We start from the raw sequence: 56,950 nt of genomic DNA on the forward strand, positions 1-56,950 counted from the left end.
GACTGATCACCGGTCACTGCATACTTACAAATTAGGCGGCCTAGCGCAGGGGTCCCACCTCTTCCCATCCCGAACAGAGAAGTTAAGCCCTGCAGCGCCGATGGTACTGGGGTTACTCCCGGGAGAGTAGGTCGCCGCCACATTATTCAAAGCCTTCAGATCATACCTGAAGGCTTTTTTGTTTTTGGGTTGTTTACCAATGCATCATCTAACTTTTTGAAGTAATAAATAAAAAAGGAGAACCTTTTTTTAGTCCAATGCTAATTCCTATAAAGGAGCAAAACATGGCTCGTACTAGATCAATTTTATCTTCTGGTTAGGGTTTCTAACCGATAATAAATCTGATTTTTATCATATTCCTTACCATCATAGGTCAGGCCTAAACTGACTTTCTTGGGATAGTTTTGAATCATACAATTTTGTCATGGATCTCAAATCGCCCCACGCACTACGATACGAACTACCAGAGGATGTCCTGAGGGAGTTTTATTCAAAGGAATTGACAGAATCGTTCAATCCTTCCTTACCTACACCCTCCTATTTTCATGATGAGGAAAATCCTTCCTTATTTACCATAGATTTGTATAAAACCCTTGATTGGCTACATCAACATGATTATCCAAAGCCACTGGAAAAAGAAGTGTGTGGTGTACCCGTCCTTTTATATGTTCCAGATTTTTCTGCCAGGCACCTGTTGTTTCACTACGATGGCACTCCCAACTCAGCTGATTTAATACGGAGATTTATTCTTCTTTTTGGGGATTTGATAAAGAGAAGTAAGGCGACCATCATTTCACCCTGCTTTATACCTAAATCCAAGATCCGTGAGGAACAGGAAATCATTCAATTGGTCTCCAATTCCACGCAAGAAACTAGCTTTATTAAGTTTAATTTTACCCGGATAGGTGACTTTTGGTCGTATGCCGTCAAGCATGATTGTACGCTCTTGGTGACCACTAAAAATTACCAAGCAGACCTAGCCAAGGTACTTTTTCATTTCTACAAAGGAAAAATTTGGAGTGAGAAGCTTTCTTTTTATCTCTCGGTGTAAGTCATAGATATTCCTGATTTTCATCATGTTTTTCGGAAGAGTGCAGCCGTAATTTTAAAAAAATATTTGGGAATGAGAGCAAATTTACCTGTCAAAGCACAAGAGAAATGTTACCATTGCGGTGAGGATTGTACCACTGATTCCTTGGTTTTTGACGAGAAATTTTTTTGTTGCCAAGGTTGTAAACTGGTCTATGAGGTACTTTCTCAAAATGATCTTTGCAATTATTATGCAATCGAATCAGCTCCCGGGAAATCCCAAAAACAGGCCTCTGGCCTGAAAAACCGCTTTGACTATCTGGATGATGTCGATGTAGCGAATAAACTCCTCGATTTCAAAAATGAAACTGAGAGCCACGTTACTTTTTATATTCCCTTAATTCACTGTGCCTCGTGTATTTGGCTTTTGGAGAATCTTTTCCAAATCAATTCTTCCATCAATGGCAGTCGTGTGGATTTTGTTAAAAAGAAAGTTCAGATCAAGTTTTTAAATAAGAAGATCTCCTTGAAGGAGGTAGTAAAGCTACTTTCTACTTTAGGCTATGAGCCCAAGATTAACCTCGCTGATCTGGATAAAAAGGATGGGCATTCCATCGATCGGAAAACCCTTACCAAACTTGGCGTAGCGGGTTTTTGCTTTGGCAACATGATGCTGTTCAGCATGCCGGAGTATTTCTCAGAAGCTAAGCTGCTGGGGGAGGGATTCAAGGGACTCTTTGATTACCTCAATGTGGTGCTTTCTCTTCCCATCGTGTTTTATGCGGCAAGCGATTACTACGTTTCAGCTTGGAATTCTATCCGCCAAAAGAAAATCAACATGGATGTGCCCATTGTCTTGGGTATCATCGCTTTTTTCCTTTACTCACTTTGGGAAATTTTCATGCAAGGAAATGCCGGTTACATGGACAGCCTGGGAGGTCTCTTGTTTTTCTTGCTTTTGGGAAAAGTCTACCAGCAAAAGACTTTTGCCACTCTTGAATTTGATCGGGATTACAAAGCCTATTTCCCGATAGCCGTTACCAAGTTGGTCAAAGAACGAGAGGAGGTAATTCCACTAATCAAATTGCAAGTTGGTGATGTGATTCTGGTGAGAGATGAAGAGTTGATTCCTGCTGATTCTCTTCTTCTCTCCGAAAGGGCACATATCGATTACAGTTTTGTAACCGGTGAAGAATTGCCTGTGCCCAAGCAAAAAGGGGAATTGATCTATGCTGGGGGGCGGCAAAAAGGCGATCCTATTTTGCTTACTGTTCAGAAGTCGCCTTCGCAAGGCTACCTGACTGACCTTTGGAACAATGATTCTTTTGAAAAGGAAAACAAGCGCTTGCTTGAGCCCTTGGCAAACCGAATCAGTGGGGTATTTACCTGGACCGTTCTGACTATTGCGGTAGCTGCCTTCGCCTATTGGATAGGAAAAGATGTGCCTTTGGCAGTAAAAGCCTTCACTACTGTTTTGATCGTGGCCTGTCCATGCGCGCTGTCCATGTCCACTCCATTCACCTTGGGCAATACCTTACGGATTTTTGGAAAAGGAAAGTTTTATCTGAAAAACGCTGCGGTGGTGGAGCGTCTCGCTTTGATCGATACCGTGGTTTTTGACAAAACTGGTACTTTGACTGATCCGGGAAAAGCCAAAATTGACTATTTCGGAGAAGATCTTTCCTCCGAAAGCAGACAGATCCTCAAAGCACTGGTAGAGCGATCTACTCATCCCTTGAGCAATAGAATCAACCTCTGGTTGGAGAATACTACTTCGATTACCTTGGAGAACCCAACTGAAATCAAAGGAAAAGGCTTGGTAGGAACCTACAAAGGTCAGGAATTCAAATTGGGTTCAGCAGACTTTGTGCAAGTGAATAATAGGGTGGATGTGCCTACGGGTAACTTGGTCTATTTCGCTGTTGAAGGTGTCGTACTTGGGTATTTTCATATTCAATCCACTTTGAGAGAAGGGGCTGCTGCTATCGTCAGCCAACTCGGTCAAAACTTGGATTTGCATGTACTTTCCGGTGACCACGGTCATGAAGAGGAATCTTTGTCCAAGGCCTTGAAAGGTGAAGTTTCCTATCATTTCAATCAGAGTCCGGTAGACAAATTGAACTATCTCAAGTCTTTGAATCAGCAGGGTAAAAATTCGCTCATGATCGGAGACGGGCTCAATGATGCGGGAGCTTTGCAAGAAAGTCAGGTAGGCGTAGCGATCACCGATCGGGTAAGTCATTTTTCTCCTGCGAGTGATGCCATTTTGGATGCGGATTCATTTGCCAAAATCCCAGCCTTTTTAGCTTTTGCAAGAGACAGCCGCAAGATCATCAAAGCCAGTTTCGGGCTGAGCTTCCTCTACAATATTGTGGGTCTTTCATTGGCTGTTCAAGGGCTTTTGAGTCCTGTCCTTTGCGCGATTCTGATGCCTGTGAGCAGTATTTCAGTGGTAATCTTTACCACATTAGTTACCAATTTTATGGGTGTCCGGAAGGGGCTCATTCACTTAAACAAAGCCTAATATGGAAGTCATCTTTGTCTTGATTGCTGTCAGTTTGGTTTTGGCCGTCACGTTCTTGGTCTTGTTTTTCAGGGCAATGAAGGATGGTCAGTTCGACGATAGCTACACCCCCTCGGTCCGCATTTTATTCGAAAACCAGCCTAAAAAAATAATTAAAGATCAACCTAAAAAATCCAAGTCCTATGAATGATGTTACTTTGGAAAGGTTCCATTACGACAATAAGATTGTCAAATATTTTGGAGCCGCTACAATTATCTGGGGCCTTGTCGGAATGTTGGTAGGTTTAATCGCCGCCATCCAACTATTCTGGCCTGAGGCAAACATGGGTAATCCCTATACCACTTTTGGTAGGATCCGCCCATTGCATACCAACGCGGTCATTTTTGCCTTCGTGGGTAATGCTATTTTCGCTGGGGTTTATTACTCTATGCCCCGATTGCTCAAAACTCCGATGTGGAATACGGCACTGAGCTGGTTCCATTTTTGGGGATGGCAATTGATTATCCTCTCGGCAGCCTTGACGTTGCCTCTAGGCATTACTACTTCCAAGGAATATGCGGAATTGGAGTGGCCTATAGACATTGCCATTGCATTGGTCTGGGTGGCTTTTGGAGCCAATATGATCGGTACTTTGATCAAGCGTCGAGAGCGACACATGTATGTGGCGATTTGGTTTTACCTCGGATCTTTTGTAACGGTAGCTATTTTGCACATATTCAACTCATTAGAGCTGCCTGTTTCATTCTTTAAGAGTTACTCTGCCTATGCAGGGGTGCAGGATGCCTTGGTACAGTGGTGGTATGGACACAATGCAGTAGCATTCTTCCTTACGACACCCTTCTTGGGCTTGATGTATTATTTTCTCCCCAAAGCTGCCAATCGTCCGGTTTATTCTTACAAGCTGTCGATTGTACACTTCTGGTCCTTGATTTTTATCTACATGTGGGCTGGTCCTCACCACTTGCTTTATACAGCTCTTCCTGAGTGGGCACAGGTATTGGGTACTATTTTCTCCGTGATGCTGATTGCTCCGTCTTGGGGAGGTATGGTCAATGGTCTTTTGACTCTGAGAGGGGCTTGGGATAAGGTCCGTCAGGAACCCGTATTGAAATTCATGGTAGTTGCTGTGACCGCTTATGGTATGGCGACTTTCGAAGGACCAATGCTTTCCCTGAAAAACGTCAATGCGATTGCACACTATACTGACTGGATCGTAGGACACGTGCACATTGGTGGTTTGGGATGGAACGGCTTCTTGACTTTCGGTATGCTATACTGGATGTGGCCTAGACTATTCAAAACCAGCATTTACTCCACCAAATTAGCCAATACACACTTCTGGCTAGGAACTTTGGGTATCATCTTCTATGCCCTTCCGCTTTATGTATCTGGTTTGACTCAGTTTCTGATGCTGAAAGAGTTCAACGAAGCAGGTCGATTGGCCTATCCTAACTTCCTGGAGACTGTCATTCAGATTGTTCCTATGTACATGTTGAGAGCAGTAGGTGGCCTGCTTTATTTGACTGGTACCATCATCATGATGTACAATATGTGGATGACAGCTAAGCAGGGTAGCTTCCAAGCAACGGAAGAAGATCAAGCACCGGCATTGGCTAAATCGTATAATCCCTCTGGCGAATTCTGGCATAGAGCATGGGAAAGAAAACCTGTCTTCTTTACCATCTTGGCAACCATAGCAGTGGCAATCGGTGGTGTGGTTGAAATCATCCCAACCATATTAGTGAAGTCCAATGTGCCGACGATCAGTTCTGTCAAGCCATACACTCCCCTTGAACTGGAAGGTAGAGATCTCTACATTGCCAATGGCTGTGTGGGCTGTCACTCTCAGATGATCCGACCTTTCCGATCTGAAACGGAGCGCTATGGAGAATACTCCAAAGCTGGCGAGTTTGTCTATGATCGACCATTCCTTTGGGGTTCTAAGCGTACCGGTCCGGATTTGCATAGGATCGGAGGTAAATATCCTGATAGCTGGCATTATCACCATATGGTGGATCCTACCTCTATGTCTCCTGGTTCTTTGATGCCTTCTTATCCTTGGATGGCAACAAATGAATTGGATATTTCAGACTTGCCTGCAAAAATCAGAACGCTTCAGAAATTGGGAGTTCCCTATCCAGAGGGATTTGATGCCCAGGCAACTGCTGACTATGACTCCCAGGCAGCTAAAGTCGTAGCAAACCTGAAAGATGCTGGTGTGGAAGTAGCTCCAAATACCGAGATCGTAGCCTTGATTGCTTACTTGCAACGATTAGGAACCGATATCAAGCAGACTTCAGCTTCAACCAAATAAATTATAGAGATCATGTATAAAGAAATTCTTCGTTCGATCGAAAACATTGAAATCTATCCGATTATCTCTCTGCTGATTTTCGTGACCTTCTTTGTAGGAATGTTTATTTGGGTAGTTCGCGTACCAAAAAGCTACGTGGATCATATGGAATCTCTTCCAATGGATGAAAATGAATCAACCTCCCAACAGCTATGAAATCGAGTATGGGAATTAATCGAGGTATAGAGTTTCGATTAGTTCCCATGCAAGATTCCATGTGGCCGTAAAGAAAAATAATAAGCACATGAAAAAGTTATTTTCAATACTCACACTTATGGGCGGATTGGCCATTCCGGCTTTAGCCCAAACCGAAGAATCCAATTGGTACACAACCTTAAGTAGCATGGATTCCAGTCAATTGACTTTGCTAATCATCCTTGGGGTTGTGTTAGTAGTCATTGTTCTCTTATTAATCCTGATGGTTTACCTGATGTCCTTCATGGCTGCGGTATTCAAAAAGGAAAATCCGGCTTTGGCCAACGAACCTTCTTGGTGGGATAGCTTTAAAGAGCGATTTGTGACAGGCAAGTTGGATGCTGTAGGAGGAAAAGAAGAAAAAGCTAAAATGATGTCTGATCACTCCTATGATGGGATTACCGAGTTGGACAATTTCATGCCGCCTTGGTTGCAGTGGGTGTTTATTGGCACCATAGGTTTTGCGGTAATTTACTTCGTTGACTATACAGTTCTCGGTACCGGCCTAACAGGTGAAGAAGAGTATCAGGAAGAATTGAGACTCGAGGCGATTGCAGCAGAGGCCAGGAAAGCCAATATGCTGGCTGGAATCGATGAAACCACGGTTGTATTTGATGAGTCGGCCCCATCGTTATCCGCTGGTAAATCCATCTTCGAATCCAACTGTGCAGCTTGCCATGCAGCGGATGGTGGAGGAGGGGTGGGCCCTAACCTGGCTGATGAATACTGGATTCATGGAGGTTCTATACAGGATGTTTTTAAAATTGTCAAATACGGGGTTGTAGAAAAGGGAATGATTCCATGGCAGGATCAGTTGAGTCCTGAGCAGATTCAGCAAGTATCTTCTTTTATTCTTTCTCTAAAAGGAACAACTCCAGCTGCTCCCAAAGCACCTCAAGGTGAACTATTTTCTGCTTCTCCTGCTCCTGCTGAGGCCGCTCCGGTAACAGACAGCACAGCAGTGGTTGCGACGATCGAGTAATTTTAAAAAGCCGGGGGTTCATCTCCCGGCTTTTAACCCCAGCCTCCCCATGGCAAAGAAAAATATCAACCCCAATCTTAATCCTGAGTCTTTCCGGGATGCTTTGGCCTCTGTCCGTAAGGATGGAAAACGAAATTGGGTCTATCCCAAAAAGGTCAAAGGTTTTTTTTATAAATACCGCACTTACCTTTCTTGGTTACTGCTGGCAATTCTTTTTTTAGGGCCATTTATCAAAGTTGATGGCAGGCCTTACATGCTCTTAAATATTTTCGAACGGAAGTTTATCATTTTCGGAGCTGCCTTTTGGCCCCAGGATACCCACCTGTTGATTTTCCTCTTGCTCATTTTCTTTGTCTTCATAATCCTCTTCACTGTGGTTTTTGGGAGGGTTTGGTGTGGTTGGGCTTGTCCACAAACGCTCTTTATGGAAATGGTATTTCGTAAAATCGAATACCTGATCGAGGGTGATGCGAATCAGCAGCGAACACTCAACGAAGGCCCTTGGACAGGTGAGAAAATCTGGAAAAAAGGGCTTAAAATTTCTGTTTTTGGATTGATCTCTCTGTTGATAGGCCACCTTGTGATGGCGTATTTGATTGGGATCGACCAAGTGATTCAAATCGTTACCCAGCCACCTACAGCCCATTTGGCCGGATTTATTGGTCTATTGGTGTTTTCGGGCATTTTCATGTTTGTGTTCTCGTGGTTTAGAGAGCAGGCTTGTATTGTGGTTTGTCCTTATGGTCGACTTCAAGGTGTATTGCTCGATGACAACAGTATCAATGTGATGTATAACTATGTAAGAGGAGAACCGAGAAGTCCTATCCGCAAGCAAGCTGCTGAAATTGCTCCCAAAGGAGATTGTATAGATTGTGGACTTTGTGTACAGGTTTGTCCTACCGGAATAGATATCCGAAATGGAACCCAAATGGAGTGTGTCAACTGTACCGCCTGCATCGACGCCTGTGATGAAGTGATGATCAAGGTTGACCGTCCTGTAGGCTTGATCCGCTATGCTTCCGAAAACAGCATCAAGCAAGGCTTTCAGAAGTTGTTCACCGGAAGAGTAAAGGGCTACACCTTTCTATTGATGCTTCTGGTAGCGGCATTTATCAGTCTGATTGCCACTCGAGAGGATTTGGAGGGTACGATCACCCGATTCCCGGGAATGACCTATCAGGCTAGACCTGACGGAAAAGTTTCTAACTTGTACAATATCACCTTGATCAATAAGACTTTTGAACCGCAAAGTGTGACAATCGTTTCGATGGCCGATGGGATGGAAGTGGAAATCGTAGGCGATACAAATTGGGTGTTGGAGCCACAGACAAAGTTTGAAGGCCGATTCTTTTTGGTGAAAGAGCAATCGGATGTGAAAGTGCCTCAGGAGAAAGTCCATTTGGTGCTTTCTGCCGAAGGAGTAGAATTTGATGATATTGAAACCAACTTTATGGCACCTGTGGGTGGCAAATAAACCGAGAAAACTATGGATTGGGGAAAAGGAATTTTATTGACCATTATCGCCTTTGTGGGCTTTATCATGACTTTGGTAGTCATTTCCGTAAGGCAGGATGATATTCATCTGGTTGCCGAAAATTACTATGAAAAGGAAATCAAGTACCAAGAGCAAATTGACAGGGAAGTGTCAGCAGCCAAGCTCGACCGAGAGGTTTTGGTGTTTGATGTTCAGGAAAAAGCGATGATCCTAGACTTACCCGTTGGGGCAAAAGGCAGCCTTCAGCTGTTTCGTCCCTCTGATGCTAGATTGGATAAGAATCTTCCGCTCGAGATCACTTCTGAAGGAAAAACCAAGGTTCCTCTGCAAGATTTGAAATCTGGGTATTGGAGAGTCCAATTGACTTGGACTGAAAACGGAGTAGACTTTTACGAAGAAAAGAAAATAACGCTGTAAATGCTCTGGACTGCTTTTCTGTTGGGGTTTTTGAGCTCATTCCACTGCGTGGGAATGTGCGGCCCCATTGCTTTGGCAGTTGGCGGAAAAGGAAGCAATAAGTTTTTATTCAACAAAATCATTTATAACCTGGGGCGAAGTTTGACCTATGCCATGCTTGGGCTAGTGATCGGGAGCTTGGGTTTTTCACTTTCACTGGCAGGCATTCAGCAAGGTATATCGATTGGGATGGGTGTTCTTGTAGTTTTGCTTTCTCTGAGTTATAAAAAAGCCGATCAATTTTTGAGCATTCCGGCACTTTCAGGAATAGTCTCCTGGATTAAATCCAAGTTGGGACAGTATCTAAAATCAGGAAGCAAAGTGGCTTTTTTCTCCACCGGTTTAGTCAATGGCCTTTTACCCTGTGGTATGGTCTACATGGCTTTGGTGGTTGCGATGGGAATGCAAAGTCCCTGGTTGGGTTCTGCCTATATGTTTTTCTTTGGCTTGGGTACGATCCCGATGCTACTAGGATTGATGATCTCGGGAGATCTTTTGCCTATAGTTCGGCGTCAGCAATTCCAAAAAGCAATTCCTTATTTGGGAATGCTGATAGGGATTTTGATGGTTTTTAGAGGTTTAGGATTGGGTATTCCCGGATTAAGCCCAGAGTTGGCAGTATTCGACTATGGCACTCAGCAGGTGGAAATCACCATGTGTCACTGATCAGATTGCCTTACTGAAGACAGCTTTTTTCTCCTGAGTTTGAATCATCCGCAAGTCAAAATTGGAGCAGATATTCCTTACTACAGCCATTCCATCAGGGTGTATGGTGAGTTCCAAATCTACTAAAGTAAGGAGGCCTTCCTCTTCAAATTCCTTCAAAGCCTGTTTATTTTTTGCGGGAATATTTTCCCAAATACTAAAAGGAATGGTTGCTTTTCCCTTGCAAATCAAATCCAAGATCAATTCTCTTACCAGCAAGTCTTCGTCTGTCAAAAGATGACCTTTGACCAAGGCCATGTGGTGTTCCTTGAGGATATCTTCGTATGCTTCGATCCGCTTTTCATTTTGAGCAAAGCCAATCCAAACGTCGCTGATGCTACTGGCACCCAATCCCAGAAGCATTCGGGATGGGAGCGTAGTGTAGCCCATAAAGTTTCGGTGAAGAGTTCCGGTTTTTTTTGCTTCGCAAAGCGGATCATTGGGCAATGCAAAATGATCCATTCCGATTTCTTCATAGCCCATTTCGATCAGTTTGGCTTTTCCAAACTCATACAACGCACGCTTTTCTTCCTCTTTGGGCAGAAATTCTTCAAAGCTTTTTTGAGCAGGAAAGGCTGAAGGCAAATGCGCATAGCTGTAAAATGCGATTCGCTCAGGCCTCAACTCTGCTACCTTTTGAAAGGTGTTTTCAAGAGTCAGCAGGGTTTGATGGGGAAGACCATAAATCAAGTCAAAATTTACTGAAGTGTAACCCAACTTTCTGGCATTATCAGTGGCCAATTTAACTTTTTCAAATGGTTGAATTCGATGAATGGCTTGTTGGACCTTTTCATCAAAATCCTGAATACCGTAGCTGAGCCGGTCAAATCCCAAGATGGCCAATTCCTGAAGGTGCTCAAACGTGGTATTGTTGGGATGTCCTTCAAAGCTGAATTCAAAGTTTTTAGTCCTTTCTGCCGATTTGAGGATTTTGGAGATCATGAACTCAAGACTTTCCGGAGCAAAAAAAGTGGGGGTACCCCCTCCAAGGTGAATTCCCGAAATTTTTGGAACATAGTCCAGAATTCCCAAGTAATGTTCCCATTCTCTCAAAACTGCTTCGATGTAGGGATCCTCTACCTTGTGATTTTTTGTGATTCGCTTAGTGCAGCCGCAATAGGTACAAAGGTTCTCGCAAAATGGAAGATGGATGTAAAGGCTGATTCCTTCTTTTTTTCCAAATCGGTCAAAGGCTATTTTGACGGTTTTCTCCCAACTTGACTGGTCAATTTTATTATCCCAAAGAGGGACGGTGGGGTAAGAGGTATATCTGGGAACGGGTTGATTGTACTTTCGGATCAATTCGAGTGATAGTGCCATGATTTCCAAATTTCCGGCAAATTCGCCCGTGTAATTGAATATTATAGTGATAACAAATACACGGTAACCTGATTTTTATCAGGAATTAAGGCCATGCTAGCCTTTCTTTGCTAATTCATTTTCCAATGGCTAACTTTTAGTTGTTGATCTACAAACCCTCATGAAAAAGATAGGATTCTTCAGCGCCTTGATTTTACCTGTACTGCTTGTGTTTGGGTTTTATTTGGGAGGTCCCTTTCTGTGGATGATCCACCTATTCGTTTTTTTAATTGTTCCTCTGATGGATTTTTTGGTTCAAAAAGATACAGTAAACATTCCGGCAAAAGAGGTCAGCAAGGTGACTAAGGAGAGATTTTATCGATTGATTACTTTTTTTTGGGTGTATATTCAGCTAGGTGTATTGAGCTGGGGATTTTATATGGTGAGTGTTTTTGAGCTCAGTTTGGTTCAATGGATAGCATTTACTTCAGGGATGGCTTTAGTCACAGGTGGAATCGGAATCACTGTCGCCCACGAATTGGGGCATAGAGCCGAAAAAATCGAACAATTTTATTCGAAAGTACTGCTGATGACGGTGTGTTATATGCATTTTTTTATTGAGCATAATCGCGGTCATCATGTACGCGTGGCCACACCGGAAGATCCGGCCACGAGCCGAAAGGGAGAAAATTTTTATGCTTTTTGGTTGCGATCAGTAAGAGATGGGTTTAGAAGTGCCTGGGAATTGGAATGCGAACGACTTAAGAAGAAAGGATTGTCTCCTTGGTCAGTCCAAAACCAAATGATTTGGTTTCAGATTTTACCCTTGGGCTTTGTAGGAATCTTTTTTGGATTGTTTTCTTTATTTCAACAGCGTCTGGTCTGGGAGGTTCCGGTCTTCTTTTTTTTACAGAGCCTTTTAGCATTTACCCTTCTTGAATTGGTAAATTACCTGGAGCATTATGGCATGGAAAGAAAAAAACTACCGAATGGCTCTTACGAAAAAGTGACTCCTATTCACTCCTGGAACGCTTCTCAATTGGTCAGTAATTTTCTCTTATTTCAGCTTCAGCGACACTCTGACCACCATGCTTATGCCTATAAGCGATACCAAGTATTAGATCACCATGATCAAAGCCCCCAATTACCGGCAGGATATTCTGCAATGATAATTCTGGCTTGTATTCCCCCACTTTGGTTTGCAGTGATGGATCCAAGGTTGGAAAAGTGGAAGGAGGTCCAAAGGCTTGAATCAGTCCAATAGGAAATTGTTGAGGAAAGTGCTTTTAAGAGCAAGCCAGACCAAGAAAAACAGCATTGCCCAGAAAAGATAGATACGGTAATAATCTGCTGTTTCTTTGTATCGGTTTTCCAGGATTTCAGCTTTTTCCAAGGTGTCGATTTGATCGAAGATCTGTTGCAAGGCATTGCCGTCTGAAGCTCTAAAAAACTGTCCATTTCCGATTCTTGCGATCTCTCTGAGGGTGGTTTCATCCAAGTAGCTTTCTACCATTTGAGGTCTCCCAAAGAAATCTGTTCCGTAAGGAACCATTCCGTCTTTTCCTACAGCAATGGTGTAAATCTTGATGTCGAAAGCTGCAGCTAGTTGAGCAGCAAATAGAGGGTCAACGTTTCCAGCATTACTTTCCCCATCCGAAAGCAAGATCATGACTTTCGATGGGGTTTCGCTGTCTTTCATTCGGTTGGTACCAGCGGCAATTGCCGAGCCGATCGCTGTTCCTTTGGCTTCGATCATCGAAAAATTGATCTCACCAATCAGGCTCGTAAGTAGTTTGTAATCGTTGGTCAGTGGAGAAAGGGAATATGCTTCCCCTGAGAAAACCACCATCCCGATTCGGTCTCCAAATCGCCCTTCTATAAAGTCAATCGCAGTCTTTTTAGCAGCTTCTAATCTATTGGGGGTAAAGTCTTGTAAATCCATGGATTCAGAAATGTCCATGACCAGCAAGATGTCTATACCTTCTGTGAATTGTTCTACACGTTCATTGCTTCGCTGGGGACGGGCCAAAGCAATGACGATTAACACCAGTGCCAAAAAGAAAAAACCTGTAGGAATTAGTCTCAGGTAAGTCCATGGGTTGCCTCGGGCTACTCTTTTGGGAAGAGAAAGCTCCAAAACCGGTCTTTTTAGGAATTTTACAAACTTCCGAAATAAGATCAGCAAGGGGATGATCCAAAGTAAGTTGAGCAGAATGGGTTGCTCCCACTCGTAGGATTTAAAGGTCTCAGGCAAAAACCAAGACCAACTAAAGAACTCAGCGAGCTGCTCTTTCATTTGTTAATAAGTTGATTTTTATTGGTCAGACCTACCTGCCGTAAAGCAGGTGGAATGCCCTGAATTATCATCCCGCAAGGTGAGAAACCTTTCTCTTTGGCATTTCATGTCCGATTCGGGTTAGTTTTTCCTGATAGGCTGACTTGGCTACTTCGAATAGATAGGCGGTGGCATCTTCCGTTTTACCTTCCTTTCCTGCATAGATGATCATGTCTATGGTTCTCAAAGCTTTGAAAACTTCCGTGTCTTCCAAAGCCTCTGCGATTTCGCTGGAGGTCCATTCTTGGTAAGGCTGACGGGTGATGCTTTCCAAATAGCCCTTCCAAAGGCCAATTACTTCGTCGGCAAGTTCTTGATTAGGATTTTGTGCAAGCAATCCTGATAGCTTTTTCCACTTGCGTTCAAACTGTATCCAGCGGATTTTTTCTCGATTTTTCCTGAATATTGCTTTGATTCGATCCTTAAACAGGATCAAAAAGACTCCCAAAATTATTACCAAAGCTCCGGCAATCAATCCAAACAGCAGCCAATTAAATGACCTTTCTAAAGGTTGATACACATTGTTTTCCTGAAAAAGTAACTGCTCCGGAATAGAATCGAGCATGAGTTTGAGTTTCAGTTCGGCTTCATTGGTAAAGTAGGTAATACTGTCGTATCGACTAAGTTCGTAGACAGGTAGAGCCAAATACACAGAAGGATCAAGTGAAAAATTTGAAAGGTAATAAACCGCACTGTCTAAGGTCGTGCCATCTTGGGTATTTGAAATGAATGTTTTCTTTTCTAAGAAAACCAAAGGAGAAAAGTCATAGGTAGAATCCGGAAATATCAATTGAGTGGATTCCGGGTATTTAGCTTTAAGTACAAATCCAACTCGTTCTCCCAAACGCGCTGAGTCTTGGGTAAAATATCCCTGCACTTCTACCTGTTGCGCTGAAGTGTGGAGGGATATGAACAGCAATGCAATGAAGATACCGATTTTACCCACGTTTCATTCTTTTGTTTCGGTACTTGAAAAGGTCAATAAGAGGGGCTACAATATCTTGTCTGGAATCTATCGCCAAGTAATTGATTTGATTCTTTTTGCAGATTTCCTTGAGGTTTTCACGCTCGGTGGTAAAGGTGTCCGATATTTTTTTGGAAAAACTCCCAAAAGCCGTATTGATCCAAGTGGTTTTACCTCTTTCCTTATCAAAAATCGGGATAATTCCCAAAGCAGGCAAGGCAGATTCCCTTGGGTCTGTCAATTGGATAGCTACCACATCATGTCGCTCAGCCAATGCCCTGAATGACCGCTCATACTCCTGATCAATAAAGTCCGAAATAATGATGAGGATACTTCTCTTCTTGATGAGGTTCAAAGCAAAGGTAAACATTCCGTTTAGGTTGGTTTTGAGGCTTTTGTTTTTGTGGTCAAAGATGCCTCTGATGATTTTTACTCCTTGCTTACTGCCTTTGGCGGGGAGAATTAGTTTTTCCTGTTGATCCGAATAAGAAATCAATCCCACTTGACTGCCTTCGTAAACAGCCGCTAAAGTAAGAACTCCTGCGATTAGCTTTCCCTGATCAATTTTCTTCTGTCCCTGCTGGCCAATATCCTGGCTGCCGGATATATCCAAAAGGAAATAGACTGATTGTTCTTTTTCTTCTTTAAATGTTTTGACAAACGTGCCGTGTCCTTTAGCGGATACTTTCCACTCGATGGTGCGGACATCATCCCCATATTGATAGGGTCTCAAATCGTCAAATTCCAGTCCAGAACCTTTGAAGAGTGATTGGTATTCCCCTTGCAGGTGGTTATTGGCCACCTTTCTGATCATGATTTCGTACTTTCTGAGTTTACCAAACAGCTGGTCCATGTGGGGAATTTGAATGGGCTAAGTTAAAGTCTTAAGCCGAAATTTAAAATTTGACTTCATACAGCGGTGGGAATATTATCCGTTAAAAAAACCTAATTTTGAACTGTGAAACGAATATCAAACCTGTTTTTTCTATTTCTGATTTTAGCTTCCTGCAACTCAGACACCATTCCGGAAGGCATTCTCTCAGAAGGCAAAATGGTTGGGATTCTTGTAGATATCCAAATAACCGAAGGAATGGTGAGTGCCTTGCCTATATCCTACGATTCATCCCAAGTCCTGTATTCACTGATGGAAAGTGATGTTTTTGTCAAACATGGAGTGACAGATTCGGTTTTCACCAAAAGTATGTTGTATTACCTGGAAGATGCCGAAAAAATGGACCGAATCTACGGTAGGGTTATTGACTCATTAATGGTTCGTGAAAGTAATCCGGGAATTGAGGAGCAATTCTAATGTTATATCCATCCAATCTCGAGCAAAAAATAAATTTCATAAAGATTAAGGACCTGCTTAAAGCAGAGTGTACCTCTTCTCTGGGACAAGACTATGTAGACAAGGTTTCTTTTTCTTCTGATTATAATCTGGTCCAAAGACTCTTGGATCAAACAGAGGAATTCCGGCAAATTCTTATCTCGGGAGAGATTTTTCCTTCTTCTAATTTTACCAACCTTACTCCATTTTTGGAAAAGGCGAAGTTGGAAGGGGCATTCTTGGAGCAGGAGGAATTCTTTGAAGTAAAACTTTCCCTTCAAACGCTCAGAGGTTGTATCACTTTTTTCCAAAAATGGGGAGAAAGCTATCCCACGCTCAGTGCACTTTTGGGGCTTTTGATCGATTTGGATCTGAATCTGCTCAAAGCCATTGATCAGATCATCGATGAGAAAGGGAAAATCAGAAGCAATGCTTCCAAAGAACTACAGCTCATCCGTTCTCAAATTCTTTACGAAGAAGGGAGATTGAGAAAAGTGATGGAGCGGATCTTCAAGGAGGCCAGAGCTAAAGGGCTGACTCCGGAGGATGCCTCGATGACCATCCGGGGAGGAAGGATGGTGATCCCTGTATCTGCTGAGAATAAGCGGAAGCTGAGAGGATTCATTCACGATGAATCCGCTACTGGTCAGACCGTTTTTATGGAACCTGAGGAGGCCCTGGATATCAATAATGAAATCAGGGATCTGGAATACATGGAGAAGCGGGAAATCATACGGATTTTAACCCGTTTGACCGATCAGCTCAGACCTGCCATTCCTGCATTGAGGAAGGCTACCAATTTCCTGGGATTAGTGGATTTTATTCGGGCCAAAGCTCGTTTTGCTCAAAAAACTGACAGCAATAAACCTGAACTGGTCAAAGAAAGAAACCTGAATTGGACTCGCGCCAGACATCCGATTTTGGAAATGGCGCTCAAGTCCCAAGGTAAAAGCATTGTGCCATTGGATATCAAATTGGGAGGACATGAGCGTTTGCTGGTCATATCGGGGCCAAATGCAGGAGGAAAGTCGGTTACCCTCAAGACGGTTGCCTTACTCCAATACATGTTGCAGTGCGGTTTGTTGATTCCTGTTCATCCTGATTCCAAAAGCTCCTTGTTTGATAATTTCTTCATTGATATCGGAGACGAACAAAACCTTGAAAATGACCTCAGTACCTATTCATCGCATTTGATGAGTATGAAGCATTTTACGCAGTTTGCCCATAAAAAAACAATCCTCTTTATTGACGAATTTGGTACAGGAACCGAACCTCAATTCGGTGGTGCTATTGCAGAGTCCATTTTGTTGGCTCTGAACAAGCTTGGAGCTTTTGGTGTGATTACTACGCATTATGGTAACCTCAAGCAAGTAGCAAACAAAAATCAAGGATTGGTCAATGGAGCTATGCGCTATGATGTGGATCGTCTCGAACCGATCTATCAGCTCGAAATAGGAAAGCCGGGCTCTTCCTTTGCTCTAGAAATTGCTTCAAAAATCGGGCTTTCAAAGGATATCTTGAGCTATGCCAAAGACCACATAGGGGAGGAAAGAGTCAGATATGACAGACTCCTGACTCAGCTGGAGAATGAAAAGAATCAATATTCGATTCTCCTCAAAGAAATCAAGGAAAAAGACAGGCTTCTTCAAACCCGCTTAAAAGAATATAATCAGCTCAAAGAAACGCTTGAACTTACTAAAAAGCGTTATATCCAAGAAGCAAAGCTGGAGGCAAAGGCCCTTTTGGATCAGACCAATAAGAAAATCGAGTCAGTGATCCGCGAGATCAAAGAGGGAAAGGCTGAAAAGGAAGTGACTAAGCAGGTCAGAAAAGAACTGGAGGTATTCAAAGAGGAAATAAAGCCAGAAAAGATAGCCGTCAAAGATCCGGAGATTCAAGTGATCGGCGGAGAAATTGAAGTTGGAGATTGGGTGAGATTGAAAGATAATGGTGCTATTGCAGAAGTCTTGTCTATCAAAAATAAGGTTGTCGAGATTACGATAGGAGACTTGAAATCAACTGTCAAGATTTCCCGATTGGAAAAAATATCCAAGACAGAGGTAAAAAAGGAACTCAAAGCTGTAGAGCGCAGAGGCAACTACAATACCAATGAGAAAATGATGGACTTTTCGTCCAATCTGGATTTGAGAGGAAAAAGGGGGGAAGAAGTATTGCCATTGATCCAGACATTTATCGACGAGGGCTACATGCTTGGTGTCAAAAATTTGCGGATTGTACACGGTAAAGGAGACGGAATTCTTCGTGAAATCACCCGGAATCTGTTAAGAACTATGCCTCAAGTGGGCAAGCTGGAGGATGAACATGCTGATCGTGGTGGGGCAGGAGTTACTTTGGTTACCCTAAAATAAAAATCGGGAGCTTAAACTCCCGATTTTGATAGACTAGAGACTGTTAGTATGATTTATTTTTTTAACAACACAAAGGTGTAGTTACCTGCAACTGCAAACTGACCATTTATTCTTGAGCCAGGGGTAGGAATGTTAAACTGAAGCCTTAATGTATTGCTGTTTTGGGTAAATGAGATTTCTTTTCCAGCAGCTGGTTTTATCCCGGTAAGAGTAATTTTATCAAAATTACTTCCTGCAAAACTCCAGTTTCCGCTTGCATCAAAGAGTTCATTGCTGTTTCTGGAGGAATATGTTTTAGTGCTTCCAGCATTTAAAACCAACTCAAAGGTGCTGTATAGATCTGTTACATCTCTTCCGTCCCGAGTGACATTTCCTCCTCCGGCGATGGTCCACGCTTGAGTTCCTGATCCAGCCAGAGCTTCCGTGGCAATTTGTTCAGGCGTTTTTTGAGGAATGGGAGCAGGGTCTTCCTTGCAGCTGTTAAGCATGACTAAAGTCAAAAAGGAAAAGGCGAGTTTTAAAAAACTAAATTTCATACTTCAATTTTTAATTTAGGTAAAATTAAACAGATCGTACAAAGATCAAAGTCATTTGCTTATTTGAAATCCTCCATTGCAATTTTTTGTAAGCAGAATTCGTATTCCCGAGGCTCATTGGAACACACAATTGAGATTCTGTTTCTTGTATAGTTTTCCATGAGATCTACATACCAACCAATTCCCTTTTTGTCTAGGTTTGAAGTGGGTTCATCAAGTAGAATTACTGGGACCTCTGAAAAAACGGCCAATCCGAGTTTAAGACGCTGCTTCATGCCTGATGAGAATTGGGAAATTGGTTTGTTATGATGGTTTTCCAAATAAAGGATTTCCATAATCTCTTTTGGGCTCATCTTGGCGAGGGGCCTTTTAAACTTAAAATGGAACTCAATTGCTTCCGTCAAGGTGAATTCCTCAGGTAATTCCAAATAGGGGCTTGCGATCGCTAGGGAGGTATACCATTGAGAGTCTGGAAGGGGGCGATTGTCCAGCACGTAAGAAATAGATCCTCCGGACAAAGGTACGGCTCCAGAAATACACTTGAGTAAAGTGGATTTTCCAGAGCCGTTTCCTCCTGTGATAGCCAAGCTGTCACCTAAAGTAAGTTCCAGGTTCAGGTTTTTAAAAATCCACTCGTATTGAAAGCGTTTTGCCGCTTTCTGTACCTGGATTTTTAGCATATCAGTTGATGTAACCTTTCATCACACCGCGTTCTGAAGAACGGATAAAATGCAGGATTTCATCTCGTTCCTTTGTTGCAGGCAGATTAATTTCAATTTCTTCAAGAGCCCTGCTATTGTTGAGGCTGTTGAGGAACAGGTAGCGATAGACTTCCTGTATATGAGCTATGGTTTCGCTGGAAAAACCTCTTCTTCTTAATCCCAGGGAGTTTACTCCGGCATAGGAAAGTGGCTCTCTTGCGGCTTTGGTAAACGGTGGTACATCTTTTCTTACCAGAGAACCGCCGGAAATCATCGCATGCATTCCGACTTTCACGAATTGGTGGACGGCACTTGATCCGCCGATAATTGCCCAATCATCTATCGATACGTGACCTGCTATCTGTACGGAGTTGGCGATAATCACATGATTGCCAATGACACAATCGTGAGCTACATGGACATAAGCCATGAGTAAACAGTTGCTTCCCACTACGGTGGTTTGCTTATCTACGGTGCCTCTTGAAATCGTCACACACTCACGAATGGTGGTATTGTCTCCAATAACCACAGTGGATTCTTCTCCTTGAAACTTTAGATCCTGGGGAATACCAGAAATCACAGCACCCGGAAATATTTTGCAGTTTTTGCCAATTCTGGCTCCGGGAAAAATGGTGACATTGGATCCAATCCAAGTGTTTTCCCCGATGATCACGTCATCATGAATCATGGTAAAAGGATCCACATGTACTCCTGGAGACAGCTGTGCTCCTGGGTGAATAGAGGCTAATGTACTGATCATGCGTCTTTTCGGGTTATGCTTGCGGTCATTATTGCTTCGCACACCAAGGTGTTGCCTACATAGGCTTCTCCTCTCATTTTGGCAATGCCTCTTCGGATTGGTGCTAATAATTCACATTTGAATACAAGCGTGTCACCTGGTAAAACCATCTTTCTGAATTTGCAGCTTTCAATCCCCAAAAAGTAGGTCCAATAGTTTTCTGGGTCATCTACTGTACTTAAAACCAAAATTCCACCTGTTTGAGCCATTGCCTCTACCTGCATTACTCCAGGCATTACAGGATTGCCAGGGAAGTGGCCCATGAAAAAAGGTTCGTTCATGGTTACATTTTTTACTCCAGCCACTACCGTATCATCCAGATAAATGATTTTATCGATCAGTTGGAAGGGATATCTATGTGGAAGGATATTACTGATCTGATTGATATCCATCACAGGAGGAAGCTTAGGATCATAGTGAGGGATGTGTGATGCTCCCATTTTTTCCATTGCTCTTTTTAGTTTTTTGGCAAAAGCAACATTTGCGGCATGACCAGGTCTGGCAGCTAAAATTTGTGCTTTTAAAGGTCTTCCGACTAGCGCCAAATCTCCAACTACATCCAGAAGTTTATGGCGGGCAGGCTCATTTCGATAGCGAAGGTCCACGTTGTTGAGGATTCCTTCTTTTTTTACCTCAACGCTTTGCTTGTTGAACATTTTTGCCAAGTGAGCCAACTCTTCTTTTTCTACTACCCGATCCACCACTACGATGGCATTGTTGAGGTCGCCTCCTTTGATCAGGTTGGAATTATAGAGCATTTCCAGCTCATGCAGGAAGCAAAAAGTCCTGCAGGAAGCGATTTCTGTTTTAAACTGACTGATGTCCGTGATCGAGGCGTGCTGACTGCCCAATACCGGTGAATTATAATCCACCATCACAGTCACTCGATAATTATCTGTGGGCAGAGCAACCATCTCCACTTCTCTGGATGAGTCTTTGTATTGGATACTTTCCTGTACCTCAAAAAATCTTCTTAGAGCATTTTGCTCTTCAAGACCTGCTTCTTCCAGTACTTCTATAAATTGGATTGAAGATCCATCCATGATGGGAGGTTCTGGCCCATCCAATTGGATCAGGACGTTATCTATCTCGAGCCCAACGAGGGCGGCTAATACATGCTCAACGGTGTAAACTCTGGCACCATTTTGTTCTAGAGTGGTGCCCCTGGATACATCCACTACCAAGTCGCAATCTGCGTCCACAGTGGGTCTTCCTTCCAAATCAATTCTCTGGAATTTGATGCCATGATTAGGAGGTGCGGGGAGGAAGGTCATATTAGAAACTACTCCGGTGTGTAATCCTACTCCCGATAATTCCACCTGTTTTTGAATGGTGTGTTGTTTTACTTTCATGTGTTTATCCCTCCAAAAGATAAGGGCCGTAAAATTAGCCCTTTTTTTCCAGTTCTTGGACCCGACGCTGAAGTTGATCCAGATTTTTAAAGATGCTGTAGGACTTGAGAAAATCCTTCAAATCCATGGCCATGTACCCGAAAAGAGTTTGTCCCGAGGTTTTGATGGTTTTACTGATTCCTGTATTGGCTCCGATGGTTGTCTGATCTGCGATTTTGATGTGGCCTACGATCCCTGCTTTCCCGGCAATCACGCAGTTTTTTCCAATCTCCGTTGAGCCGGATATTCCAGTTTGGGCCGCAATGACCGTATTTTCCCCGATCACTACATTATGGGCTATCTGCACTTGATTGTCAATTTTTGCTCCTTTTTTAATAATGGTGGAGCCCATGGTAGCGCAGTCTATTGTCGAATTGGATCCTATGCTCACATTGTCTTCAAGGATCACATTTCCAATTTGTGGAATGGTTTTATAGGTGCCGTCTGGTTGTGGGGCAAATCCAAATCCATCTGAGCCGATCACAGCCCCAGGGTGGATTTCGCAGTTTTTTCCGATGATAGTGTCTGCACAGATTTTCGCTCCGGGATGAATGATGCTTCCGTCGCCGATTTTAACACGGTCACCTACATAGGCGTGTCCGTGAATTTTTACTCCTGTGCCAATTTCACAATTTTTGCCGATGTAGGAAAAAGCACCCCTGTAAGCATTTTCTCCTATGCTGCTGCTCGAATGCATATAGCATGGTTCTTCCACTCCCACCAAAGTAGTCTTGGTGATTTGGGTATAGGCCTCAAGCAAAGTGGTGAATCCCAAATAGGCGTCCTTTACCCTAATGAGCGTGGTTTTGAAGGACTTGGACGGAGAAAAACCTTCCGATACAATGACTGCAGTTGCTTCGGTTTCATAAAGGAAAGGCTCATATTTCTCATTGGCCAGAAAGCTGATGCCTCCGGGTTTGCCCTCTTGGATTTTGTCCAGTCTGAATACTTTTTTGCTTGAATCTCCTTCTACAGTTCCACCTAAAATCGTGGCGATTTGGCCCAACGAAAATTCCATAAATGCCTGGTTGGTTTATTTGGGTGAAATTAACTTTTTAGCTCTACAAACATAATGCTTCTCCACAATCTTGCTCATCACTTTGATGTTGGGCAAATCTGCGGCACTGGCTACATCCACCACCTCTCCGCTTTTGGTGAGAATGTTGATTCGGTCCTTGGTGAGGTAGCCATAGTTGCTTACCGTCCCTGAAGAAAAGAAATAGTCTAAGTCTTCTTCCGGAATATGTAATTTTTTGCCGGTTTGAAGTCTCAAATTTTCCAATTCAGCAGAGGATATAGCCTCATTTACAAGGTTGATTTTGAAAAGATTACGTGTCAAAAACATTTGTGAAATATTTCTCAATACGTAGTCTTCTTCAGTTTTCCAGATTTTGATAGCTCCCCAAATGTCAAAATCATCCATTCTGAGGAATTTTTCCAAAATGGCTTTATTGGTTTGAAAATCAGCAAGTGTGACTTGGTTCTTCATGAAGAATTCAAATTCCTCTGTCACGTAAAACTTTTTGCCTGATTGAGCCAGCATTTTGGCCCTTTGGATCAGGTTGATCAGCATTTTTTCGGCACTCACGGTCGTCTTATGAAGATAAACTTGCCAGTACATCAACCTTCGGGCACTTAGGAAGTTTTCTATGGAATAGATTCCTTTTTCTTCAATTACGAGTTGATTGTCTTTCACTGCCATCATTTTGATGATGCGGTCGGCGCCGATTGTGCCTTCAGACACTCCGGTGAAAAAGCAATCCCGCTGGAGATAGTCTAAACGATCGATATCCAATTGACTGGATACCAATTGATTGAGGAATTTACGGTCGTACTGATTCTTAAATATTCTTAATGCCAAGTCCAATTTGCCACCAAATTCCTGGTTTAAGAGTTCAATGGTAAGTAAGGAAAGCTCTTCATGGGGTACGCCGGTTAGAAGGCTGTATTCCAAGGCATGGGAAAATGGACCATGGCCAATGTCATGAAGCAAAATGGCAATTAGCGCAGCCTCGTATTCTTCATCAGAAATCTCAGTTCCTTTGATTCTGAGGTTGTCCAAAGTAATGCTCATCAGATGCATAGCGCCCAAGGCGTGATGAAATCGGGTATGCAATGCTCCCGGGTAGACGAAATCAGTCAAACCCAATTGCCTGATCCGGCGTAATCTCTGGAAGTAGGGGTGGTCAATAATGGCAAAAATTAACTCACTTGGAATGGTTATAAAACCATAAACCGGGTCGTTGAGGATTTTCTGGCTTTTCAATCAGCACTCATTTGATTGACTCAAAAGTAATTATAATTTTAGAAGAAAAGTGAACTGACATGTCTCAAAAATTCCATATTCTTTGGGCGGATGATGAAATTGATCTGCTTAAACCACATATTCTTTTCCTGAAAGAAAAAGGATGTGAAATCACTACGGTCAATTCAGGAGTAGACGCAATCGAAGAGGTGGAGGAGAAGAATTTTGACGTGGTTTTTTTGGATGAAATGATGCCTGGGATGACAGGCTTGGAAACTCTCCAGCAGATCAAACAGATCAAGCCCCAAATCCCTGTGGTTATGATTACAAAGAGTGAGGAGGAACATATCATGGATGATGCCATCGGAGGAAAAATCGCAGATTATCTGATCAAACCACTCAATCCCAGCCAGATTTGGCTTTCAGTAAAAAAAATCCTCCAAAATAAGCAGCTAATCGACACCAAAACCGCGCAAAGCTACCAGCAGGAATTTATGCAGATCAGCTATGCTTTGGGCGATGCACAGACGCATCAGGATTGGGCTGATTTGTACAAGAAATTGACTTTTTGGGAACTCCAAATAGATGCTACCGAAAACAAGAGCATGCTGGAGGTCCTCGAAACTCAAAAAACCGAAGCCAACGCCTCGTTTGCGAGATTTGTGAAGGAAAACTATTTGGATTGGATGGCTGAAGCGAATCCGGATAAACCTTTGCTTTCCCATCAAGTAATGAAGGAGAAGGTTTTTCCGGTGTTGCGAAAAAAGAAACCCCTGTTTTTCATTGTCATCGATAACCTCAGGCTGGATCAGTGGGAGGAAATTGAGTCTTTGATCAATCCCTATTTTCAGGTGGAGGAAAAATCCACCTATTTCAGCATTTTACCTACAACCACCGCATTTGCCCGAAATGCACTGTTTTCAGGGATGATGCCTTTGGAAATGGCAAAATTTTATCCCAAGCTATGGGAGGATGAGGATTCTGAAGAAGGTAAAAATAACTTTGAGGAAGACTGGATCAGGATCAACTTGGAGAAAAATAGGTTGCCCGTGAAGTTTTCTTACCATAAAATCCTGCAAACCCAGCAGGGAAAAACCATCGTAGATCAGTTCAATAATCTTCTTCAAAATGAATTTAATGTTCTGGTTTACAATTTTGTAGATATGGTTTCGCATGCAAGAACAGACATGAAAATGATCCGTGAACTTGCCCCTGATGAATCGGCCTACCGGTCCTTGACTCGAAGTTGGTTTGAACATTCTTCTCTTTTTGAATTGATGAAGAAAATTCAGCATGCCGGTGGGGAAGTAATTGTGACTACTGACCATGGTACTAAAAAGGTGAATAAACCCTATCGCATCATCGGTGATAAAAACGTCACTACCAATCTGAGGTACAAACAAGGGAAAAATCTGAATTTTGAACCGGGAAAGGTGTTTGAAATCCGAAGACCGGAAGATGCTAAGCTACCGAGGCTTAATGTTTCTACTACTTATGTCTTTGCCGTAGAAGATTATTTCTTTGCCTATCCCAACAATTACAACTATTATGTCAATTATTACAAGGATACTTTTCAGCATGGAGGGATCTCTTTGGAGGAAATGATCGTTCCGATCGTACATTTGAAGGCTAAACGTTGAGCTAACTTGTTGACATTTTCTTACCAATTGGAAGATATTGATCTGGCTGCAGACCGGGTCATTGAAGCTGCCGGAGATGAAAAGATATGGGTGTTTAAGGGGCAGATGGGTGCCGGTAAGACTACCTTAATAAAGGCACTTTCAAGAAAATTAGGGGTCATGGAATCCGTGAGCAGCCCCACTTTTGGAATCGTTAATGAATACCATACCGAAACAGGGGACAAAGTTTTCCATTTTGACTTTTATAGGATGGAAGATCCCATGGAAGCATTGGATATCGGAATAGAAGAGTATTTTTATAGTGGGAAATTTTGTTGGTTGGAATGGGCTGAAAATATCGCCCAATTCCTTCCTGATCATTTTTTCCTGATTAAAATTGAAGCTAATTCTGTTTCCGGAAGAACCATCACCCTTCAACATTCCCAAGATGCCTACTGAACTATCCGAACTCACTTCAGTTGGGTTGATCCCAAAAGAGTCCCCATCAATGGTAAAAAAAGGAGGAAAACCATTGCACATTGGATTGCCCAAGGAGATTTCAAACCATGAAAAAAGAGTGGTACTTACTCCTGAAGCAGTGGGGCTTTTGAGCAATAACGATATCCAGGTGATGGTCGAGTCCGGTGCCGGCCTACAGGCAAAGTTTAAAGATCAGGATTATGCCGATGCTGGAGCAAAAATTGTGTATTCCAGAAAAGAGGTTTTTTCGGCGGATGTAGTGCTTAAAGTGGATGCGCCAACACTGGAAGAAATCACTTTTATGTCCTCAGGTGCGTGTCTGATTTCTGCATTGCAGCTGGAAAAGCAAAGTCCGGAATTTATACAGGCACTAAACGAAAAAAAAATCACCGCAGTAGCTTTCGAATACCTGGAAGACAAAGTGGGAGGAATGCCAGTGGTGCGTGCCATGGCCGAAATTGCCGGGAGTACGGTCATGCTGATAGCCGCAGAATATCTCTCCAGTGTCAATGAAGGCAAAGGCTTGATCTTGGGAGGGATCACAGGGGTTCCGCCAACTCAGGTAGTGATAATTGGTGCAGGTACTGTGGCCGAATATGCCGCGAGGACAGCATTGGGATTGGGAGCAAGCATCAAGGTGTTTGATAACCATATCTACAAGTTGAGGAGAATCAAACAGCTTCTTGGGCAGCAGATTTATACCTCTACCATAGATAACTTCAGCCTTTCACAAGCTTTGGCAGAAGCCGATGTGGTGATCGGAGCGCTTAGAGCGGAAAAAGGCAAGAACAAGATTGTGGTGACTGAAGAAATGGTCGCCAATATGATTCATGGGAGCATCATTATTGATGTGGGAATCGACCAAGGTGGGTGCATCGAAACTGCTAGGATGACTACTCATGATGATCCTATTTATATGGTTCATGATGTCATTCATTATTGTGTGCCCAACATTGCCTCAAGAGTAGCACGGACAGCTTCCTACTCCCTGAGCAATATTTTTACCCCCATCATTTTGCAGATGAATGATTTGGGTGGAGCTGAAGAAATGATTTTTACTTATAAGTGGTTTCTTCGTGGAGTCTATACCTATAGAGGCAGTCTGACCAATGCCTTTTTAGCCAAAAAATTCGGGCTGAACCACAAAGAACTTCAGCTGCTGTTGGCAGCAAGGTATTGATCAGGATAAAAGATTTTGTCTCAGCAAGAATTCAAGCTGTTCGTTAGCTTTTAGTAGGGCTTCTGTCAAGCGCTCATTTTCTCTTCTCAAGGAGTAAATTTCATAGGCGTTTTTGATTACTGTCCTCAGATAGTCTTCCTCCCAAGGTTTGGTTAGATAGTGGTATACTTGCCCCTTATTGATAGCGTCAATCACCGCCTGGATGTCGGTGTACCCTGTCAACAAAATTCGGATTGGTTTGGGGTAGACAGGAATAATGCTTTCTAAAAATTCAACTCCTGTCTTTTCAGGCATTCGTTGGTCTGTGATGATGATATCGACTTCTTCATTTTTTAAAATCTCAACCCCTTCTTTTGCAGATATGGCCAAAAAGATCTTGTAATCCCTTCTAAACGTGGCTTTAAATGCCTGAAGATTATTCTCTTCATCATCTACGTAAAGGATCTTGATTTTTTCTTCTGATTTAGTTTCCATTTTGCGCTGAGAAATGCCGATACAAATAACCGATTTTGCTTTTAATTCACAAACTAACCCTATTAAAGAAAGAGCTTACAATCTTTTCTATTAAATTTTTAATCAACATTTTTTCAATACTAAAAAATTTGCTTTAATTCCGAATAATTTAACTTTACTGAGCTTTTCACCCCAATAAAGCTTATGATTATATCAGAAAAATTTGATCTAAAAGATCAGATTTTGCCTCTTATTCTTGATCCGAATAATTCTTCAGATTGGGATTTTATTAGTGAACTCAAATCAAATCCACAAATAAGGGTTAATGATGAGATTTTTTCTCAAGTTGAAGATCTTATAAAAAGTAATCACCCTGATATCCAGCTTACTAAATTTCAACTTCACGAAAAGGTAGTCGAATTTTTTCACACCAAGGATCAGAATAAATATGGCTGTTGGGTATATTATCCTTGGAAATATACGTTGGTGCATCTGCTTCCTGAAAAGGATTTTGTCAGAGTAAGAACGCTTCGTAATAATTATAAAATCACTCCTTCTGAACAGGAAGAGCTTTCCAGGAAAAAAGTGGGAATTGTTGGCCTTTCTGTAGGACAGAGTGTTGCTCTTGCCATGGCTTTGGAGAGAAGTTGCGGGGAGATGAGGCTTGCTGATTTTGACACTTTAGAGCTCAGTAATCTGAATAGGCTAAAGGCAGGAGTTACCAGTTTGGGGCTTGAAAAACTGGTAATTGCTGCCAGAGAGATTTCAGAAATCGATCCCTTCATCAAGCTTACTCTTTTCAAAGACGGCGTAAACAGTCAAAATATTGACGCTTTTTTAGAAGAGGGAGGTAAGTTGGATTTGTTGATTGATGAGTGCGATAGCTTTGATATAAAAATCCTTCTTCGGCAAAAAGCCAAAGAGTATCATATCCCTGTCATGATGGACACATCTGACCGGGGCATGTTGGATGTGGAACGGTTTGATCTGGAAAGGGAAAGACAGATTTTTCATGGATACCTTGGAGAAGTAGACCTGAACACCCTAAAAAATCTCTCCAATACCCAAAAAATCGCCTTTGGATTAAAAATAACTGGACTGGATACCCTTTCCCCAAGGATGAAAGCCTCACTTTTAGAAGTTGGTCAAACCATCACTTCTTGGCCTCAGCTTGCTTCAGCTGTTTTTTTGGGAGGAGCCTCCGTGGCTCATGTAGGGAGAAAATTGCTGTTAGGAGAACCCGTAAAATCGGGGAGGTATTATGTGGACTTTGATGAACTGATTCCAGTTGATTCAGAAGAATTTAAGGTTGAAATTCCGTCTACGGCTCAGGGAGAAGATTTTGTTGTAGTCCCAAACAATGTCATGCCTTCTGGTTATCTTCCTACAAATGAGGAATTATTCCAATTGGTGGAAGCAGCTAATTTGGCTCCTTCCGGAGGAAATATGCAGCCCTGGATTTGGGTATTTGACAAAAAAGGAATTCTTCACCTTTTCCATGACCAGGTCCGAAGCCATTCCTTATTGGATTATAGAGGCACAGGATCCTTGATTGCATTTGGTGCAGCTCTCGAAAACCTACGGCTCAAAACCGCTCAAATGGGAATTGAGACAGAGGAAGTCCCTCAAATAAAGGAATTTGGGGACAGGCTAATAGCAAGCATCCGGTTTGTTTCGAAAGTAAACCATCCATTGTCTGTCCCTTTTTCCAACCTGGTAAATGGGCTAGGATTAAGGTGTACCAATAGGAAAAATTCCAAAAGGCAGTTGCTTACTCCGGATCAGTTGTCTTCAATATATTCCCTGCTGGAAGGTTCTGGTTTGCATTTAAAGCACATCGACGAAGACCAAAAATTGGAAAAGTTGGCAGCAATTATCGGGGGAATGGATCGGATGCGCTTATTCCACCATCAAGGCTTGGTCGATTTCATAAAAGAGGTAAGGTGGAGTGATAAAGAGGCAAGGGAAACCCGTGACGGAATAGATATCTCAACCTTGGAATTATCCGGGGCAGAGCGGGCTGCTATGGGACTTCTTAAGGATCCAAGGACAGTGAAGTTTTTTAGGAAATTTCTGATGGGATATGGCTTGACCAAGATTTCCAGAGATACCATTACTACCTCCTCAGCCATGTTTCTCTTGGGGGCTTCTACCTATGATCCGCAATCTTTCCTGGAGGCAGGAAAGGGTCTACAAAGGATTTGGATTTGGGCCAATCAAAACGGGTTGAGTTTTCAGCCGGTTACAGCCTCTCTCTTTATTTTTCATTTGGTTTTGAAAGAAAAAGACCACGGATTTACCCCAGAGGAAGAAAAAACAATCAAACAATTGAAGGAATCTTTAGATTTTCTCTTCGATGACAAAAAGAAGAGGGAAGAAATTTTTATGTTTAGATTGAACTTTGCTGATGGTCCAAGTATGAGAGCCTACAGGAGAGAGGTTGCAGATACCCTTAAATTCCTCGATTGATGTTTAAGTTGATTGCTTTCAAGGCAATAAATGATCCTGTGCGGTGTGCCAAATTCATTGAAGGGCATAGGCAAGTGCTGGAAAGCATCGGAGTTAAAAAAGTTACCTCAGCCAAAGAAGACTGGGTTCACAATCCAGATGTCATCGTAGTCATTGTAGAGTCGGATGAGGATGGGAAGGTATATGGGGGTGCTAGGATTCACAAGGCGAATAGAGACTTCCCTCTTCCCATGGTTGAGGCGATCGAAGAATTGGACAGCAGTATTAAAGATGTTATAAACAAAGACTTGGATGCCGGCACTGGGGAGGTATGTGGGCTTTGGAATTCAAGGCAAATAACTGGGCTGGGAATAGGTGCGATTTTTATGTCAAAAGCTTGTTTGGCACTTACTCCTAAATTAGGTCTAAATTCTTTGTATGCCCTATTTGCTCCTACTACAGTCAAGTTGGGATTGATGATGGGCTATGAAATACTCACCCAAGTAGGAAATAATGGCACTTTCTATTATCCTAAACTTGATTTGATCGCCACTGCGATGAAATTACATGATGCAATCAATCTACCCTTGACTTCGGATGAACTCCGGGAGTCAATTTTTAAAATAAGAGAAAATAAAAGGCTTCTTATTAATGAAGAATATAGAGGCAGAGAAGTTATACTTGAATATACATCCTATATAGAATGAACAAGGTTTTTGTTTTTTTGTCCGTATTAGTCATACTGGCATCTTCTTGTAAGGAAAAGGGGAAGGAGGATTTCTCCTATGTAGGATGGACTACAGATGAAGTAGTGAACGGTGATTTTGAAAAGTTAAAAAAATTAAGTAATGATCAACTGAATGTGTCAGAGTCAAGTTTTTTAGCTCTTGGGTATGCAGATTATAGTTTTTGGATCAAACTAGAGGTCAATCCAAAATTCAGAACTGCTGAAAATACTTCGTTAGAAATTAGCAATCCCATGCTGAATGAAATTCAAATTTATTCCTCTAATGGGGTGCTTTTGAAGGAGCTAGGAAGGGTGAATTTCAAGTGGAATGACCCAAAATCTTTCTTTAATCGATTTGAGATTCCTCCGAGTGATGATTTTACCTATTTTATCAAAGTTAATAGCTATGGTAATAATAATATCCCGATATACCTGATCAAAGGAAATGAAGATGGCTGGACTATCGATGAGAGGAATTTGTTTTTTGGGATATATTTTGGGATTATCATCGCAATGTTCATTTATAATATGTTTTTGTGGGTCTCTACAAAGGATAATTTGTATGGACTTTACATTGCATATATCTTTTTTGTGGGTTTGACCCAAGGTATTTTAGGGGGATATATTGATGCCTTCTTTTTCCAGAATAATCCATATCTAAATCAAAATAGTTTTTATTTAAGTACTGTAATGGTCAATATTGTCGGGATTTTTTATTCTTTGAGGTTTCTCAATATCAAAAAGATAAATCCGCGAATTTATAATGCTGGATTGACCATTATTAGTGTATATATTTTTATTCTTTTTGCTTTTTTAGTTGATTTGGGAATTGGACAGCTTAAGATTAGGCTATTGCAGATATTTTTGGGGATTGTACCTATTTTCTTGCTTTCAATATCACTTTACAGTCTTCGCAAAGGGTATAGACCAGCCAAATTCTTTTTGCTCTCTTGGTTTTTGCTGATCTGCAGCATGGTGATTTTTTTATTGAGTGACTTGAATATTCTTCCTCATAATTTTCTCACCAATTATATTTTCACCATAGGCTCCATCTTTGAAGCTTTGTTACTTTCTTTCGCACTGGCAGATAAGATTAATATTCTCAAGAGAGAGAAAGAAATCGAACAGGCTGAAAAAATGAAGGTGCTTCGTGAGAATGAAGAATTGATCAAGGAGCAAAATACCATGCTGGAAGAAAAGGTAAGACTGAGGACTGATGAATTGGAACAAGCGCTGAGAAATCTTCAAAATACCCAAAGCCAGCTGGTAAGTCAGGAAAAAATGGCCTCACTGGGTCAATTGACAGCGGGTATTGCGCATGAAATCAACAATCCGATCAACTTTGTCAGCTCCAACATTGCTCCGCTCAAGCGTGATATTAAAGATATCATGGAGGTAATTGAATTCTATAGGGAATCTGGTGCCAAGGAATTCTCAACAGATACCAAGAAAGAGGCCAAACAACTGGAAGAAGATCTCGAGCTAGACTATGTGTTGGACGAGGTCGACCAATTGCTCAAAGGTATGGAAGATGGTGCTAAGCGTACCGTGGAGATCGTGAAGGGGCTAAGGCTTTTCTCCAGGGTGGATGAACAGGATGTCAAAAAAGTAGATCTGCACGATGGCATCAACAGTACCATCATTTTGCTCAACAGTTCTATTCCTGGTAAAATCCGAATAGTCCGTGAATTTGGGGAACTTCCAATGGTAGAATGCCTGGCTGGTAAGATCAATCAGGTGTTTATGAACATCATCAATAATGCAGTCCATGCTTTATCAGACAATTTGGATAGGATTGCGGATCCAGTCATAACCATACGTACCAAGGCCTTCTCCGATCATGTAAAGATTGAAATTGAAGACAATGGACCGGGAATGCCTGAAAATGTTAAGCAGCGGATTTTTGAACCTTTCTTTACGACAAAGGCGGTAGGAAAGGGTACAGGTTTGGGGCTTTCCATAGTTTATTCTATTATTGAAAATCACAAGGGTACTCTGGAGGTATTGACAGAGGAAGGTCAGGGTACAACTTTTATAATTTCTCTTCCTATTTATCAAAATGCCCCAAAGTATGAGTGAAAATAAAATCAATGTGCTCTACATAGATGATGAGGATAATAACCTGAAATCTTTTAGAGCCACACTTAGAAAGGACTTTAAAATTTTTACTGCCATCAATGGCGAAGAAGGGCTCAAAATCGCCCAAGAGGAGGAAATCCATGTGGTCATCGCAGATCAGCGTATGCCGGGTATGACCGGGACGGAATTCTTTGAGCAGTTGGTAAAAATCAATCCTGATCCAATCAGAATCTTATTAACGGGGTATTCTGACATTGCCAGTGTCATTGATGCAATCAACAAGGGTGAAGTCTACCGATTTATCGACAAGCCTTGGAATATTGAGCAGATTAAAAATTCTATTAAGAATGCCGCGGATATTTTCTTTATGCGTAGAGAGCTCAAAGAGAAAAATATCAAACTCAAGAAGCTGCATTCCGAAATGAATCAATTCGTATATAGCCTTTCCCATGAACTGAGAGGTCCTTTGATGAGTATTTCCGGCGTTTCAAAGCTTGCCAAGATGGAAGTTTCTGATCCAAACGTGCTGGAGTATTTTGATATGATCGATACCGCCACCGGCAAGCTGGACGACTTTATTTACAAAATGCTGGATTTTTATAGATCTACTAAGATTGATCACAAAGTGACTGAAATTCACTTCAATGATGTGGTCAATCAGCAGATGATCGCTTATAGGGAGAAATTTGACCTTTCGCATTTTCACATTGAAGTGCAGGTCAATCAAAAGGCTGCATTTTTTTCGGATGATGCCAAAATCAGGGTAATTCTCAATAACCTGTTCAGTAATGCTGTCCAGTTTCAAAAAAATCAAGCCGGTTTAAAAAGAATTAGTCTTTCTGTAGATGTTTTTGACAATCAGGCAATAATTGTCTTGGAAGACAACGGGATCGGAATTGAAGAACGTCATCGGGAAGAGGTGTTCAATTTATTCACCCGTGCCACCCAAAGGAATGTGGGGACTGGATTGGGACTCTATATGGTCAAGGAGGCAGTAGAACAAATGGGCGGCAAAATAAATCTTGATACTCAGCTTCATGAAGGCACAACTGTAACGGTCGTGTTGCCAAGTATGAATTAAGATTAGTTTTCTGGATACAAGTTCGCTTCCCCTGTTATCTTTGCGGAGGTTTTAAGCCATTTTTTATCACAAAGACAAAAAGATATGATTAATCCTTGGCATGATGTCAACATCGGGAAAGATGCTCCCGAGTACGTAATGGGAGTAATTGAAATCCCAAAAGGAAGTAAAGGAAAATACGAACTGGATAAGAAGACAGGGATGCTTCTCCTGGATCGGGTTCTTTTCTCAGCGGTTCATTATCCTGCTAATTATGGATTTATCCCTCAGACCTTCTGTGAAGACCATGACCCGCTTGATATCTTGATTATCTCACAAATCGATATTCCTTCCATGACCTTGGTAAAGGCAAAAGTTATCGGAGTGATGCGGATGATCGATGGAGGAGAAGCAGATGACAAAATCATCGCGGTAGCCGCTGGCGACCAATCCGTAAACTACATTAACGACATTGATGAGCTTCCTCCCCACTTGATGAAAGAGGTTCACCGCTTCTTTGAAGACTATAAAAAACTCGAAAACAAAGAGGTGATCGTGGAGGACTTCTTGGGAAAAGAAGAAGCCATGCGGATTATCAACGAAAGTGTGGCCCTTTACGATAAAAATTTCAGAACTGCACGTTGATGAAAAAGCCTGAGTGATCAGGCTTTTTTCGTTTTGACCTGCTGCTTGGGAGCCTTCTTTTTGAGGTAGTTTACAAACTCCGTGTAGGCCTCATGTTCGTGATTGGAAATGGATATAGACTGTTTGTCTTGGAATGCTATGGTCACTTGCCGAAACTCTCTTTTGTTTGCAACTACCATTTCCTCTTCCCAGGCTAAAATTTCAGAAACAGGATACGCTTTTGTACTACCTCTTAGGGGGAGTTTAATGACAACATGGTCTTTTCCTGCTGATATAAACCTCCATCCAGCCATCATTTTGACCAATAACATCAGCAAGACCAAAGTGATGATCGAGCAGGCTATCAAATAAAACCACAGGCCAAAACTTCCTTTGTAAGCAAAGTCTCTTAAAATCAGTACAAGCCCTACCATCAGAATGAGTACGACAAGGCTAAGAGAGATATAGGTAGAAATTTTCGGTTTAATGACGACCATGCGAGTGGGTGAGTTCCGTGAGTTTTGCTCGGGCAAAAGTCTCCAAATCCTCGAAAAAAGCGAAGAAAATCACCTCAAATTCTCCATCTTTTTCCCGAAGCACATCGGTGCTCTCATTCATTTTGGAATCAAATGTGGCTCTTTTGGTCAGTCCATTAAGGGTTCTCTGTATTCCTTCAGGATTCCGATAGTTGACTAACCAGTTTTGAGCTTTCATCCAAAAGAACATCTCCGCAAACTTTTCAGGTAGCTCAGGGAGATGTTTGTCGAGGATTAGATAGGTATTGTCGGCGAACGTTTCAAGGGGGATTTCGCTGTAGCTGCTCCAATTTTTAGCCAAATAATGATCAAAGAAAATATCGCTAATGACGCTGGAATAATGTCTGAACCTGGGGCGAAGGTAACTCTGGGCCGCCTTGACGAGCGGATGTGAATCTGTGAATGTGTCGATTTCCCGGTGGAGCAAAATTCCGATCTGAATACCGACAGCAAATCGCTGAAGATCCTTTCCCTTAATAAAATCCGCCGCAAAGTTGCCCACTAGGACTTCCTCCTGACCAAAAGACAGATAAGCGTGGGCAAGAAAATTCATAGAAGACAGAAAAAGGGAAAACCCTTGGACTTTTGTTTAGTTTGCACCCTAAAATACCGATTGATGTCGAATTACCTCGAAGAATTGAAGCAAGGTCTGAAACTTCTCAAACTGGAGTGGCAAGAAGACCTCGCTCAATACAAGAAAAAATTTCTCAATACCTCCGTAGCAGACAAAAAGAAAGAAGGAATTACCTGGCATCCCATCCTGCTCAAAAAGACAAAAATCGGCATGGGAGAGCGTTTGATTATTGAGGTAGAGCGGACTGACCAGAATTACCCATCCGCTTTTGCATCGGGAAAATCGGTTACATTTTATTCTACCCAAGAAGGATACCATGGCTCGGAATTTCGGGTAAATGGGGTAGTTAATCAGGCTAAAAAGGATACCTTGATTGTCACCTTGCAAGCCGATGAAGTTCCTGATTGGATGGAATCGAGTAGATTGGGAGTGGATTTGTTGTTTGATGAAGCGAGCTATCGGGAGATGGAATCTGCTTTGAAAAAAGTCATTTCTCCGGATAACTCCCGACTCATCGAACTCCGGGATATCGCTTATGGAGAGAAAAATCCAAAATTCAAGGAAGTGCCCAGCCTTACACTTGAAGGTTTGAATTTCTCTCAAAATCTCGCCTGCCAAAAAATCGAATCAGCCCAAGACTTTGCCATTGTGCACGGCCCTCCGGGCACCGGAAAGACCACCACGTTGATCGCAGCGATTCAGCGTGCCGTGGAGCAAAATCAGCGGATTTTGGTCACTGCACCCAGCAATGCTGCAGTCGATCTTTTGGTGGAAAAATTGGTCGATCGGGGTATTTCTACCCTTCGACTTGGGCATCCTGCCCGAGTGGAGGAGAAGATTCTCAATCAGACCCTTGATGCCAAAATCGCCTTTCACGACAGCTACCGGGATCTGAAAAAACTCCGAAAGGAAACCGAATCTTACCTTCGCTTGGCAAAGCAATACAAACGGAACTTTGGCCCCGAAGAACGTGCGCAGCGCAAGTTGATGTATCAGGAAGTGTCCCGAATCCGGGAAGCTGCCGAGCATTTGGAAGATTACATCCGAACGGATATTTACCAGCGAACGCAGGTCTTTGCGAGTACCTTGGTGGGGGCGTCCTCTCACCATTTGAGAGGGATGATTTTTGACCTCGTATTTATCGATGAAGCGGCGCAAGGATTGGAAGCAGCGACTTGGATTCCGATCCTGAAAGCCAAAAAGGTAGTTTTTGCAGGAGATCATTGTCAACTTCCTCCGACGATCAAGTCATACGAGGCTGCCAAGCAAGGTCTATCGACCACTCTTTTTGAAAAAATCATCCATCGTCAACCCAATACGGCTCAGATGCTTCAAGTGCAATACCGAATGCCTGAGGCGATCATGGGATTTTCCAATCTGCATTTTTACGAAGGGAAATTAGAGGCTGCAGAAAACACCAAAATCCATGCATTTTCTACAGATGAACCTGTTCTTGAGTGGATCGATACTGCCGGTTCGGGCTATACGGATCAGACTGAGGAGGAAAGTCTGAGCACCTATAATCCCGAAGAAGCCCGCTTTGCCTGTCGATATTTAAATGATACCATCAAGCGGATTGGCTTTGGCCAGTTTAAGGAAAGAGGATGGACGATTGGTCTGATCGCGCCGTATTCTGCGCAGGTGAGATACTTAAGGTACCTAATCTTTGAGACCTACGAGTTTCCAAATCTGAAAGCCTTTGCAGATCTGATCACTATTGATACGGTGGACGGATTTCAGGGTCAGGAGCGAGATCTGATGCTGATTTCTTTGACGAGATCGAATGAAAGTGGAGAGATTGGCTTTCTAGCCGATGAGCGAAGAATGAACGTAGCGATCACGAGAGCCAAGCGAAAACTGATTCTGATCGGTGACAGCAGCACCTTAGCCCAACATCCCTTTTTTGATGAATTGCTTCGCTATTTTGAGGAAAAAGAAGCTTATCGGAGTGTGTGGGAGTTTTTGTAGAATGCTGGGTGACCGATGTAGGATGACCGATGCTGAAGGAAGACAGAAGACGGAAGACCGAAGAAGATGAACGGTCTCGTTTAAATAAGCTACAATCTGGATAAATGAATGCCTAAATCCGAAATCCGATATCCCAAATCCGAAATTAACCCTAAGTTTTCCCCTCAGCTTTACCAAAATCCTCCTCATGGATCAACTTCACCCATTTTCCCATTTTCTTTTGGATGACTTTGAAATGGTGCATTTCCTCGGGAGTGATCAGGGAGATCGCTTCCCCTTCCATTCCCGCGCGGCCCGTGCGTCCGATTCGGTGGATATAATCTTTGGGTGACCTGGGGAGTTCATAATTGATCACCAAAGGCAAAGCCTGAATGTCGATTCCCCTGGCAGCCAAATCCGTTGCTACGAGTACCCGTGTTTTTCCTGATTTGAATTTAGCCAAAGCTTCGGTGCGTGCACCTTGACTTTTATCCCCGTGAAAAGCCACCGCATCAATTCCGTTTTTGACCAGCTTTCCCACCACATTGTCTGCCGTTCGGATCGAGGAAGCAAAGATTAAAATCTGCTTCCAGTCACCCGATTGGATCAGTTGGCGGAGGAAAGGGCCTTTGGTCTCGGGGCTGACGCGATAGGCGCTTTGCTTGATCAGATCCGGGGTGAAATCGTCTGCTGCGACCTGAACTCGGACAGGATCTTTGAGCAGTTTTTGGATCAACTCTTCCACTTCCCCATCCATGGTCGCTGAAAACATTAGCGTCTGCTTTTTCTTGGGGACATATTCCAAAATATGCTCCATTTCCTCCCGGAAGCCCATTTGCAGGACTTTGTCCGCCTCATCAATCACCAAGGTTTGAATTCGAGAAATGCTTACCGAGTTTCTTCCCATGAGATCGATCAAGCGGCCTGGCGTAGCGATTAATATTTCCGTTCCTCCCAGTTTCATCATCTGAGGATTGATGGACACTCCACCAAAAATTGCCAAAGATTTAATCCTTCTGGGCAAAAACCGACCGAAATTCTCCGCTACTTCTGCCACCTGTACCGCCAATTCCCTGGTGGGAACAATCACCAGAACCGGCACAGCACGATCTCTTGGAGCTTCTTTTGAAAGTAATTGCTGAAGGATGGGAAGGATATAGGCAGCCGTCTTTCCTGAACCTGTCGGAGCCAAGCCCAACAAATCTTTCCCTTGCAGCAAAGCAGGTATGGCTTCGATTTGGATCGGGTAAGGGGCTTCATAGTTGGCCCGCTGAATGGCGGAAAGAAGGGCAGGGGCAAGTCCCAGATCGGCAAAACTCATAGCTTGGATTTTGTGCAAAGGTAGGGATGTCAAGCGAATGGATTCCTTTTTATGCGTGTTAACTATTGAATCACTTTTAGGCTGAATTCATTCGGGTTAAAAAAAAGTGTTCGGGAGTTATAGGGTTTGTGATTTTTGTTTTAACCATTATTTGATTATCCGCTTCTTTGCCAGAAGTTCAAAATGGCCTCGACTTCGCTCGGCCACCGGATTTCAGGTTATTAATGGGAGGGGAGGATAATGCGGCTCAGCCGCATTATCCTCCCCTCCCCCACAACCAAAAAGAACGGACACCGAGCGAAGTCGAGGTGAGACTGAATAAAATTTGGTTACTGGCAGAATTGCGGATACACATTAACCATTAAAGTCATTGAGGAAATTAAGAACAGAAATCAGGTCACTTCCTAAGATTTCAATCCCTTAATGACCTTAATTTCCTAAATGGTTCCAATCCAGTTTTTTACCACTTATAAAAGCATTGAATCAGGTAAAAGTATTTCCCCAAACAGCTATTGACCGCAATCCAGGTGAATTTCCGCCTTTGATCATTTCGTGTTGGATTTGAGGCCAATAAAAAGCAAATTGGAAATTGCCTAAGGAAGGTTAGCATAAATTGGTTTTCCTTCTCTCAAACCCCAAAATACCTGATTAGTATGATTCGAAGTGCGTTGTGGATGGGTGCAGTTGGTTGGTTGCTATTGGTTTCTTGTAAAGAACCGGGACCACTCCCGGAGACTCCCGACAGTCCTGCCCGGTCATCCGAGGAGGAGTTATTGACTTTCCAGATTGAAAAAGGTTTTGAAGTACAATTAGTCGCCGCCGAACCGATGGTGGAGGCGCCGGTGCATATTCAATTTGATGCGGACGGTCGGCTGTGGGTTTTGGAGATGCGAGGCTACATGAACGATATGGAGGGCTCTGAGGAAAAGCTCCCGGTGGGTTCGGTGGCCATATTGGAAGATACCGACGGTGACGGACAAATGGACAAGAGAACCGTATATCTGGATTCCCTGATCATGCCGCGCTCTCTAGGTTTGCACAAAAATGGAGCACTTTTGGCAGAAAAAGGAGCCCTATGGTGGACCGAAGATACCGATGGAGATTGGAAGGCCGACCTGAAAACCCTCGTCGACTCTACCTACTCGGCCAATGGTCTTCCAGAGCATACGGACAATGGCTTTGTGCGTAATGCCGACAACTGGTACTACAGCGCCAAATCCCGGCTTCGTTACCGAAATGTGAAGGGAACTTGGGTGCGGGATTCGACTGAGTTTCGTGGACAGTGGGGCATTACTCAAGATGACAAAGGCCGCTTGATCTATAATTACAATTGGTCTCAGCTCCATGGAGATCTGGTTCCGGCGAATTATTTGTCCAGAAACAAAAACCATAAGCCATCTACCGGAATCGATCATGGCTACACGATTGACCGACGTGTATATCCGATTCGATCAAATTTGGCCGTAAATCGGGGCTATGTACCGGGTACTTTGGATTCTGCCAATCGGCTCTTGGAATTCACTTCAGCTTGTTCTCCGGTGATTTATCGTAGCCATCTTTTTCCGAAGGAATACTACGGCAATGTCTTCGTGATGGAAAATGCCGGAAATCTGGTGAAGCGGAATGTGGTCAAGGAAAACGGAATTTTGGTAGAAGCTTTTGATCCCAATCCCGGAAGTGAATTTTTGGCTTCGACCGACGAGCGATTCCGGCCGGTTCACGGCGCAATAGGACCTGATGGTGGGCTTTATATCGTGGACATGTACCAGGGCATCGTGCAGCACGGGGCTTATATGACGGAATATTTGAGAGAAAAGACGCTGGAGCGAAAGCTCGATTCCCCCGGTCACATGGGGCGGATTTGGAGAGTGGTGCCCAAGGGCTTCGATCCACAAAAGTCTCCCAAGCTTTCGGAGAAAAGCGTGGAGGAATTGGTGGATTTTCTTTCCCACTCAGACGGCTGGTATCGGGATATGGCCCAGCGACTGTTGGTCGAAAAAGCCGATCCACAATCCATTTCTCTTTTAGAAAATTTGGTTAAAAGCCAAGTTTCCGAGTTTGCGAAATTCCATGCCTTGTGGGCTTTGGAAGGAATGGGAAAAATGAATCCGGAGATACTTTTTGCCGCCTTGTTGGACCCAAGTGATCTGGTGAAAAGTACTGCACTACGTCAATTGGAAGCACTGGCGAGTTCGGATCGGGTAGTTTTGGAAAAATTGAGCCAAGAGATGAAGCGTTTTTCCAATTCAGCTTCGGAAGTGTTGGGGCTTCAACTTGCACTCAGTGCGTATGTCCTTCCGGAGGAAAGCAAAACTCAGGTGCTCAAGTCCGTTTTGGAGAAATACGGGCACCAAGCGTTGATACGGGATGCGGTGATGAGCAGTGTGGGAGGGATGGAATGGAACCTGTTGCAAACGCTGATGGATGATCCCAATTGGCAAAGCCAAGACGCCAATCGGGAGATTTTCTTGGAGATGTTGGCGGCTTCGATTCTTAAAAGAGGAGATGGGGAAGAGATTTCAAGTCTTCTCGCCAAGATCGATCTTCCTGAATTGACCTGGAAAGAACAGCTTATTCTCAATGCTTTGGCCATCAAAGCCGGAGATATCGAAGAATCCGGAAGTGTCAAGCTCTCCGCACGACCGAAACTTCTTTCAAGAGCAGATTTGCCTTTGGATGAAACCCGGAAAACCATACTGATGCGGGTTTTGGCGTGGCCGGGATACACCCCGACTTTGGTTGCGAATTCGGGATCAACATTGGACGAAAACGGGTTGAAGCTTTTTTCCGAAGGCCGCCAAAAATACCTCGCTTCCTGTTCCGGTTGCCATGGAAACAACGGGAAAGGTGCCGCTCGCATGGGGCCACCATTGGCGGGTTCGGAGTGGGTGCTAGGTAACGAAACCCGACTTAGTTTGATAATGCTTCATGGTTTGGAAGGCCCGATAGAAGTCGCCGGAAAGAAATACGATGCTCCTGAGATTCTTCCCGTAATGCCATCTCATTCGACTCTGGATGATAGAAGCATTGCGGCGATTTTGACCTATATTCGGAATGAATGGGGCAATCAGGCCCCGGCTGTGACGGGACGCACGGTGGGTACTGTCCGGGTCATGAATCAGGGCCGTGTCTATCCTTGGTCAGCTGCCGAACTCAATGCCCATATCCAAAAACTCGATTCCGCTCCAAAACCCTAACCCAAAATCCAGCCTATGAAAACCCATTTTCATCCTTATGTATCAGCTTCCGGAAGGAGGGATTTTCTCAAAAAATCAGCCTTGGCTACCGCAGCTTTGGCTTGGCCGTTTTCGGCGTTGCCTGAGAGTTTGAAGGGGGTGCCCATGGGCGTAGTGGTGCATTCGTATGGGATGCGCTGGGGATCAAAAGTGGAAAGTGCCACTTATCCGGGTTTTACCAATGCCATAGACTTGATGCGCCATTGTCACTCCATTGGGGCTGGGGGAATTCAGACCACCGTTGGCGGCTGGGTGGAGGATTTTGCGAAGCAAGTTAGGGATGAACGGGAAAAGCTTGGGATGTATCTGGAGGGAAGCATCGGTTTGCCAAAAGACACATCGGACTTGGTTCGCTTCGAAAAAGAAGTTCGCTTGGCCAAGGAAGCCGGTGCGACGGTTCTCCGAACCGTTTGCCTTAGTGGAAGGCGGTATGAAAACTTCAAAACCGAGGCGGAATGGATCACTTTCAAAGAAAATTCCATCAAATCCATCCAACTTGCAGAACCCATCGTCCGAAAGTACCAGGTTCGGATTGCCATCGAAAATCACAAGGACTGGAAAGCAACCGAACTGGCTCAACTTATCCAAAACCTAAGCAGTAAGTGGGTGGGGGTAACCTTGGATTTTGGGAATAATGTATCCTTGCTCGAAGAACCCATGGAAGTGATCCGGACTTTGGCGCCTTTTGCCTTTTCCACTCACGTGAAAGACATGGGGGTAAAAGCTTATGAAAAGGGCTTTTTGCTCTCCGAAGTGGAGTTGGGAAAAGGAATTGTTGATCTGAAAGAAGCGGTGTCTTTATGCCAAAAATACAATCCTCAAGTCACCTTCAGCTTGGAAATGATTACTCGCGACCCTTTGGAGATTCCCTGTTTGGAGGATAGTTATTGGGTGACTTTTGAGGATGAAAAAGCAAAGGACTTCGCGAAAATTCTCCGATTGGTCCGTGATCGGTCTTTCTCAGGAGAGTTGCCTTCTGTCAAAAATCTTAATCCCGAACAGCGCCTCGCTTTCGAAGAAGAAAACGTAGTAAAGTGTCTTGACTATTCCAAATCCCAGCTTTCTCTTTAAGTTCAAAGAATAAATACTTCAGTAAAGAACCTGTAAATCTCTAAATTCCCATCTCATCGGACACCGGACATCCGACATCGGACCAGGAAATTCTTCCGACTTCGGTCTCCCTAACTCTTTACCAAATATGTCACAACTCGACTTCTCCCAACTCCCCGGTCTTTCCATTTTTTCACTCAAAGGCAAATCCGCCATCATCACCGGAGGCACCAAGGGCCTCGGTTTGGCGATGGCTGCAGGGCTTGCTTCTGCAGGTGCGAATGTGCTGTTGGTTTCCCGAAAAGCCTCCGATGGAGATCAGGCTGCAGCCGAAATAGCTGAGAATTATGGAGTGAAGGCGATGACTTTTCCAGCAGACGTAGCCGACCAGGCAGGCATGGAAGCTATGGCGAAGTTTGCTCATGAGGCTTTTGGAAGCATTGATATCCTGATCAATTCCGCCGGAATCAATATCCGGGGAGCGATTGACGAGCTTACCCATGAGGATTTTACCAAGGTGATGGAGGTCAATGTCAATGGTACTTGGTTGGCTTGCCGGGCCGTGACGCCCTATATGAAAGAGCAGAAGAAAGGAGCCATCATCAATTTGGCGAGTACCTTGGGTTTGGTCGGACTGGCCAACCGAACGCCTTACACCGCAAGCAAAGGTGCCGTGGTACAAATGACCAGGGCTTTGGCTTTGGAACTCGCCCCATGGAATATCAATGTGAATGCGATCTGTCCGGGACCGTTTTTGACTGAGATGAACTTGCCAATTGCCGACACCGAAGAGGGGAAAAAGTTTGTCGTTGGCGCCACGGCTTTAGGCCGTTGGGGAGAACTGAAGGAAATTCAGGGAGCTGCTATTTTCTTGGCTTCCGATGCAGCGACCTATATGGTAGGTTCGATGGTGACGGTAGATGGCGGGTGGACGGCGAGGTAGAATCTAGAAACAAGAGGCGAGAAGCAAGATTCAAGAGAGCGTTAGCTGTTTAAACTTTTCCAAAGTTTGAAACTTTGGAAAAGCGCTCAACTAGTAAATGTCAATAAGGAAGAAGATCCAAGCGATTCCAATTGAGGACTTGGGCATGGCTTCTCTTCTGAACTTCATCACCGCCATAGATCAAATAGGAGTCTTCTGGACTTGTTCCAGAGGCATTTTGGAAATAGGTCAGGCTGTTGAAAAAGTTAGAATTAATCGTTCTCCCCGATTTGATTTCAGCAGCGATCAGTTTTCCTCCCACTTCCATTACCAAATCAATTTCATGAGATCCGGCAGCATTCCAGAAATAGTTGTTTGTAGGCAGATCTCGGTTGAGTTGATTTTTCATGACTTCATTCAGAACCAGATTTTCAAATAAGGCGCCTTTGGCGAAGTGCCTGTTTAGTTCCTCCACTGTCCTCAGATTCAGCAAAGCACAGGCAAGCCCGGTGTCGTAGAAATAGAGTTTTGGACTTTTGACGATCCTCTTGTTGAAGTTTTTATGGTAAGGCCTAAGCGTGTAGCAGATAAAACTGGTTTCCAAAATACTGAGCCATTTACTTACGGTCTGGTAAGAAATGCCCAATTGATTTCCGATTTCACTGAAATTGATCAATTGCCCGATGCGTCCGGCACACATCTCAAGAAACTGTCTGAATAACCCCAAATCACCCACGTTCAGCAGTTGCCTTACATCGCGTTCCACATAGGTGCGCAGGTAATCTTGCAGCCATCGGTAGGGATCGAGTTCCAAATCATAAATCCTTGGATAAAAACCCCTTAGCATGTATTGTTCATAGGTCTCCATTTCGAACGAAGAGCCTTTGATTTCCTCCACTGAAAAAGGAAGCAAATTGAAAATAGATACCCTTCCGGCCAAGCTTTGAGAAATGCTTTCCATCAACTGGAAATTTTGAGAACCGGACAAAATGAATTGTCCTGGAATTTTCTCCCGATCCGAAATCACCTGGATATAGGAGAAAAGGTGAGGGACATATTGTACTTCGTCCAAAATCAGATTTCCTTGTTGGGATTGAAGGAAACCTTTGGGGTCAGTCAGGGCAAATTGACGTAGTTCAGGATCTTCCAGGTTGAGATACTTGTGATCGGGAAAAAGTGCCTGAATCAGCGTGGATTTTCCACTTTGCCGAGGCCCGGTGATTGCAATGATCGGCATTTTTGAGGCCGATTCTTTGATTTTTATTCCTAATTTCCTGTTTAACATAGACTTGCAAATTAGAAGTTCAACTTCTAATTTGCAAGTCTAATTTTTTAATTGATTTTATCCCAGAAAAATACTCAGGATGTAAACCAGAAAGATGGCGGTCACTCCGGCGATCAAGGTGCCCATGCTATGCGATTTGTTGCCCTGTTTAGTGCTCATTCCTGAAAGCTGCGTGACCACCCAAAATCCACTGTCGTTGGCATGGGAAATGCCTAAGGCTCCGGCTCCGATAGCCACGCACGTAAATACTTTCATCATTTCAGAATCCAATCCCAAGGGGCCTAGCATGGGTGCCACGATCGAGGCAGTCGTAATCATGGCCACGGTGGTTGATCCTTGGGCTGTTTTTAATCCAAAAGCAATCAGAAAAGGAAGAAAAATCCCCCAATTAGCATCGCTCATAGAGGCGGTGACCAAGTCTCCGACACCGGAGTTTTGCAGCATTTTGCCAAAGACAGCACCTGCGCCTGTGATCAAAATCACCGGTGCTGAAAGCAAAATCGCTTCTCCAATCCAGCCCGAGGAGGAAAGGAGTTTCCGGTCAAATTTCTTCGGAAGGGTAAAAGACAAAATCGCTCCGATCAAAAGTGCAATTACCGGGGTTCCCAAAAACTGAATGGCTTTGATAAACCCTCCTTCCCCAAAAGGTTTGGTGGGATAGTTGGCAATTGAAGCGAGAATGATGAGGATCAAAGGAGCCAAAATCGGTAGCAGCGCTGAGACAAATTTTGGGCGTTCATGCGCTGGAATGGCTTTTTCATCCGCCGCAAGCGTGGGTTTTAAGGGGATTTTGGTAACCGCTTTTTGGACAAAAATCAATAGTGGAATCAAGGTTAAGAGCGAGACCAAGCCTCCATAAAAAATCACTAAACCCAAATCTGCGCCTAAAATACCTGCTGTGGCGATCGGTCCGGGAGTAGGTGGAACCAAGGAATGGCTTGCCATGGCTCCCAAGGAAACTGCGACAATGGTAGCCGCATAGGATAGTGAACTTTTGGAAGCCAAAGACTTGGCAATCGGATTCATCATGATGATCGTGCTATCCCCGAAAACCGGAATGGATAGCACCCAACTGCTGAGCATCAGCGAAAGATTCACCGACTTTTCTCCGACCCACTTCAAAACCTTTTCTGCAATGACTAATGCACCACCGGTCTTTTCGAGAAAAGTCCCCAAAATCACACCGAGCAAAATCAACAGCCCAACACTTCCCATCACGCCGCCAAAACCTTCGGAAATCGATTTGATGATCAGTTCGGTATCCATTCCCATCATCAGTCCATAGATGATGGCTCCCAGAAAAAGAGCCAAGAAGGGGTGAATGTCAAATTTGATAATGGAAACTAAAATCAAGGCGAGGGCTGCCAGGATAATCAAAATTGTGAGCATGATGGATTTTAGGGTTTATTGAGCAACTTTTTGGATAAGAAAAAAGACGAGTTTAAAAATTAAGGAAAAAAGCCCAAAACCAAAGCCCGGTCATTGATTTTAACCGATCGCCTCATTTTGGAAGTTTTTTAAGCTCATTATTTCTATTTTATGTGGAAATCCCAGTCTCATGAAAAACTCAATTCCTTTTTTGGTCCTAGGACTCGTTCTGTTCTTTGGTTCCTGTGGACCTTCTACCAAATCAGAAGCCCGATTTGAGCTATTGCCTTCTCCCTCCGAAATGACAATCTCTGGGCAATCCAAACTTGAGTTGGAGGAGGTAGAGGCGTCTTTTGAGAAAGCCAAAAAAGCCATGCTTGAAAAAGGAAGTTTGGAAGGAATCGAAACCTTAAGTTTCACGCTCCAACCGGATTTGGATCTGAAAAAGGAAGGCTACCTGATGGAGATTTCTGCGGATCAGATTAGCATTCAGGCGCCGGCCGACGCGGGGCTATGGTATGGATTGATGACTTTGGGACAATTGATCCAAGATGCCAAAGATCAGGATGCCGCTCTTCCTTTGGTGAAAATCAAAGATGAACCTGCCTTGGACTATCGGGCAGTTCACCTCGATGTGAAGCATCATTTGGAGAAAAAGGAGTATTACTTCGAACTCATGGACCGCTTTGCTGCGCAAAAAATAAATGCTGTAATCGTGGAGATCGAGGATAAACTCAAATACGAACTTCAGCCAAAGGTGGGCTCCTCCGATGCGTTTACCATTTCGGAATGGAAAGAACTCAGCGATTATGCCATGGCTAGACATATACGCATCAGTCCCTTGGTACAGGGATTGGGTCATGCGTCTTTTATCCTAAAGCATCCCGAATACATCCCGCTTCGAGACGATCCGGAGAGTGATTGGGCTTTTAACCCTTTGAATGAAGAAACCTACAAAGTTCAATTTGACCTCTATGAGGATGCTCTGAAGGCTTTTCCTTATGCCAACTACCTGCATGTGGGAGGGGATGAGGTGCACACGACGGGAAGAAACTCGGGGAAATCTCCCTTGGAACTCCAACTTATCTGGCTCAATCGGGTGAGTGATTATGCTGCGCAAAAAGGCTTGACGCCGATCTTTTGGGACGATATGCCCCTGAAAAATGCAGAGGTCTATCGCTCCATTTATGATTCCAAATTGACCAAGGCACAGGTGGATAGCATTTGGTCAGCCAACGAGCCCAACCTGAATAAGTACATCGATTTGTTCCCAAAAAACTGCGTCTATATGCGCTGGAACTACGATATGCCCGAGTCACCGGGTAATAACCGGGCGATCCAATGGTTTACCGACAATGGACTGAAAGTGATGGGGGCCACCGCCGGTCAGACCCGCTGGAATCTCATGCCGCAGGATCAAAGCAATACGAATAATATCCGGGATTTTGCGCTGATATCGATCCGAAACAAGGCTGACGGCTTGCTTTTAACGCTTTGGGACGATGATTCTCCTCACTTTGAATTGTATCAGCGTGGAATTTCCATTTTTGCGGAATACACCTGGGCTGGGGAAAAACGAAGCGTCGATCAATTGCATCAGGCGTATCGCCAAAGAGCTTTTGGACCTGAGTTTGCTTCGGCCGAACATGAATTTATCAATGACTTGGAAGGTCCTGTGGCTGATTGGAAAAATCTGCTTTTGGAGAATCGAAGAGACCGAAATCGTCTCCGAAAATTAGAAAACCCGATAGATGAGGCTGTGATTCCACTCCCCAAATTGGATTCTGCGGGCAAATGGACAGAAAAATACCAAAGCAAAATCACTCAGGCTCAAGCCAATCTGGCGAGGGTAGACTCCATCCTTCAGCAGATTCAGGAGATCAAAAAGTCAGCCCTGAGAAATACTCATCAGCTGGAAGTGTATGAACAAGTGGCCGAAGTGGTGCAGTTTTCCAATCGGGCGATTATCACTTTGGCCGAACTCGACGAACCAAGCGGTGAAAAGCGGGAAGTGGCCAAATCCAAGCTCCAGCAAATGGAAGCCGAATGGACCTCTATCCAAAACAAGGTCGAAGAAGTCTATGGCAAAACCCGCCAACTCAACAAGCCTTCAGACTACATTTTGGATCAAGATCACCACGTCCATTTGGCCAATCAAGCCTTGAAGTTTTCAGACTGGCAGTTTTATGTGGAAGGCTTGTTTTTGGAGAAGGTGAAATGGGAGGTGAAATGATCCAATATACCTTGCTAGGATTCAAAATTTCACATCTCTCAAATAAGCTTGACAAAGTTGTCTTCAAGCTTTACGTTGAAGTTGATTTCAGCTTTCAAGGCTTTAAATACTTTAAGAATAGTATCAATGGTTGCACTGTTTGCGCTGCTCTCCAATTTTGAAATTTGCGCTTTCTGAACCCCCACGAGTTGACCGAGTTCTTCTTGAGTCAGATTTCTTTCCAGTCTAGCGGCTTTAATCATTCTCCCTAAGACATCCATTCGGAGTTCATATTCATACTCGTCCCGCGCTGCGGTTCCTACTTCGCCGATATACTTGTCTTTCATCTCGGCAAGAGTGAAAGTCTTTATTTTTTTGGATGCCATGGGGCTATCTGATTTATTTGCCTTCAAAGTACTTTGTTTTCAATCTTACTGCCCGGTCAATTTCCAGTCCAGGAACTTTATCCACCTTCTTTATAAAGCCATGAGTGGCTATTACCAAGGTTTCCTTTTTATCAGTTTTATCCCAAAATGCCAAAAGCCTAATTTGAAGTCCTCCGAACTTGGTTCGGAATTCCCAAATGTCATTTTGAAGCTTTTTAAACAGTTTTGGGTCATTTGTATGTTCTGCAAGGTCAATGTTGTAGAAGATTTTTTTGATTGTTTTAGGGTCAAGTTGAGCGATGAACTGTTCTGCTTCCTCTAAAAATTTTGTTTCAAAAAATCTCATACAAACTTGATTGAAGAACTCCTCAAAAATAACATTTGTTTCCAAAAATAGAAACTTTTAGAAATATCTCCAGAAAACTCACTCATTAAAAAACGGCCGCATCTCCTCGTGGATCTCTTCCCGGAGGGTTTTGAGTTTGAGCGCGTATTCTTGCAGCTTCTTTTCCTGATCGGTTTTGGGTAACCAAGGCTTTACTTTTTTGGGGTTGCCATTTTCATCCACAGACACAAAAATGATGATGCAATGGGTCTTTTTCTCAAATTTTTTCTGTTCAAAGCTTCTCGAATAGACTTCTACCATGATATGAATGCTCGAGCTGCCGGTGTAGATCACCTGAGAATCAATCTTGATCACCTCGCCGATTCCGATGGGTTTGTAAAAGCGGATGCCGCCCACATAGACCGTTACACAGTAGCTTTCAGCCCAGTTTCTCGCACAGGTATAGGCAGCCTGATCGATCCACTTCATCACGGTGCCGCCATGGACTTTTCCCCCGAAATTCACATCGCCGGGTTCACTGATAAACTGAAAGGTGGTCTTATGAGAAGGCATATGCTTTGAGTTGAATGGTGAGGATTAATTGGTTTTTGATTCCTTGACTACAATTTCTTTTCCCTCCGTCCCAGCATAGAAAACGACTATTTCAACAGCTTTATCTCCTTCGTTTTTTCCATAGTGAACCACATCCACTACTTCGATGATCGGGTCACCGGCCTTGAGATGAAGGGTATTTCCTTTTTCATCAATGACTGTCAGTTCACCTTTCAGCATGATTCCCGCATTGATTACCGGGTGGTAATGTTTTGGAAGTTCCGAATGGGGAGGAATGGTGACTTTGACGATGGAGATCTTGGGTTTTCCTTCGGGATAGGAGGGGAGAGAGTCCCCGTTCCAGGACAGATGGGATTCGATCAGTGTTTCGCTGAAAGGAGTTTTGGACGGTGTCTTACCGGTAGAGCAAGACCAAACCATTCCGACTAGTAATCCTAAAAATGATAAATAATAGTTTTTAATCATGGGTTTGACAGGCTTCAAGGACGTTTCCGTCCAAATCAAAAAATTGAAAATAGGTAACGAGGGAATCTGTAATCAAATCTGTGACTTGCACTCCTTTACTGATTAACTCATCTCTGGATTGTGCGGCATTATCTGTTCTGAAAATGGGATACGCACAAGTCGAAGGGGAGTTGTGGATGGGCTCATCGGTTTGCCAAAGAGTCAGACTGGGTGGACCTCCGGTGTCCATCACTGTTAACCTGACCTCAGCATCTGAAAAGATAGGTGTAAGGCCTAATTTTTCCTGATACCAAACCGCCGAATTTGAATGATTTTTTACCCTTAGGATCAAGGTGTCGATTCCTTTGAATACCATAGCTGTTTTATCTGATTAAGAATAAAGCGATAATTCCTGCTCCAAAAACCACCCCGTATCCTAAAATTAACTTTTTCCTTAACTCAATACTTCCAGCATAGATGCCAATTCCCATTTTGACCAATGTGTTGGAAATGGTAGCAATCAGGATAGAAATCCCCGCGATCTGCATGATCAATTGATTCCCTGCAAGTTTGGAAACAGAAATGGTAATGGCGTCAATATCTGAAATCCCTGCAATTGCGCTTGAAATGAAAGTACCGCGTTCGCCAAGGTTTTCATTGGCATAACTGACCAAAAGTAAAATGGTAGAATAGATCGCTCCGAATACTAGGGCACTTTTCAAGTCTAAAGGTTTTTTGAGCGGGATAAGCTGATCTTCCATAGGCTCTTTATTCCTTTTGGTAAAAATGTATACTGTAATTCCCAGTCCTGCAATAAAGACAATCAGTATAGGGATCAGCAATTTTTCAAAAAGTGCAAGGTTGAAAATGAATGTCCAAATTAAAACCCGAATGGTCATGATGGAGCTTGCCGCCAGAATTGCAGTGGCACAGGAGGAGGATAGACTTGAATTTTCTTTACTTTTTTGGGCAAAAACCCAAGTAACTGCGGTACTTGAAACCAATCCCCCAACTAATCCACTTAATAATATTCCACGATTAGCTCCCAGAAATTTGGTTAAAATATAACCTACTAATCCAAGTCCAGAAGTGAGTAAAACAACCCAACCGATTTCTTTGAAGTTGAGTACATCATAAGGACCGAACGTCTGATCCGGTAAAAAAGGAAAGATCAGTAAGGCCAGCACTACGAATCGGATAAAATCATATAGTTCCTCAGCCGTAATCTTTCCTACAATGGTTTTGATTCGGAATTTGGAAGAAAGGACCACGACCAAGATCACGGTTATAAACAGCGAAATTTCAATTAGTCCGTTTAGAACCAGGGTGCCAAGAATAAATGCAAACACAGAACTCAACTCGGTCGTAAGGCCTCGATCGCCCTGCGTGGCGGTAAACCAATAAGAGGTGCCCTGGAGTATCACTACCCCAAGAAGAATGACCCCATAGACCCAAGGAGCAAAAACATGATAAAATATCCCACCCGCAAAGCCAAGTAAAACCAAAATGATGAATGTGCGCACTCCGGAGAATCCCTGTGAATTTTCCTTCATGGCACTGTATTGTCTTTCCAGACCAATTACTCCTCCTATTCCAACGGCTACCGCCAGTCTGATGATAAAGTCCAATTGGGACAGGGAAAATGATTCTTGATTTATTACTAAATGTTCCAATTGGTAAATAGTTTATTCAGCTGAAATCAAATATTTGACAGGGAATTTATTCCTCTTCAAGATAATATTGAACTTCCAAGAATACACCGTTTTTGTTGGAGCTTCCGGGATCTTGTTCATTTAAAGCTGTCAGCATTCCTCCTACTCGAATTTTTCTTTCTGGAAGCTCGGTTTTCTCTTTGGGATGCCCTATGATGACCGTTTCATGGGTGTATTCGGAGTGTAATTCATAGATGACAAAGGATTCTGTGATAGGTACTAGCGAAAAACTGGTCTCCGAGCCTACGGCGATAGGAATAAGCACATGACCTTGGTTTTCATCGTTTCCGCTGATTTTTTTGGGAGTACCTACCATGGTGACACTTATTCCGGGTTTTCCCCTTTCGATCATCTGAGCAATGGTGATATGTACCGGACGGTATTTTTCAAACATCTCAAAAAGTTCTCCATCCAGTCGTGCAAGTACTTTTTCTCTGCTACGGTTGTCCATTTTGCAAATCGACATGACTAGGAAAAGGATCAATTGTTGTTTGTTAAGATCAGTCTCAGCGATCAGATCCAATTCTGCAGGTGATACCACTCCATCTTTTGCATGGCTGAACAGGTTATAAAAATGTCCTCCATTATCAAATTTGGTAATGGCTTCCTGAAATGAAGTGAAAGGATGGATTTGTTTCATAGGTTATTTTAGATGGGTTTTCTGTGCCAATTAATCAGGTTAAGGTACTTAGAAACAAGCAGTACTTTGCAAGGATTTGAATGTTTTTCGAGGGAAAAGTCTAATTTCATTTAGAGTAATGATCCTTTTGCAAAAGAAGATATGGAATACAGGAAATTTGGGATTACGGATCTGTCAGTAAGTGAGGTGGGTTTTGGTGCATGGGCCATTGGAGGCTCGGCCAATGTCGGCGGAGTCGAAATCGGTTGGGGACCTTCCGACGACAGGGAATCGGAGAAGGCCTTATTGGCAGCTTTTGATGCTGGCATCACATTTTTTGACACGGCCGATTTCTATGGTCTGGGACATTCTGAGGAATTGATAGGTAGGGTTTTGGGAAAAAATCAGGATGCCCTGATTGCAACCAAGGTCGGTCAGAGCGTTGGAAAAGACGGAACCATTCAGATCGATTATTCCAAAGACTACTTGATACAAGCTTGCGAGAACAGCCTTCGTCGGCTAAAAAGAGAAACCATTGATTTTTATCAATTGCACGTGGCAAGGCTTGCTCATCTGGAGGACGGAGCTTGTATCGAAGCCATGGAACTTCTTAGGCAACAAGGGAAAATCCGATACTGGGGGAGTTCTCTGATTACGTTTACTCCTGACCCCGAAGCCGAATTTTTGATGAGTGCTGGCAAAGGCCATGGATTTCAAGTAGCATTCAACCTGATCAATCAACTGGCTCTTCCAATCATTCAGGAGGCAGGAATGAACGGATACGGAATTATCGCTCGGATGCCCTTGCAGTTTGGATTGCTGAGCGGGAAAATGAATTCTGAAACCAATTTTTCCAAAGACGACCACCGGTCTAATCGACTGACTCCGGATATCATCGGAGCGGTGAATCAGGTTTTGAATCAGCAGGTGATGCCATTGACGGAGAAGTATGAAACCAGTCTTTCTTCCTTGGCTTTGAGTTTTGTTTTGAGCTTCGACAAGGTAAGCACAGTGATTCCCGGAATCCGTACTGCCGAGCAGGTCAAGCAAAACACGACAGGATTGGTCAAGCTGCCAGAAGAAGATCGGCAGTTTCTGCAGGATTTATATGAAAAAAAGTGGGGACCGATTTTGGAAATGATACGGGCCAGGGGATAACCTCTCCTCCCGTCCTTCTTCTCCAGGAAAGGGGAGTTGCTTAAGTAAAAAACTTTTCCAAAGTCAAGAACTTTGGAAAAGTTTTGGTTCGATTACTTCAGATTCGCTTTGAAAAACGCGATGGTTTTTTCCCACGCAGCTTTTGCTGCAGGTTCGTCATAGCGAGGCGTGGTGTTGTTGTGAAATCCGTGGTTTACACCCGGATAGTTGATCATCTCGTACTTCTTGCCGTTGGCTTTGAGGGCTTCTTCATAAGCCGGCCAACCTGCATTTACGCGCTCGTCAAGTTCGGCGTAGATGACCAATAGAGGAGCCTTGATTTTGGGTACATCTTCCACTGCCGGCTGTCCGCCATAGAAAGGCACAGCCGCCTTCAGGTCGGGAATTCTCACAGCCATCATATTGGAGATCCAGCCGCCGAAGCAGAAGCCGACGACTCCTACATTACCGTCACAGTCCGGATGGTTTTTCAGGTATTCGTAGGCTGCGATAAAATCCTCGAGCATCTCGTCCCGATTTCGCTTGGCCTGCATCTCACGTCCATCATCGTCATTACCGGGATAGCCGCCCAGAGGGGTTAGTGCATCAGGAGCGATGGAGATAAAGCCATCCACCGCACATCTTCTGCCTACGTCCTCGATGTAGGGATTGAGGCCTCGGTTTTCATGGACGACTACAATACCTGGAAACTTACCTTTGCCGGCAGGCTTGGAAAGAAGGCCTTTGATCTGTCCTCCGCCTTTTGGAGAGTCATACATCACATAATCTGAACTCTGCATGCGCTCATCTGTCGGCTCGATGGTGCGGGTATTCACATAGTCGGGCATCATGCTGCTCATGAGTGCGGTGACGGTGATGCCTCCCACTGCGTAGGCAGATAGTTTTTCTACAAAAGTCCTTCGGTCTAGCTTGTTGTGGCAATAGTAATCGTAAAGGTCAAAAGCTTCCTGAGGGATGTCCTCTTTTCTGAGTTTTTCCATGGTTTGGTTTTGGTTAGTCTCAGTAAGTTATTCAAAATCAGGGAAGGAAAAGCTGAAGATAGGATTGATTGCTGAAATTTCTTTTGAATGGATATTTCGGCTAATAAATAAGCAAATGGGATGGAAGGTTGATACTTTGGCCTATGGCCAATTTTAAAAAAAGCTAGCCGAAACTGCGGCTAGCTTTTAATTGCATATAAGTTTTATAAATCAGGTAATTAGTTTTTAATAATCAATACCCCCTGCATTTGATGCTTATCACCGTATTCATCTTCAAAACTTACAACGAAGAAGTACGATCCAGGGGCGAAATAAGGCAAGTAGACCTGATTGGAAATCTGAGATTTCTTATAAATCTGGAAGCCTTTTTGATTAAAGACAGTCAGCTCCTCAATCTTGTCAGGGGTATGTTGGATGTGCCAAAGTTCACCTTGATTGAGCAAAACAGATACTTTTTTGTTTTTATCATTATCCAAAATCTGAACAAAGCTTCTTGGGTTTCCTTCAAATCTTGCATTTACCGGATTGGAGAAGTTGATTACAAACCGCTCATTATTCTCTATTCGCGTATCACCAATTATCCCTACTGAGATTTGGGCAGAGGAGGCCCCCGCAGGAATTGTCAATACCCCGGAGGTAGCCACATAATCCTGGCCTGCTACTGCCTGATCGTTTGCTGTGTTATAATTCACAGAGACTTCCTGTGTGGCGGCTAAGTCTAAATTCACCTCAAGAACCGCCATGGTAGTGCCACGATCCCCTTCTTTGATCGCGTAAGTACGGGTTCTCAGAATTGGAGTGACCGTATTGCAAACGTCATCATCCATTCCATTGCAATTTTCGTCTATTCCATTGCCACAGATTTCTTTTGCGCCTGGATTAATCGCAGCCAGGAAGTCGTTGCAGTCAGTGTTATCCAAGACATATCCCTCCAACTTGGTACAAGATTGAATAGGTTCGGAAGGATTTCCATAGCCATCTCCATCTAAATCTTGGTAATAGGTGAATAGTGGCTGGATGACCATAGTCACCGTATTCGAAGTTGCCTGATTAGGACTTGCGCAGGCTGCAGAAGAAGTCATGACCAAGCTCACCTGATCACCATGGGCTAGAGCAGCATTGGAGTAGGTCGGAGCGTTTGTTCCTACGTTGTTTCCGTTCAACTTCCACTGATAGACTGGCATATCGCCTCCGTTTACCGGAGTGGCGGTAAAGGTGACGCTGGTTCCGGCACAGATTTCATTGCCTGGATTGGCTACGATGCTGACCGAGGGAACAACCGTTTCTGTCACACTCATGGTCACCGTATTGGAAGTAGCCGGATTAGGACTAGCGCAAGCTGCAGAAGAAGTCATCACTATAGATACCTGATCTCCATTGGTAAGTGCCGCATTAGTATAGGTTGGAGCGTTTGTTCCCACATTGTTGCCGTTGAGCTTCCATTGGTAGACTGGCATATCGCCTCCGTTGACCGGAGTGGCGGTAAAGATGACGCTGGTTCCGGCACAGATTTCATTTCCAGGATTGGCTACAATGCTGACCGAAGGAACAACCGTTTCTTTCACACTCATGGTCACCGTATTGGAAGTGGCCGGATTAGGACTAGCGCAAGCTGCAGAAGAAGTCATCACTACAGATACCTGATCTCCATTGGTAAGTGCCGCATTGGTGTAGGTAGGGCTGTTGGTTCCCACATTGTTTCCGTTCAGCTTCCACTGGTAGACCGGCGCATTTCCTCCGTTGACCGGAGTGGCGGTAAAGGTGACGCTGGTTCCGGCACAGATTTCATTGCCCGGATTGGCTACGATGCTGACCGAAGGAATTACCGTTTCTGTCACACTCATGGTCACCGTATTGGAAGTGGCCGGATTGGGACTAGTGCAAGCTGCAGAAGAAGTCATCACCACAGATACTTGATCTCCATTG

The 56,950-nt window shown here is 43.5% G+C and carries 51 protein-coding genes and 1 rRNA gene; 27 read left to right on the forward strand and 25 right to left on the reverse strand.

Annotated features, from left to right (window positions below):
• The first annotated feature begins 31 nt into the window (after positions 1-31).
• From rrf to DDT91_RS19030, 10 genes are all read left to right on the forward strand, one after another.
• Positions 32-143 (forward strand): 5S ribosomal RNA (gene rrf, locus DDT91_RS18985).
• Between the two features lie 281 nt (positions 144-424).
• Positions 425-1,051, forward strand: coding sequence for a hypothetical protein (locus DDT91_RS18990; RefSeq protein ID WP_187177778.1), 627 nt, complete (start codon positions 425-427; stop codon positions 1,049-1,051).
• A gap of 72 nt (positions 1,052-1,123) precedes the next feature.
• Complete coding sequence (locus DDT91_RS18995; protein ID WP_187177779.1) at positions 1,124-3,553, forward strand: heavy metal translocating P-type ATPase metal-binding domain-containing protein; 2,430 nt, start codon at positions 1,124-1,126, stop codon at positions 3,551-3,553.
• 1 nt (position 3,554) lies between these two features.
• The gene (gene ccoS / locus DDT91_RS19000) at positions 3,555-3,743 is read left to right on the forward strand and encodes a cbb3-type cytochrome oxidase assembly protein CcoS (protein ID WP_187177780.1); all 189 of its coding nucleotides are present in this window, start codon (positions 3,555-3,557) and stop codon (positions 3,741-3,743) included.
• Complete coding sequence (ccoN, locus tag DDT91_RS19005; protein ID WP_187177781.1) at positions 3,736-5,868, forward strand: cytochrome-c oxidase, cbb3-type subunit I; 2,133 nt, start codon at positions 3,736-3,738, stop codon at positions 5,866-5,868. Before ccoS ends, ccoN begins: the two co-directional genes overlap by 8 nt.
• 12 nt (positions 5,869-5,880) lie before the next feature.
• Positions 5,881-6,063 carry a cbb3-type cytochrome c oxidase subunit 3 gene (locus DDT91_RS19010; protein WP_187177782.1) on the forward strand — a complete coding sequence of 61 codons (183 nt, stop codon included), beginning with the start codon at positions 5,881-5,883 and terminating at the stop codon, positions 6,061-6,063.
• 88 nt (positions 6,064-6,151) lie between these two features.
• Positions 6,152-7,084: a cbb3-type cytochrome c oxidase N-terminal domain-containing protein gene (locus DDT91_RS19015; RefSeq protein WP_187177783.1), complete on the forward strand. Its 933-nt coding sequence runs from the start codon at positions 6,152-6,154 to the stop codon at positions 7,082-7,084.
• Positions 7,085-7,133: 49 nt separating this feature from the next.
• A complete protein-coding gene (gene ccoG, locus DDT91_RS19020) occupies positions 7,134-8,558 on the forward strand; it encodes a cytochrome c oxidase accessory protein CcoG (protein ID WP_187177784.1) in 1,425 nt (474 codons plus the stop codon).
• A gap of 12 nt (positions 8,559-8,570) precedes the next feature.
• Positions 8,571-8,996, forward strand: coding sequence for a FixH family protein (locus tag DDT91_RS19025; protein ID WP_187177785.1), 426 nt, complete (start codon positions 8,571-8,573; stop codon positions 8,994-8,996).
• Positions 8,997-9,701, forward strand: a complete 705-nt coding sequence (locus tag DDT91_RS19030) for a sulfite exporter TauE/SafE family protein (protein ID WP_187177786.1) — start codon at positions 8,997-8,999, stop codon at positions 9,699-9,701.
• Here the strand turns inward: DDT91_RS19030 and hemN are convergent, their stop codons facing one another.
• Positions 9,702-11,060 carry an oxygen-independent coproporphyrinogen III oxidase gene (hemN, locus tag DDT91_RS19035; protein ID WP_187177787.1) on the reverse strand — a complete coding sequence of 453 codons (1,359 nt, stop codon included), beginning with the start codon at positions 11,058-11,060 and terminating at the stop codon, positions 9,702-9,704.
• Between the two features lie 160 nt (positions 11,061-11,220).
• On the opposite strand from hemN, the gene DDT91_RS19040 reads away from it, so the two are divergent.
• Positions 11,221-12,303 carry an alkane 1-monooxygenase gene (locus tag DDT91_RS19040; RefSeq protein WP_187177788.1) on the forward strand — a complete coding sequence of 361 codons (1,083 nt, stop codon included), beginning with the start codon at positions 11,221-11,223 and terminating at the stop codon, positions 12,301-12,303.
• On the opposite strand, the gene DDT91_RS19045 is transcribed toward DDT91_RS19040, so the two are convergent.
• The 3 genes from DDT91_RS19045 to DDT91_RS19055 all read right to left on the reverse strand — a co-directional run bounded on the left by DDT91_RS19045 (position 12,292) and on the right by DDT91_RS19055 (position 15,191).
• Positions 12,292-13,335, reverse strand: a complete 1,044-nt coding sequence (locus DDT91_RS19045; protein ID WP_187177789.1) for a VWA domain-containing protein — start codon at positions 13,333-13,335, stop codon at positions 12,292-12,294. The two genes, DDT91_RS19040 and DDT91_RS19045, sit on opposite strands and share 12 nt — an antisense overlap.
• Positions 13,336-13,402: 67 nt before the next feature.
• Positions 13,403-14,320, reverse strand: coding sequence for a hypothetical protein (locus DDT91_RS19050; RefSeq protein ID WP_187177790.1), 918 nt, complete (start codon positions 14,318-14,320; stop codon positions 13,403-13,405).
• The gene (locus DDT91_RS19055) at positions 14,313-15,191 is read right to left on the reverse strand and encodes a DUF58 domain-containing protein (RefSeq protein WP_187177791.1); all 879 of its coding nucleotides are present in this window, start codon (positions 15,189-15,191) and stop codon (positions 14,313-14,315) included. Before DDT91_RS19055 ends, DDT91_RS19050 begins: the two co-directional genes overlap by 8 nt.
• A gap of 105 nt (positions 15,192-15,296) precedes the next feature.
• Between DDT91_RS19055 and DDT91_RS19060 the strand changes: the two genes are divergently transcribed.
• Together DDT91_RS19060 and DDT91_RS19065 are read left to right on the forward strand one after the other, a co-directional pair.
• On the forward strand, positions 15,297-15,647 hold the full coding sequence (locus DDT91_RS19060) for a DUF4296 domain-containing protein (RefSeq protein ID WP_187177792.1): 351 nt from the start codon (positions 15,297-15,299) through the stop codon (positions 15,645-15,647).
• Positions 15,647-18,034: an endonuclease MutS2 gene (locus DDT91_RS19065; protein ID WP_187177793.1), complete on the forward strand. Its 2,388-nt coding sequence runs from the start codon at positions 15,647-15,649 to the stop codon at positions 18,032-18,034. Before DDT91_RS19060 ends, DDT91_RS19065 begins: the two co-directional genes overlap by 1 nt.
• Before the next feature lie 53 nt (positions 18,035-18,087).
• Here DDT91_RS19065 and DDT91_RS19070 read toward each other — a convergent pair whose 3' ends face one another.
• Genes DDT91_RS19070 through DDT91_RS19095 form a run of 6 tightly spaced genes read right to left on the reverse strand, consistent with a single transcriptional unit; the run spans position 18,088 to position 23,727 of the window.
• Complete coding sequence (locus DDT91_RS19070; RefSeq protein ID WP_255502193.1) at positions 18,088-18,570, reverse strand: hypothetical protein; 483 nt, start codon at positions 18,568-18,570, stop codon at positions 18,088-18,090.
• Positions 18,571-18,629: 59 nt separating this feature from the next.
• Complete coding sequence (locus DDT91_RS19075; RefSeq protein WP_187177794.1) at positions 18,630-19,250, reverse strand: ATP-binding cassette domain-containing protein; 621 nt, start codon at positions 19,248-19,250, stop codon at positions 18,630-18,632.
• A gap of 1 nt (position 19,251) precedes the next feature.
• Positions 19,252-20,031 (reverse strand): acyl-ACP--UDP-N-acetylglucosamine O-acyltransferase, encoded by a 780-nt coding sequence (lpxA, locus tag DDT91_RS19080; protein WP_187177795.1) that lies wholly within the window; start codon positions 20,029-20,031, stop codon positions 19,252-19,254.
• Complete coding sequence (locus DDT91_RS19085; protein WP_187177796.1) at positions 20,028-21,422, reverse strand: bifunctional UDP-3-O-[3-hydroxymyristoyl] N-acetylglucosamine deacetylase/3-hydroxyacyl-ACP dehydratase; 1,395 nt, start codon at positions 21,420-21,422, stop codon at positions 20,028-20,030. The genes lpxA and DDT91_RS19085 overlap by 4 nt, the downstream gene beginning before the upstream one ends.
• Positions 21,423-21,456: 34 nt before the next feature.
• Positions 21,457-22,479, reverse strand: coding sequence for a UDP-3-O-(3-hydroxymyristoyl)glucosamine N-acyltransferase (lpxD, locus tag DDT91_RS19090; protein WP_187177797.1), 1,023 nt, complete (start codon positions 22,477-22,479; stop codon positions 21,457-21,459).
• A 15-nt stretch (positions 22,480-22,494) separates the two neighbouring features.
• On the reverse strand, positions 22,495-23,727 hold the full coding sequence (locus DDT91_RS19095) for an HD domain-containing protein (RefSeq protein ID WP_187177798.1): 1,233 nt from the start codon (positions 23,725-23,727) through the stop codon (positions 22,495-22,497).
• 59 nt (positions 23,728-23,786) lie between these two features.
• Here DDT91_RS19095 and DDT91_RS19100 point away from each other — a divergent pair, with 59 nt between their 5' ends.
• From DDT91_RS19100 to DDT91_RS19110, 3 genes are read left to right on the forward strand one after another with little or no spacing between them, the layout of a single operon-like run.
• A complete protein-coding gene (locus DDT91_RS19100) occupies positions 23,787-25,346 on the forward strand; it encodes a PglZ domain-containing protein (protein WP_187177799.1) in 1,560 nt (519 codons plus the stop codon).
• 6 nt (positions 25,347-25,352) lie between these two features.
• On the forward strand, positions 25,353-25,784 hold the full coding sequence (tsaE, locus tag DDT91_RS19105) for a tRNA (adenosine(37)-N6)-threonylcarbamoyltransferase complex ATPase subunit type 1 TsaE (RefSeq protein ID WP_187177800.1): 432 nt from the start codon (positions 25,353-25,355) through the stop codon (positions 25,782-25,784).
• Positions 25,774-26,985, forward strand: a complete 1,212-nt coding sequence (locus DDT91_RS19110) for an alanine dehydrogenase (protein ID WP_187177801.1) — start codon at positions 25,774-25,776, stop codon at positions 26,983-26,985. Before tsaE ends, DDT91_RS19110 begins: the two co-directional genes overlap by 11 nt.
• Here DDT91_RS19110 and DDT91_RS19115 read toward each other — a convergent pair whose 3' ends face one another.
• Positions 26,986-27,459 (reverse strand): response regulator, encoded by a 474-nt coding sequence (locus DDT91_RS19115; RefSeq protein WP_187177802.1) that lies wholly within the window; start codon positions 27,457-27,459, stop codon positions 26,986-26,988.
• A 183-nt stretch (positions 27,460-27,642) separates the two neighbouring features.
• On the opposite strand from DDT91_RS19115, the gene DDT91_RS19120 reads away from it, so the two are divergent.
• The 5 genes from DDT91_RS19120 to DDT91_RS19140 all read left to right on the forward strand — a co-directional run bounded on the left by DDT91_RS19120 (position 27,643) and on the right by DDT91_RS19140 (position 34,397).
• Positions 27,643-29,907 (forward strand): Rv1355c family protein, encoded by a 2,265-nt coding sequence (locus tag DDT91_RS19120; protein WP_187177803.1) that lies wholly within the window; start codon positions 27,643-27,645, stop codon positions 29,905-29,907.
• The gene (locus tag DDT91_RS19125; RefSeq protein WP_187177804.1) at positions 29,907-30,593 is read left to right on the forward strand and encodes a hypothetical protein; all 687 of its coding nucleotides are present in this window, start codon (positions 29,907-29,909) and stop codon (positions 30,591-30,593) included. Before DDT91_RS19120 ends, DDT91_RS19125 begins: the two co-directional genes overlap by 1 nt.
• The gene (locus DDT91_RS19130) at positions 30,590-32,692 is read left to right on the forward strand and encodes a 7TM diverse intracellular signaling domain-containing protein (protein WP_187177805.1); all 2,103 of its coding nucleotides are present in this window, start codon (positions 30,590-30,592) and stop codon (positions 32,690-32,692) included. Before DDT91_RS19125 ends, DDT91_RS19130 begins: the two co-directional genes overlap by 4 nt.
• Positions 32,685-33,773 carry a hybrid sensor histidine kinase/response regulator gene (locus DDT91_RS19135; RefSeq protein WP_187177806.1) on the forward strand — a complete coding sequence of 363 codons (1,089 nt, stop codon included), beginning with the start codon at positions 32,685-32,687 and terminating at the stop codon, positions 33,771-33,773. Before DDT91_RS19130 ends, DDT91_RS19135 begins: the two co-directional genes overlap by 8 nt.
• Before the next feature lie 84 nt (positions 33,774-33,857).
• A complete protein-coding gene (locus tag DDT91_RS19140) occupies positions 33,858-34,397 on the forward strand; it encodes an inorganic diphosphatase (protein WP_187177807.1) in 540 nt (179 codons plus the stop codon).
• A gap of 17 nt (positions 34,398-34,414) precedes the next feature.
• Here the strand turns inward: DDT91_RS19140 and DDT91_RS19145 are convergent, their stop codons facing one another.
• The gene (locus DDT91_RS19145) at positions 34,415-34,873 is read right to left on the reverse strand and encodes a hypothetical protein (RefSeq protein WP_187177808.1); all 459 of its coding nucleotides are present in this window, start codon (positions 34,871-34,873) and stop codon (positions 34,415-34,417) included.
• Positions 34,860-35,465: an ACP phosphodiesterase gene (locus tag DDT91_RS19150; RefSeq protein WP_187177809.1), complete on the reverse strand. Its 606-nt coding sequence runs from the start codon at positions 35,463-35,465 to the stop codon at positions 34,860-34,862. The genes DDT91_RS19145 and DDT91_RS19150 overlap by 14 nt, the downstream gene beginning before the upstream one ends.
• Positions 35,466-35,528: 63 nt before the next feature.
• Between DDT91_RS19150 and DDT91_RS19155 the strand changes: the two genes are divergently transcribed.
• The gene (locus DDT91_RS19155; RefSeq protein ID WP_187177810.1) at positions 35,529-37,454 is read left to right on the forward strand and encodes an AAA domain-containing protein; all 1,926 of its coding nucleotides are present in this window, start codon (positions 35,529-35,531) and stop codon (positions 37,452-37,454) included.
• 151 nt (positions 37,455-37,605) lie between these two features.
• Here the strand turns inward: DDT91_RS19155 and DDT91_RS19160 are convergent, their stop codons facing one another.
• On the reverse strand, positions 37,606-38,754 hold the full coding sequence (locus tag DDT91_RS19160) for a DEAD/DEAH box helicase (RefSeq protein WP_187177811.1): 1,149 nt from the start codon (positions 38,752-38,754) through the stop codon (positions 37,606-37,608).
• Positions 38,755-39,407: 653 nt separating this feature from the next.
• Here DDT91_RS19160 and DDT91_RS19165 point away from each other — a divergent pair.
• The 3 genes from DDT91_RS19165 (at position 39,408) to DDT91_RS19175 (ending at position 43,983) form a co-directional block, all read left to right on the forward strand.
• Positions 39,408-41,951, forward strand: a complete 2,544-nt coding sequence (locus DDT91_RS19165; RefSeq protein WP_187177812.1) for a c-type cytochrome — start codon at positions 39,408-39,410, stop codon at positions 41,949-41,951.
• 15 nt (positions 41,952-41,966) lie between these two features.
• Positions 41,967-43,061: a sugar phosphate isomerase/epimerase gene (locus DDT91_RS19170; protein ID WP_187177813.1), complete on the forward strand. Its 1,095-nt coding sequence runs from the start codon at positions 41,967-41,969 to the stop codon at positions 43,059-43,061.
• A 127-nt stretch (positions 43,062-43,188) separates the two neighbouring features.
• Positions 43,189-43,983 carry an SDR family NAD(P)-dependent oxidoreductase gene (locus DDT91_RS19175; RefSeq protein ID WP_187177814.1) on the forward strand — a complete coding sequence of 265 codons (795 nt, stop codon included), beginning with the start codon at positions 43,189-43,191 and terminating at the stop codon, positions 43,981-43,983.
• A 100-nt stretch (positions 43,984-44,083) separates the two neighbouring features.
• Here DDT91_RS19175 and DDT91_RS19180 read toward each other — a convergent pair whose 3' ends face one another.
• Positions 44,084-45,247, reverse strand: coding sequence for an ATP-binding protein (locus DDT91_RS19180; RefSeq protein ID WP_187177815.1), 1,164 nt, complete (start codon positions 45,245-45,247; stop codon positions 44,084-44,086).
• 57 nt (positions 45,248-45,304) lie between these two features.
• Positions 45,305-46,636 (reverse strand): GntP family permease, encoded by a 1,332-nt coding sequence (locus tag DDT91_RS19185; protein ID WP_187177816.1) that lies wholly within the window; start codon positions 46,634-46,636, stop codon positions 45,305-45,307.
• Positions 46,637-46,805: 169 nt separating this feature from the next.
• Between DDT91_RS19185 and DDT91_RS19190 the strand changes: the two genes are divergently transcribed.
• On the forward strand, positions 46,806-48,848 hold the full coding sequence (locus DDT91_RS19190; protein WP_187177817.1) for a family 20 glycosylhydrolase: 2,043 nt from the start codon (positions 46,806-46,808) through the stop codon (positions 48,846-48,848).
• Positions 48,849-48,886: 38 nt separating this feature from the next.
• On the opposite strand, the gene DDT91_RS19195 is transcribed toward DDT91_RS19190, so the two are convergent.
• The 7 genes from DDT91_RS19195 to DDT91_RS19225 all read right to left on the reverse strand — a co-directional run bounded on the left by DDT91_RS19195 (position 48,887) and on the right by DDT91_RS19225 (position 52,907).
• Entirely contained in the window at positions 48,887-49,213 is a 327-nt protein-coding gene (locus tag DDT91_RS19195) for a helix-turn-helix domain-containing protein (RefSeq protein WP_187177818.1), read from the reverse strand.
• Between the two features lie 13 nt (positions 49,214-49,226).
• Positions 49,227-49,559, reverse strand: coding sequence for a type II toxin-antitoxin system RelE/ParE family toxin (locus tag DDT91_RS19200; protein ID WP_187177819.1), 333 nt, complete (start codon positions 49,557-49,559; stop codon positions 49,227-49,229).
• Positions 49,560-49,637: 78 nt separating this feature from the next.
• The gene (locus DDT91_RS19205) at positions 49,638-50,111 is read right to left on the reverse strand and encodes an acyl-CoA thioesterase (protein WP_187177820.1); all 474 of its coding nucleotides are present in this window, start codon (positions 50,109-50,111) and stop codon (positions 49,638-49,640) included.
• Positions 50,112-50,135: 24 nt separating this feature from the next.
• Positions 50,136-50,576 carry a cupin domain-containing protein gene (locus DDT91_RS19210; RefSeq protein ID WP_187177821.1) on the reverse strand — a complete coding sequence of 147 codons (441 nt, stop codon included), beginning with the start codon at positions 50,574-50,576 and terminating at the stop codon, positions 50,136-50,138.
• On the reverse strand, positions 50,569-50,931 hold the full coding sequence (locus DDT91_RS19215; protein ID WP_187177822.1) for a VOC family protein: 363 nt from the start codon (positions 50,929-50,931) through the stop codon (positions 50,569-50,571). Before DDT91_RS19215 ends, DDT91_RS19210 begins: the two co-directional genes overlap by 8 nt.
• A 7-nt stretch (positions 50,932-50,938) precedes the next feature.
• Positions 50,939-52,228, reverse strand: a complete 1,290-nt coding sequence (locus DDT91_RS19220; protein ID WP_187177823.1) for an MgtC/SapB family protein — start codon at positions 52,226-52,228, stop codon at positions 50,939-50,941.
• Between the two features lie 46 nt (positions 52,229-52,274).
• Positions 52,275-52,907 (reverse strand): hypothetical protein, encoded by a 633-nt coding sequence (locus tag DDT91_RS19225; protein WP_187177824.1) that lies wholly within the window; start codon positions 52,905-52,907, stop codon positions 52,275-52,277.
• 141 nt (positions 52,908-53,048) lie between these two features.
• Here DDT91_RS19225 and DDT91_RS19230 point away from each other — a divergent pair, with 141 nt between their 5' ends.
• Positions 53,049-54,044 (forward strand): aldo/keto reductase, encoded by a 996-nt coding sequence (locus tag DDT91_RS19230; protein ID WP_187177825.1) that lies wholly within the window; start codon positions 53,049-53,051, stop codon positions 54,042-54,044.
• 92 nt (positions 54,045-54,136) lie between these two features.
• Here the strand turns inward: DDT91_RS19230 and DDT91_RS19235 are convergent, their stop codons facing one another.
• On the reverse strand, positions 54,137-55,024 hold the full coding sequence (locus DDT91_RS19235) for a dienelactone hydrolase family protein (protein ID WP_187177826.1): 888 nt from the start codon (positions 55,022-55,024) through the stop codon (positions 54,137-54,139).
• 218 nt (positions 55,025-55,242) lie between these two features.
• A partial coding sequence (locus tag DDT91_RS19240; RefSeq protein WP_255502194.1) for a Calx-beta domain-containing protein occupies positions 55,243-56,950 on the reverse strand: 1,708 nt, incomplete at its 5' end.

This window comes from Algoriphagus sp. AK58, assembly GCF_014324365.1.
Classification (GTDB): Bacteria; Bacteroidota; Bacteroidia; order Cytophagales; family Cyclobacteriaceae; genus Algoriphagus.

What these genes read in the sequence shown, in the direction of transcription:
- DDT91_RS19085 (WP_187177796.1), bottom strand. Translation starts at nt 21,422, where the DNA reads ATGAAAGTAAAACAACACACCATTCAAAAACAGGTGGAATTATCGGGA.
- DDT91_RS19225 (WP_187177824.1), bottom strand. Translation starts at nt 52,907, where the DNA reads ATGAAACAAATCCATCCTTTCACTTCATTTCAGGAAGCCATTACCAAA.
- DDT91_RS19150 (WP_187177809.1), bottom strand. Translation starts at nt 35,465, where the DNA reads ATGAATTTTCTTGCCCACGCTTATCTGTCTTTTGGTCAGGAGGAAGTC.
- DDT91_RS19100 (WP_187177799.1), top strand. Translation starts at nt 23,787, where the DNA reads ATGTCTCAAAAATTCCATATTCTTTGGGCGGATGATGAAATTGATCTG.
- DDT91_RS18990 (WP_187177778.1), top strand. Translation starts at nt 425, where the DNA reads ATGGATCTCAAATCGCCCCACGCACTACGATACGAACTACCAGAGGAT.
- DDT91_RS19175 (WP_187177814.1), top strand. Translation starts at nt 43,189, where the DNA reads ATGTCACAACTCGACTTCTCCCAACTCCCCGGTCTTTCCATTTTTTCA.
- hemN (WP_187177787.1), bottom strand. Translation starts at nt 11,060, where the DNA reads ATGGCACTATCACTCGAATTGATCCGAAAGTACAATCAACCCGTTCCC.
- DDT91_RS19130 (WP_187177805.1), top strand. Translation starts at nt 30,590, where the DNA reads ATGAACAAGGTTTTTGTTTTTTTGTCCGTATTAGTCATACTGGCATCT.
- DDT91_RS19190 (WP_187177817.1), top strand. Translation starts at nt 46,806, where the DNA reads ATGAAAAACTCAATTCCTTTTTTGGTCCTAGGACTCGTTCTGTTCTTT.
- DDT91_RS19160 (WP_187177811.1), bottom strand. Translation starts at nt 38,754, where the DNA reads ATGAGTTTTGCCGATCTGGGACTTGCCCCTGCCCTTCTTTCCGCCATT.
- ccoG (WP_187177784.1), top strand. Translation starts at nt 7,134, where the DNA reads ATGGCAAAGAAAAATATCAACCCCAATCTTAATCCTGAGTCTTTCCGG.
- ccoN (WP_187177781.1), top strand. Translation starts at nt 3,736, where the DNA reads ATGAATGATGTTACTTTGGAAAGGTTCCATTACGACAATAAGATTGTC.
- DDT91_RS19010 (WP_187177782.1), top strand. Translation starts at nt 5,881, where the DNA reads ATGTATAAAGAAATTCTTCGTTCGATCGAAAACATTGAAATCTATCCG.
- DDT91_RS19120 (WP_187177803.1), top strand. Translation starts at nt 27,643, where the DNA reads ATGATTATATCAGAAAAATTTGATCTAAAAGATCAGATTTTGCCTCTT.
- lpxA (WP_187177795.1), bottom strand. Translation starts at nt 20,031, where the DNA reads ATGATCAGTACATTAGCCTCTATTCACCCAGGAGCACAGCTGTCTCCA.
- DDT91_RS19135 (WP_187177806.1), top strand. Translation starts at nt 32,685, where the DNA reads ATGAGTGAAAATAAAATCAATGTGCTCTACATAGATGATGAGGATAAT.
- DDT91_RS19145 (WP_187177808.1), bottom strand. Translation starts at nt 34,873, where the DNA reads ATGGTCGTCATTAAACCGAAAATTTCTACCTATATCTCTCTTAGCCTT.
- DDT91_RS19115 (WP_187177802.1), bottom strand. Translation starts at nt 27,459, where the DNA reads ATGGAAACTAAATCAGAAGAAAAAATCAAGATCCTTTACGTAGATGAT.
- DDT91_RS19185 (WP_187177816.1), bottom strand. Translation starts at nt 46,636, where the DNA reads ATGCTCACAATTTTGATTATCCTGGCAGCCCTCGCCTTGATTTTAGTT.
- DDT91_RS19140 (WP_187177807.1), top strand. Translation starts at nt 33,858, where the DNA reads ATGATTAATCCTTGGCATGATGTCAACATCGGGAAAGATGCTCCCGAG.
- DDT91_RS19025 (WP_187177785.1), top strand. Translation starts at nt 8,571, where the DNA reads ATGGATTGGGGAAAAGGAATTTTATTGACCATTATCGCCTTTGTGGGC.
- ccoS (WP_187177780.1), top strand. Translation starts at nt 3,555, where the DNA reads ATGGAAGTCATCTTTGTCTTGATTGCTGTCAGTTTGGTTTTGGCCGTC.
- DDT91_RS19180 (WP_187177815.1), bottom strand. Translation starts at nt 45,247, where the DNA reads ATGTTAAACAGGAAATTAGGAATAAAAATCAAAGAATCGGCCTCAAAA.
- DDT91_RS19235 (WP_187177826.1), bottom strand. Translation starts at nt 55,024, where the DNA reads ATGGAAAAACTCAGAAAAGAGGACATCCCTCAGGAAGCTTTTGACCTT.
- DDT91_RS19075 (WP_187177794.1), bottom strand. Translation starts at nt 19,250, where the DNA reads ATGCTAAAAATCCAGGTACAGAAAGCGGCAAAACGCTTTCAATACGAG.
- DDT91_RS18995 (WP_187177779.1), top strand. Translation starts at nt 1,124, where the DNA reads ATGAGAGCAAATTTACCTGTCAAAGCACAAGAGAAATGTTACCATTGC.
- DDT91_RS19195 (WP_187177818.1), bottom strand. Translation starts at nt 49,213, where the DNA reads ATGGCATCCAAAAAAATAAAGACTTTCACTCTTGCCGAGATGAAAGAC.
- DDT91_RS19170 (WP_187177813.1), top strand. Translation starts at nt 41,967, where the DNA reads ATGAAAACCCATTTTCATCCTTATGTATCAGCTTCCGGAAGGAGGGAT.
- DDT91_RS19200 (WP_187177819.1), bottom strand. Translation starts at nt 49,559, where the DNA reads ATGAGATTTTTTGAAACAAAATTTTTAGAGGAAGCAGAACAGTTCATC.
- DDT91_RS19230 (WP_187177825.1), top strand. Translation starts at nt 53,049, where the DNA reads ATGGAATACAGGAAATTTGGGATTACGGATCTGTCAGTAAGTGAGGTG.
- DDT91_RS19055 (WP_187177791.1), bottom strand. Translation starts at nt 15,191, where the DNA reads ATGGACCAGCTGTTTGGTAAACTCAGAAAGTACGAAATCATGATCAGA.
- DDT91_RS19030 (WP_187177786.1), top strand. Translation starts at nt 8,997, where the DNA reads ATGCTCTGGACTGCTTTTCTGTTGGGGTTTTTGAGCTCATTCCACTGC.
- DDT91_RS19045 (WP_187177789.1), bottom strand. Translation starts at nt 13,335, where the DNA reads ATGAAAGAGCAGCTCGCTGAGTTCTTTAGTTGGTCTTGGTTTTTGCCT.
- DDT91_RS19155 (WP_187177810.1), top strand. Translation starts at nt 35,529, where the DNA reads ATGTCGAATTACCTCGAAGAATTGAAGCAAGGTCTGAAACTTCTCAAA.
- DDT91_RS19015 (WP_187177783.1), top strand. Translation starts at nt 6,152, where the DNA reads ATGAAAAAGTTATTTTCAATACTCACACTTATGGGCGGATTGGCCATT.
- DDT91_RS19215 (WP_187177822.1), bottom strand. Translation starts at nt 50,931, where the DNA reads ATGGTATTCAAAGGAATCGACACCTTGATCCTAAGGGTAAAAAATCAT.
- lpxD (WP_187177797.1), bottom strand. Translation starts at nt 22,479, where the DNA reads ATGGAATTTTCGTTGGGCCAAATCGCCACGATTTTAGGTGGAACTGTA.
- DDT91_RS19125 (WP_187177804.1), top strand. Translation starts at nt 29,907, where the DNA reads ATGTTTAAGTTGATTGCTTTCAAGGCAATAAATGATCCTGTGCGGTGT.
- DDT91_RS19210 (WP_187177821.1), bottom strand. Translation starts at nt 50,576, where the DNA reads ATGATTAAAAACTATTATTTATCATTTTTAGGATTACTAGTCGGAATG.
- DDT91_RS19065 (WP_187177793.1), top strand. Translation starts at nt 15,647, where the DNA reads ATGTTATATCCATCCAATCTCGAGCAAAAAATAAATTTCATAAAGATT.
- DDT91_RS19165 (WP_187177812.1), top strand. Translation starts at nt 39,408, where the DNA reads ATGATTCGAAGTGCGTTGTGGATGGGTGCAGTTGGTTGGTTGCTATTG.
- DDT91_RS19205 (WP_187177820.1), bottom strand. Translation starts at nt 50,111, where the DNA reads ATGCCTTCTCATAAGACCACCTTTCAGTTTATCAGTGAACCCGGCGAT.
- DDT91_RS19110 (WP_187177801.1), top strand. Translation starts at nt 25,774, where the DNA reads ATGCCTACTGAACTATCCGAACTCACTTCAGTTGGGTTGATCCCAAAA.
- DDT91_RS19040 (WP_187177788.1), top strand. Translation starts at nt 11,221, where the DNA reads ATGAAAAAGATAGGATTCTTCAGCGCCTTGATTTTACCTGTACTGCTT.
- DDT91_RS19070 (WP_255502193.1), bottom strand. Translation starts at nt 18,570, where the DNA reads ATGAAATTTAGTTTTTTAAAACTCGCCTTTTCCTTTTTGACTTTAGTC.